We start from the raw sequence: 54,723 nt of genomic DNA, 5'->3' as shown, positions 1-54,723 counted from the left end.
TATCCCTCAAGCACTGATGATGGACGTATCCTTCGCGCTTTTCTACATGGTCTACGCCTTCGTCTTCAACTGGGCCTATGACCGCCTACTGCCGGATTGGCAGCCGGCTGCGTAAAGGTAAGCTTTTTGGAGCCGAAAGAAAAAGGGGACCACCGATAGGGCCCCCTTGCGCTTTTGCAGCGTGGGCAATCTAGCACCTAGAGGTTGCCCATGCAGAGATATTTCATTTCGAGATAGTCGTCGGCGCCGTGACGCGATCCCTCGCGGCCGAGGCCGGATTGTTTGATACCGCCGAATGGCGCCGTTTCCGCCGACATAAGGCCGGTGTTGATGCCGACCATGCCGTATTCCAGCGCCTCGGCAACGCGCCAGATCTTCTTCAGATCGGCGGCGAAGAAATAGGCGGCGAGACCGAACTCGGTGTCGTTGGCCTGAGCTATAACGTCGTCGACCGTCTCGAAGCGGAAGAGCGGAGCAACGGGACCGAACGTCTCCTCACGAGCGACTGTCATCTCACGGGTGACGCCGGTCAGCACAGTCGGCGTAAAGAAGGTGCCGGCACCCTCGATCCGTTTGCCGCCCGTCAGGATGCCGGCGCCCTTCGACACCGCATCTGCAACGTGGCTTTCGACCTTCGCCAACCCCTGCTCATCGATCAGCGGGCCGATGGTCACGCCGGCCTTGAAGCCGTCGCCGACCGCCATTGTTTCGACCTTGGCGGCAAGCTTGGCAGCAAACGCGTCATAGACACCGGCCTGCACGTAGAGGCGGTTGGCGCAGACACAGGTCTGACCGGCATTGCGATACTTTGACGCCAGGGCACCCTCAACCGCCGCATCCAGATCAGCATCGTCGAAGACGATGAAGGGCGCATTGCCGCCGAGTTCGAGGCTGATCTTCTTGATCTGATCGGCGCACTGGCGCATCAGGATGCGGCCAACCTCCGTCGAGCCGGTGAAACTGATCTTGCGTACCTTCTCGTTGCCGCAGAGTTCCTTGCCAATCGCCGGGCCGTCTGCGCCGACGATCACGTTAAAGACGCCGGCCGGAATGCCAGCCTGCTCGGCAAGAACGGCAAGCGCCAGCGCCGACAACGGCGTTTGTTCGGCCGGCTTGGAAACGACGGTGCAACCAACTGCGAGCGCCGGAGCGATCTTGCGGGTGATCATCGCGGCCGGGAAATTCCAGGGCGTGATGGTGCCAACGACTCCGACAGGCTGCTTAATGACCATCATGCGCTTGTCGTTCGAGGGCGCGGGGATCGTTTCGCCGTAGATTCGCTTGGCTTCCTCCGCATACCATTCGACATAGGCAGCGGCGTAAAGGATCTCGCCGCGGGCCTCCGCGAAGGGTTTGCCCATTTCAGCCGTGAGGATTGCCGCCAACTCGTCGGCATGGGCGACCATCAGATCGAACCACTTACGCAGGATTCCGGCGCGTTCCTTGGCGGGAAGGGCCGCCCATGCCGGCTGCACGGCATAGGCGGCATCGATTGCTTCGCGCGCTTCGGCAGCGCCCATGTCCGGCAAGGAGGCAAGAACCTCACCGGTAGCAGGATTGAGGACGTCGAAGGTCTTGGTTGCGCCGCCGGCTGTCCAGATACCGTTGATGTAACCGGCGTCGCGCAGGAAGGGTGAGGAAAACGGAACGTGTTTTGTCAGTGCAGTCGTGAATGCCATGTCATGCAACTCCGGGCAATGAAGCTATCATCTTACTTGCCGCTTGCTTCGAGGATCGAGGCTTCCAGAATGTCGAGCGCTTCGCCAAAGACGCTATCCTGGATAGTGATCGGGGCGAGGAAGCGGATGACGTTTCCGTGGACGCCGCAGGTCAGAAGGATCAGGCCCTTCTCGAGCGCGATCAGGCGCACCTTGTTGGCGAATTCGGCGCTCGGCAGCTTTGTTGTCCTGTCATTGAATTCGACGGCGTTCATGAAGCCGGGGCCACGAATATCGACAATCTCGGGCGCCCTCTCGCGAAGCGATTCCAGTCGCTGTTTGAGCCGGCTGCCGAGCAGATTGGCACGGTTGCAGAGGTCCTCATCCTTGATAATGTCAAGAACCGCATGAGCAGCCGCGATGCCAAGCGGATTGCCTCCATAAGTGCCGCCAAGGCCGCCAGGCCCCGGCGCATCCATGATCTCTGCGCGACCTGTGACGGCCGCGAGCGGGAAACCTCCGGCAAGGCTCTTGGCCATCGTCATCAGGTCGGGCGCGACCTCGTGGTGATCCATCGCGAACAACTTGCCGGTCCGGGCAAAACCGGTCTGGACCTCGTCGGCGATCAGGAGAATGCCGTGCTGGTCACAGAGCTCGCGCAGCGCCTTCATGAAGGAGACGGGCGCCGGGTAGAAACCGCCCTCGCCCTGGACCGGCTCGATGATGATGGCGGCAACGCGCTGCGGATCAACATCGGCGGCAAACAGCTTCTTCAGCGCGGCGAGCGACTGATCCGGCGTCACACCATGGAGTTCGACCGGGAACGGTACATGGAAAACATCTCCCGGCATCGCGCCGAAACCGACCTTGTAGGGCACGACTTTGCCTGTCAGTGCCATGCCCATGAAGGTGCGGCCGTGGAAGCCGCCGCCAAACGCGATGACGGCGGAGCGGCCGGTCGCGGCACGCGCGATCTTCACAGCATTCTCGACGGCTTCGGCACCCGTCGTGACGAAGATCGTCTTCTTCTCGAAATTGCCGGGCGTCAGCGAATTCAGGCGCTCGGCAAGATGAACGTAGTTTTCGTAAGGAACGACCTGATGGCAGGTATGGGTGAAGTGATCGAGCTGATCTTTCACGGCAGCGATCACGCGCGGGTGACGATGACCGGTGTTAAGAACGGCGATGCCGGCCGCGAAATCGATATAGCGGCGACCTTCCTTGTCCCAGATTTCGGCATTTTCGGCACGTTCGGCATAGATCTGCGTAGTCATACCAACGCCGCGCGAAATGGCAGCATTTTTCCGGTCTGTAAGAGTGGTCGCGGTCATCGGTGCGTTCCTGCGCTCTGGAATGAAATGAAAACGATCTTGCATAACTTCTGCAAGATATGTACAAAACTCCTACATTTTTCCTGCAAGAAATCAAGCGGCATTTTCCGCTTCAAACTGTGGCCGTTTTCGGCGATGGTCGGCTGAACAAAGAAGGCCGGAGACGGCCTCAAGAAGACAAACGAACCGGGAATATCTGGCTTATGAACAATGGGATGCCCGTGCGCTACAAGGTGGCGGAGGCGGCAAAATCAGCAGGCGTTTCCGCATCCACTTTGCGTCTTTGGGAAAGCCAGGGGCTTGTCGTTCCGGACCGCTCGGATACCGGACACCGGCAATACAGCGCCGAAGACGTCGCGCGCATAAAGAAGATAGCCTGGTATCGAACCGAGCGCGGGCTCAACCCAGCGGCCATTCGCGAGGCATTGGAAAGCGAGGAACCGTCGGAAAACTCGGAAACAGCAGACTCTTCTGATCTCGGACGGCGGCTGCGCAGCCTGCGCCATGGCGCAGGAAAGACGCTGGATCAGGTCGCTGGCGATATCGGAATTGCTGCCTCGACTCTGTCGACGCTCGAGCGCACGTCCCAGGGGGTGAGCTTCAAGACGCTGCACGATCTCGCCGAATATTATGGCACCACGGTTTCGCGCCTGTCTGGAGAGGAACGTAACGAGGTGCCCGCGGTCGTTCGTGCCGGCACCTGGCGCACATGGCCGGAAACGACGCCCGGTGTCACCGTTCAGCTTCTGGCGGAAGGGCGCACGATGATGGATTGCCATCGTTTCGTGCTCGCACCTGGTGCGGCAAGCGAAGGCGCCTATCGCCATGACGGCGAGGAGTTTATGCACGTGCTCTCCGGGCGGCTGGAACTGGTGCTCGATTCCGATCAGTTCTTCGACCTTGGGCCGGGCGATTCGCTTTACTTCGAAAGCCGCCGCTATCATTCCTGGCGCAACCGCCACGACGGCGAAACCATTCTCATCTGGATTAATACGCCGCCGACATTCTGAGCCTTGGCGGTATCGTCCGCGCCGGCTTTACGCTATAGGCCACAAGTGACAGTTTGAGTGAGAGACGAGATCGATGGCAGCCACTATACGTTACCACGAAGGTGATATTTCCGCGGCGGATGCTGCGCGCTACACCGGAGCCATTGCGATCGACACCGAAACGCTCGGCCTCGTGCCGCGCCGCGACCGGCTGTGCGTCGTGCAACTCTCGCCAGGCGACGGTTCGGCCGATGTAATCCGCATCGCGGCCGGTCAGAAGGACGCACCGAACCTGGTCACGATGCTGGCAGATCTTTCCCGGGAAAAAATCTTCCACTACGGCCGCTTCGACATCGCCGTTCTGTTCCACACGTTCGGCGTCACCGCCCAGCCGGTCTTCTGCACAAAGATCGCCTCGCGCCTCAGCCGCACCTATACCGATAGGCACGGGCTCAAGGACAATCTCAAGGAAATGCTTGAGATCGATATTTCCAAGGCGCAGCAGTCTTCCGACTGGGCGGCATCAACTCTGTCGCAAGCCCAGCTGGAGTACGCCGCCTCCGACGTCCTCTACTTGCATGCGTTGCGTGACAAGTTGTCTGAACGGCTGGTGCGTGACGGCCGCATGGATCACGCCAATGCCTGCTTCCAATTCCTTCCGACACGCGCCAAGCTCGACCTGCTCGGGTGGGAAGAAGCTGACATCTTCGCGCATAGCTGAGACATTTCTGGATTTTGGACAGATAAGACCGGGTGCGGCCCAGGCTCGCACCGGCCATTAGCAATTCGTTAACCGCCCCTTCGTTACATTCTTTACCAATTTTTATGCATTCGACGGCGCAATGGAGCGTCATCGCGCAGCAAGGAACTGCCGGGGAATGCGACAGGCCGGATGAGCGCGGCCTTCTGGTAACCTGCTTTCATCGCACTTTACGAAAGAAGGAGCATGACATGTTGACTCCGGTTCGTGCAGCGTCAAATGCAAGTTTATCTTCCCAGGGCCAGACGGCGGCCGTGAGCACCGACGGCCTCGTGCGCGCTGCAAGCACCGTTGCTCCCGTGCACCAGATACAAGGCGCTGATCTTAATTCCTCCGCTGCCGGCAAACTCAATATCCTGCTGCTGGCCGTGCGTGCACGCATGGTCGATGCCCTTCTTGATGTGCTCAATGCGACCAGTGAGGCGCTTTCAATCCCGCCGGAGGAAGACGAAGCCGATCTCGCGTTTGCCTCCCGCCTAGCGGCCGCCATTCAAAAGTTGCAGCCGGCAAACATCGAACAGGTAGAGCGCCAGCTTGCAATGCAAGGCCATGCAGTTCCGCTTCGCCTGCTGGCCGAGGCGCTGCGGAACCCGGCTGGACCGGAAGCGGCCCGCATAACCACCTATCTCGAAACCATTCGCTATAAGGACCGAGATCTGACGGCACGCGCCGTGGTCAGTTCCTACGGCCAGAACGATGCCTCGCCGCTGCGCCAGGAGCAGCGAACCGAAATCAGCATTCATCGGGACAATCTTGCGAGCGCGGCGCGGGCTCCGGTTGAGACGAAGCAGGAGCCTGGAGCTTTGCGGCCACAAACCGCACTCGTTGCCGCGTATCTCAACGGGGACGAAGGGCCCCTGCAACTCGTCGAACAATCTATCTCAGCCGACAAGCCGATCGCAGAATCGGCTGTCGAGGCGGCTGGCGATGAAACGTTCCCCAAGTTCGGCGAAGTCTTGCTGGAGAGCGTGGCGTCCGAGGAAAAGGTCGAGGCCGCCGTCCACGAAACCCCGCAGGCGGACATGCAAGGGGCAGCAGCCAAGGGCGATCCCATCATTCCGAAAAGTTGGGCGGCGATACCTGCATCCCTGTCGGACGACACAACGAAACTGATCGTGACAATCATTCAGGATCAGGAAACGGAAGCACTGTTCGAGGCAGCCGAACCAGATCCGGCAGTCGAAATCGACATCATCCTCGATGAGGCGATCCTCACCAATCTACCGGAGGAGGTGACTGCGCTGCCGGATCGTGCGCTGCCCGTGTCGGAAGGCATGGCACGCCAGTCGCCGCTCGTCGCGGAACAGCTGGAAGGCGAAGCAATTTTCGCGACCGCCAAGAAACATCCGGCTCCGGAAGTTGAAATACCTCTGATCGTGCAGCAGGCCATCGACGAAACCTATGTGCCGGTGCTGATGAAAATTGTCGAGGGCGTTCCTTACGCGATACAGCCTTACGAATTCTCAAAGGACGAGGCCGACGATAGCGGCGCCCGCGAGATGTACCGCGAGGATCACAATGGCGGCGAGCCGTCGGAGGAAGACGCGGAGCAGCAAGGCGAGCCGTCGAAGGAGGACAAAATACCTCTTGGGATCGACGACGAAGCCGCAGAGACCCCGGCCACCCGAGAAAGTCAGATCAAGGAGGTGACACCGCCTCACCGGCCTGCACCGCCGCTGCCTATGGCTACGAGTGTCGACGACGCCTATTCGCTCTACCGGCGCAAGGTCGACTGGGAATAGACCGCCACCCTCACACCGCCCATGGAAATGCAAAAACCCGCCGGATCGCTCCAGCGGGTTCGTAGTCCTCAAGCCTGAGGCTGGCGATTATTCACCGCCGCGATTCTTCAGAGCCGCGCCAAGAATGTCGCCGAGCGAAGCGCCGCTATCGGACGAACCGAACTGGGCGACAGCTTCCTTCTCTTCTGCGATTTCAAGAGCCTTGATGGACAGCATGATCTTGCGGTCCTTCTTGGAGAAGTTGGTGACGCGGGCGTCAACAACCTGGCCAACCGAGAAGCGTTCCGGACGCTGCTCGTCGCGATCGCGCGAAAGGTCTGCGCGGCGAATGAACGAGGTGATGTCTTCGTGATCGACGAGCTTCACTTCGATACCGCCATCGTTGACTGCGATAACTTCGCAGGAAACGACTGCATTCTTGCGCAGGTCGCCGGAAGCTGCTGCTTCGCCAACCGAGTCCTTGCCGAGCTGCTTGATGCCGAGCGAGATGCGCTCCTTTTCAACGTCTACATCGAGAACGACGGCCTTAACGACGTCACCCTTGTTGAACTCTTCGATGACCTGTTCGCCCGGACGATTCCAGTCGAGGTCGGAGAGGTGCACCATGCCGTCAACGTCGCCGTCAAGGCCGATGAAGAGGCCGAATTCGGTCTTGTTCTTGACTTCGCCTTCGACTTCAGTGCCGGCCGGATGGTTGCGAGCGAATGCTGCCCACGGATTTTCCAGCGTTTGCTTGAGGCCGAGCGAAATACGGCGCTTGGACGGATCAACTTCGAGAACGACGACTTCGACTTCCTGGCTCGTGGACAGGATCTTGCCGGGGTGTACGTTCTTCTTGGTCCAGGACATTTCCGAGATGTGGATCAGGCCTTCGATGCCCGGCTCCAGCTCGACGAATGCACCGTAGTCGGTGATGTTCGTGACGGTACCGGAAATCTTTTTGCCTTCCGGATACTTGGCCTGGATGCCGTCCCACGGATCCGACTCGAGCTGCTTCATGCCGAGCGAGATGCGGTGGGTCTCCTGATTGATGCGGATGATCTGAACCTTGACCTGCTGGCCAATGGACAGGATTTCCGACGGATGGTTCACACGGCGCCATGCCATATCGGTGACGTGCAGCAGGCCGTCGATGCCGCCGAGATCAACGAACGCACCGTAATCGGTGATGTTCTTGACGACGCCGTCAACAACCTGACCTTCTTCGAGGTTCTGAACGATTTCAGAACGCTGCTCGGCACGGGATTCTTCGAGAACCGTACGGCGCGATACGACGATGTTGCCGCGGCGCTTGTCCATCTTGAGGATTTCGAAGGGCTGCGGGTTGTGCATCAGCGGAGTGACGTCGCGGATCGGGCGGATGTCGACCTGCGAACGCGGCAGGAAGGCGATCGCGCCGTCGAGATCGACCGTAAAGCCGCCCTTGACCTGGTTGAAGATAACGCCTTCAACGCGCTCGCCAGCTTCGAACTTGGCTTCGAGCTTGATCCAGCTTTCTTCGCGGCGAGCTTTCTCGCGCGACAGAACTGCTTCGCCGAGAGCGTTTTCGATGCGCTCAACGTAAACTTCGACTTCGTCGCCGACCTTGAGCGAGCCGTCCTTGGCCTTGGCGCCGAATTCCTTGAGTAGGATGCGACCTTCGACCTTAAGGCCGACGTCGACAACGGCAGAGTCCTTCTCGATTGCCGTTACGATGCCCTTGGTGACATAGCCTTCAGCCAGGTCGTGCTTGGCAAAGGACTCTTCGAGAAGGGCCGCGAAATCTTCGCGAGAGGGAGTAGCTACTGACATGAAATCTCCTGCATATCCGAATCCGGATACGTATGCGCCGGTTTGTTCGTGTTGAACGGGCCTGAACCCAGTCCGCTTCCTGTCGGGAAGCAATCCGGCGCTTGGACGGAATTTCAGGCTTAGTCTTCGAAGGCGACCCAGGCAAAGCTTGGGCAAATCGCTCGAATTAGGTATTTCGGATCAAAGCTGCATCGATGATCGATTTCGCAGCCTGAAACGCGGCCTCTATACTCATTTCCGACGTATCAAGCAAGTGCGCGTCTTCGGCTGGTTTCAAAGGGCTGTCGGCCCGTCCCATATCGCGTTCATCGCGGCGCTTGACGTCGTCGAAAATGGCATCGAAATCGGCAACTCCTCCCTTGCCTCTTATTTCGTCGTAGCGACGCTTCGCCCGAACCTCGGGACTTGCCGTTACATAGAGCTTCACCGGCGCAGCCGGGCAGACGACGGTGCCAATGTCACGGCCGTCGAGCACCGTTCCGGGCGCCTTTTTTGAAAACCGCCGCTGAGCCTCCACCAGTGCACGCCGCACTGCAGGCATTACTGCGATCTTAGAGGCTGCCTCGCCTATCTCGTGTTTCGAGAGAATATTGCGATCGAGACCGACCAATTCAACCTGGCGGGCCATCTTTTCTGCCACCGCCTCGTCGTCGAGCGTCAGGCCAGCGTCGAGCAAGGCCTTTGCTGTGGCGCGATAGGTGAGTCCTGTATCGAGGTGATGAAATCCGTAGGTCTCCGCGATGCGGCGCGAGAGTGTACCTTTGCCGGCTGCGGCCGGTCCATCGATGGCAATCGTAAAGTGCGTGGATGTCATCTGTGCGTTCATTTCTCCGTCAGCCCGCCGTAGCGGCGGACGAGATCGACCATCTCCGCCTGCCCGGCCTCTTCGCCGAGGCCGGCAGCAACACCTTCGCGATCGGCAACCGGTCGGTTTTGGCTTACCTTCCATTTGCCCTCGATCGCGGCGATCTCGATTTCGACGCCGATGATGCCTTTCAGCTGCGCGCGGATAAAATCATCGGGCGCGTCGCCGACCGCCCAGGGCCTGTCACGTGGCCCTTCCTGCTGCGTGGTGATCGCGTTGATCTGCCGAAGCAACCAGTCCGCATCGTCGATAACGCGCGCCCTGCCCCTGACCTGCACGATCGCGTAGTTCCAAGTCGGCACGACCTTGCCGGTCTCCTGCTTTGTCAGGTACCAAGAGGGCGTAATGTAGGCATCCGCACCCTGGAAGACGGCCAGTACATCGGCGCCGCCCTCTATGTCTCGCCACTGCGGATTGGCCCTGGCGAGGTGAAGGCGCAGCGTGCCCTTCAAGGAGGAGGCGGCATCGAGATGGAAAGGAATCGAATTCGCCATCAGTCCAGAGGCACCCGCAGTGATCAGCAACCCGAGCGGATGCGCGCGGATCAAGGCATGATGGACCCTCAAGTCTTCCTCTCGAAAATGCGGCGGCTGGTACATTGTTTGGCACCCATTCCTGCAGCCGGTGAGATGCCGATCTGCTCTGCAAATGAACAATCGCCGGCTCAGTATCACAAATGGCAGCGCCGGTCATCCGCCGCGCACTAGCCACGCGTGCAATTTGGCTTTGACATGCAGTGCTGCAACGATTATGGGGACCGGCTTATAAATTCCGAATAGAACGCCGGCTTTCACGGCATTTGCCGAATCTTGATTCGGCCATTCTCACGAGGCTTACAGTGGCGAAAGCTGAACTTGGAACCAAGCGTACCGATCCGGAAACCGGCAAGAAGTTCTACGACCTGAACCGGGATCCGATTGTTTCTCCTTATACAGGCAAGTCCTATCCCCTATCCTTCTTCGAGGAAACTTCTGCTGCGGCAGCTGCTGAAGCCCAGGATGAAGAGGAAGTGGCGGAAGTCGATACCGAAAACACGGAAGTCGAAATGGTTTCGCTCGAGGACGCCGATGAAGGCGCATCCGGCGACGACATTCCTGACATGGGCGACGACGACGTCGAAATCGAAGGCGACGACGACGACACCTTCCTGGAAGCCGACGAAGATGACGATGACGACGACATGAGCGACATCATCGGCGTGACCGGCGACGAAGACGAAGTCTGATCGGATTAAGTATCGGCCCGGACGAGAAAATTTCGCCGGGCCGTTTTTTTGGCTTGCTATCTCCAAAAACCGGAAGTAATAAGCCGCCACTCCGCGAGGCAAGCCTTCGCGAAGCATCCCAGGACCGGCTCGCCGGACCGCCTTGATGGGGCTATAGCTCAGCTGGGAGAGCGCTTGCATGGCATGCAAGAGGTCAGCGGTTCGATCCCGCTTAGCTCCACCAAATCCTCGACGTATCCTGCCTATCCGGATTTGCGATATTGACCGCCCTAAGGATCAACTGAAGAAAAGTTGGCCGCGGCGCCTTGCGGGCGATGCTTTGCCAAATTTTTAGCAACGGCGATTATGGTTTCCATATCGGCCTGTTCGGCGGACTGGAGCCTTGGTTTAATGACACGAGAAAGACGGCGGCGGATCATCCATACGCGCAGAACGGCAACGGGCCTGACGCTTGCGGGCGCGATCTCCTTTCTGGCTGGTATGACGGATGCGACGGGCCTCACGCTGACAGGGGACTTCGTGTCGTTCATGACGGGGAACACGACGCGTGCTGCCCTTTCACTCGGACATGAGGATCTGCGCCATGCAGCCGTTCTGCTCTCCGCGATCATGGTCTTCGTGCTCGGCAATGCCGCCGGTATCGTGATCGCGCATTTCGCCGACAGGCGCACCTTCACCGTGCTTTCATGCGTCAGTATCGCGCTTGCAACCGCCTCGCTCATGATCGGCCAGAGCCTGGAAATGCCGCGCTTCTATCTCATCGTCGCTTCCATGGGAATGGTGAACGCGGCAGTTGAGCAGATCGAGGGGCTCCCGATCGGACTGACCTATGTGACCGGAGCGCTCTCGCGTTTCGGACGAGGTCTCGGACGCTGGATTATCGGCGACAAGCAAATGGACTGGACCATCCAGATCGTGCCTTGGGTCGGCATGCTGGCCGGGGCTATCGTTGGGGCGCTGCTGACCCAGATCGCCGGGGCAGCGGCACTATGGCTGATCGCCGTTTTTGCGATGTTGATAGCGCTCGCGACCCTCTTGATTCCGAAACGCACGCAGCGCCGGTTCAACGCTGTGCCGCGTTCGCCAGTGCGTACGAGGTCACGGTCGCAATAAAAACCCGCCGAATCAGATAGAGAACCCTCGCAAACCGCTGAAGGAACGCATCCTTGTTTCTCTTTTCAAAGCTCGTCTGGGTGTTCGGGCAACCTTTGTCCCTTGCTTTTCTCTTCGTCCTGCTTGCTGTGCTGGCCGGCCTTGTCCGCTGGCGCGCGACAAGCCTTGCTTCCTCCACGATTGCAGGCCTCATCTTGTTCGCCACGCTCTACACGACCCTCGGCAACTTCCTTCTTGAGGGTCTCGAGGATCGGTTCTTGAAACCACAGGATCCGGCAGACCTGCAGTGCATGATCGTGCTCGGCGGCGCTTTCGAGAACGAAGTGAATACCGCCCGCCACGGCGTCGAGCTCAATGCCGGCGCTGACCGCTTAGTCGAAGCGCTGCGTCTGGCACAGAAATATCCGCTGGCGCGAATTCTGATTTCGGGGGGCGATGGATCGATCTCCGGAATCTATGAGGGCGACGCTGTGATTTCGGCGCGCTTCTTCCCGATGTTCGGTATCGGCCAGGAACGCCTTCTCGAGGAGACGACGTCACGAACGACGTTCGAAAACGCCATGAACACCAAGGAGCTTTTGGCGAGCCAGGGCCTTTCGAACTGCCTGTTGATTACCTCGGGCTATCATATGCCGCGTTCGGTCGGCATCTTCCGCAAGCTTGGTATCGACGTCGTGCCTTGGCCGACAGACTATCGCACCGAGGGGCAGGAAAGCCTTGGCCTCGATTTCACGCAGCCAAACCGAAACTCCCAGAACCTCGCAACAGCGATCCGCGAGTGGTTTGGGCTTGTCGGCTACTATCTTGCCGGCCGCACATCGGAGCTTTATCCCGGCTGAACGCCCTATTTCTTGGAGATCGTCACGAACTTGGTGCCGCGCACACGGGCGGTAACAATACAGGGTTCCTTCGTCTTATCGGCATCCGGGCGATCACAAAAGCGCGGGTGCATTTTCATCGCCAGCACCATGTTGCCGAAGCGTTTCACGAAATCGTAGCCATAGATCTGGGCGGTCGCGATCATGAAGTAGCCGCCCTCGGCAACCTGCAGATAGAAATTGTAGGTGCAGCCGTCGTCATTGCACTGCGGGCCCTTCTCGCCGTCGCAAGTCAGCTCGCCCTCGTTGACGACAGCGTCCACCAGGCCGTCGTTGTTGATGTCCTGGCGGATAACGAATCCATCTGAAAAGTTGGCCTTGCTGCACTGTTCCTGAAAGTGCTTCTTCTCGTAAATCTCAGGGTCCGAGATAAGCGACTGCTGGCCAAAAGCCGCTACCGGGGTGACGAGCAGCACGGCAATGTTCAAAGCGATCAGGAGCGATTTCACGAAGGGCTTCTCTTTTGGTCGGATAAGACTCTGTTAGCGACACAGTTTGCTTGATCCGCCTTGCGCGGCCCTTGCCGCCGTGATTCATTTCCGAGAGATACACGTAGGTTCTGGAGGACCGCATGCCGCTATTCGTCTACGTGGATTACGCCGGCGTTGCGCTTTTTGCGGCAACAGGCGCGCTCGCGGCTTCGCGCAAGCAGCTCGACCTGATCGGCTTTCTCTTCTTTGCGATCGTCACCGGAACCGGTGGTGGCACGGTGCGTGACATTATTCTTGGACGCGTGCCGGTATTCTGGGTTCTGAACCCGACCTATGTCGTCGTTTGCTGCGCCGTCGGCGTCCTGGTGTTCTTTACCGCTCACCTTGTCGAGTCGCGTTATCGCTTGCTGATCTGGCTGGATGCAGTCGGGCTTTCCGCCTATTGCGTGATGGGCGCAGCGAAGGGCCTTGCCGCTACCGGCTCACCAACGATTGGCATCGTCACCGGGACATTGACAGCGACCTTCGGCGGCATTCTCCGCGATCTCTTGGCCAATGAGCCGTCCGTTTTGTTGCGGCCGGAAATCTACATCACCGCGGCATTGGTCGGCGGCAGCATCTTTACAGCTGCGAATGCGCTCGATCTGCCGCTCTATGCAGCCTCTGGAGTCGGTGTTGTAGCGGCATTCCTGGTGCGCGGCGGTGCGCTGTACTTCGGCTGGACGTTTCCGACGTACAAGGCCAAGCCCGGCCGGCACCCTGACGATGTGATGTGAAATCAGCGCCGTTTGGCGCGCAGGCGGATCACCACGTCGACATGCGCGATTTCAAGACCTTCCGGCGGCTCCGGTAGGTTGCCGATGGTCAGATTGCTGACCGGAATATCGAGCACATCATTTTCGCCCTCGATGAAGAAGTGGTGATGGTCGGAGACGTTGGTGTCGAAATATGTCTTGGCGCTTTCGACGGCGAGAACGCGGATCATGCCGGCCTCGGTGAACTGGTGGAGCGTATTGTAGACGGTCGCCAGTGACACCGGCACGCCCGCCTGCACGGCCTCCTCATGGAGTTCTTCAACCGTCAAATGCCGATCGCCTTTGGCAAAGAGCAGGTCACCAAGTGCAACGCGCTGACGCGTCGGACGCAGGCCGGCATGTCTCAGCCGTGCCTCAATGGTTAGCGGGGCCTTTGCCACCATTCGACAAACTCCGGTTAATCTAGCGTCAAGCAATCAGGTTTCATTAGCCATATAACTTTTGCAGAAAAGCGTTTCAATAGTTTCAATTGGGACAAAGAGTGCGAAAGCGCCGCAAAATCGGGCTTTTGGCGCAATTAGTACTGGTCCCGGGCTTGGCCTTCCTGTATGCGACCACCAAATAAGGCGCGCAGCCGGTCCTCCGAAGGTGGGTGAAGCTCAGTCATGCTTATGCTTCATTTTCTGCTGAACTTGGACTAAACGTTCACATCCATCGGCACAGTTGCGGGGGAATTAGAGTTTTCATGGCGACGAAACAATCCAGCTTCAACTACGAGGAAATTCTGGCCTGCGGCCGCGGCGAACTGTTCGGCCCGGGCAATGCGCAGCTTCCCCTCCCGCCGATGTTGATGGTTCATCGCATTACTGACATTTCCGAAACCGGCGGCGCCTTCGACAAGGGTTACATCCGCGCCGAGTACGACGTGAAGCCGGACGACTGGTATTTTCCCTGCCACTTCGCCGGCAATCCCATCATGCCCGGCTGCCTCGGCCTTGACGGCATGTGGCAGTTGACCGGCTTTTTCCTCGGCTGGCTTGGTGAGCCCGGCCGTGGCATGGCGCTTTCAACAGGTGAAGTTAAGTTCAAGGGCATGATCCGCCCGACGACGAAGTTGCTCGAGTACGGTATCGATTTCAAGCGCGTCATGCGCGGTCGCCTGGTTCTCGGCACCGCCGATGGCTGGCTGAAGGCCGACGGCGAAACCATCTATCAGGCCACCGACCTGCGCGTCGGCCTGTCCAAGGACAAAGAAGCCTGATTGCGCCGGGCATACCTGCCCGGTTTCCAAGTTAGAAAAAACGAAAAGGTCGAAACACATGAGACGGGTAGTTGTCACGGGTCTGGGCGTTGTTTCCTCGATCGGCAATGATGCCGCCGAGGTCACTGCCTCGCTGCGCGATGCCAAATCCGGCATTTCCTTCTCCAACGATTTTGCTGAGCACGGCTTCAAATGCCAGGTATGGGGTCGCCCCACGCTAGATCCGACCGATCTGGTCGATCGCCGCGCCATGCGCTTCCTGAGCCAAGGCGGCGCCTGGAACCATGTCGCCATGAAGCAGGCGATCGCGGATTCCGGTCTGGAAGAAAGTGACATCAGCAACAACGAGCGCACCGGCATCATCATGGGCTCTGGCGGTCCGTCGACGCGCACGCTGATCGAAGCGGCTGACATCACCATCAAGAACAACAGCCCGAAGCGCATCGGCCCGTTTGCCGTCCCGAAGGCCATGTCCTCGACGGCATCCGCAACGCTCGCTACCTGGTTTAAGATCCACGGCGTCAACTATTCGATCTCGTCTGCCTGCTCGACCTCGGCACACTGCATCGGCAATGCCGCGGAAATGATCCAGTGGGGCAAGCAGGACGTGATGTTCGCCGGCGGGCACGAAGACCTCGACTGGACGATGTCGAACCTCTTCGATGCCATGGGCGCCATGTCGTCCAAATACAACGACACGCCGGCAACTGCTTCCCGTGCCTATGACGTCAGCCGCGACGGCTTTGTCATTGCGGGCGGCGCAGGCGTCCTCGTGCTGGAAGAACTGGAGCGTGCCAAGGCGCGTGGGGCAAAGATCTACGCCGAGATCGTCGGCTACGGCGCGACCTCCGATGGTTACGACATGGTCGCTCCGTCGGGTGAAGGTGCGATCCGCTGTATGCGTCAGGCGCTCGCCACCGTTAAGGGCAATGTCGACTATATCAACACGCATGGCACATCGACCCCTGTTGGCGACAGCAAGGAAATCGGCGCGATCCGCGAGGTGTTCGGCGACAAGGTCCCGCACATCCAATCGACGAAGTCCCTGACTGGTCACTCGCTGGGCGCGGCCGGCGTGCAAGAATCGATCTACTCCCTGCTGATGATGCAGGCCGGCTTCATCGGCGAGAGCGCCCATATTACCGAACTCGACCCGGAATTCGACGGCGTTCCGGTCGTTCGCAAGCGCATCGACGATGCCAAAATCGACATCGCCCTCTCCAACTCCTTCGGCTTTGGCGGTACGAACGCCACGCTCGTCTTCCAGCGCTATAACGGATAACAACATGACGCGAATCATGCAGGGTAAGCGCGGCCTCATCATGGGGGTCGCAAACAACCACTCGATCGCTTGGGGGATTTCGAAAGCACTCGCGGCACAGGGCGCGGAACTCGCGTTCACCTATCAGGGTGATGCGCTTGGAAAGCGTGTCAAGCCGCTGGCCGCCGAAGTCGGATCCGAATTCGTTCTGCCTTGCGACGTCGAGGACATCGCCTCCGTCGATGCCACGTTTGATGCCATAAAGGAGCGCTGGGGCAGCCTCGATTTCATCGTTCATGCCATCGGTTTCTCTGACAAGAACGAGCTGAAGGGACTTTACGCGGACACGACGCGCGACAATTTCAGCCGCACGATGGTGATCTCCTGTTTCTCCTTCACCGAGATCGCCAAGCGCTGCGCGCCGCTGATGAACGCAGGCGGGTCGATGCTGACGCTGACCTATAACGGCTCGACGCGCGTCATCCCGAACTACAACGTTATGGGTGTTGCCAAGGCCGCTCTTGAGGCGTCTGTGCGCTATCTGGCGGCCGACTACGGCCCGAATGGCATTCGCGTCAACGCGATCTCGGCAGGTCCGATCCGGACACTCGCTGGCGCCGGCATTTCCGACGCACGCGCGATCCTTTCGTGGAACCAGCGCAATTCGCCGCTGCGCAAGACTGTAACGATCGATCAGGTTGGCAATTCCGCGCTTTACCTGCTGTCCGACCTTTCCGCTGGTGTGACCGGCGAAATCCATTTCGTCGATGCCGGCTTCAACATAACCTCAATGCCGACGCTCGACGCGCTTCGCAGGGCAGACGTGGAATAAAGGCAGAAAGCCGGGCGAACGGGCCCGGCTTTTTCTTCGAGATGCTTGCGTCCTAGGGATGCGTGACCTGCCGCAGGATGGCCCCAGAATCCCTGGCGCCCCAGCGAGTCGCAATCTTTCCGCTCTCTATCACGAACCATTCCATCGCTGTGACTTCGTAGCTTTTGCCGGTCGGGTCATGCCCCACGAGACCTCGAAAGAAACCGGAATAGCGCCCGCTCTCCCGATAGCGAACCACGACGTTCCTTCCCTCGGCGGCGATATCGAGGATCTCAAGGTTTATGTTCATACCCTCGTGAAGCTCGCGCCAGATAGGCTCTACGTCATCGAGACCTCCATATCCCAGAACACCGTAGATCCGCGCATCAGCTGCAAACAGCTGGCGCAGTGCCGCCATGTCGAAGCGATTGAATGCCTCGACATAGGCCCTCACGAGCATCTTATTGGCTTCCGTGGCCATGTCTCTCCCCCTTTTGCCTCTCCATCTGCAGCAAGTCTAGCAGATCCACCAAGGCTGCCTGTGTGGCAGCTTACTTCTTCGCCCAAAGCACCTTGAAGCGTGCATTGCGGCAAGTCTCGCCGCTTTCCTTAAAGTTCGCAGCGAGTACCGGTTCATAAGGCAGACCGCGATTGGCAACCAGCAGCAGGCGACCACCGCCACGCAGCACCGACGCCGCTGTCTTGATCATCGCCTGGCCAAGTGACGGCTCTGCCGCGTGGCCCTCATGAAAGGGTGGGTTCATGATGACGAGGTCGTACCTGTCCTTGACCGGTTCGCCAACCAGATCGTGCCAAAAGTAGCGCGCCGGCACATCAGGGCAGTTCTCCGCCAAGTTGGCCTTGGCGGCCTCCAAAGCGGAGTGGTTGGCTTCGTAAAGGTCAAGCCGGCTGACGCCAGGAGACCGCTCCGCGAGTTCGACGGAGAGATAGCCCCAGCCAGCGCCGAAATCGGCGACATCGCCGGTGAAATCCGCAGGCAGACGCGAGGCGAGCAGCTCCGAGCCGTCATCGATACGCTCGTGTGAGAACATGCCAGCTGCGGCCAGAAAGCGGCCATCGACGCGCACGGGCGGCTTGGCGAACTTGCTGACAATCTCGCTGACATCTGCCGGACGGGCGAACCACAGCGCAACGCCATGATACTTCGGCATATGCTCGATCTTTATGCCGAAGCCCTCGATGCGCTTGCGAAGCGACTGGATGCCGTCCTCTTTGCCACCGGCGATCACGATCAGGCCACCAACCTTCACGCGCTGAAGCGCGGCAGCGATGTTGGCCTCGTTCTCGCCCTTGTGTTTGTTGCAAAGGACCAGTGCGGCATCGTAGTCCTCGCCTTCGATCTCAGGCGTGGTTTCGATGCGCTGGGAGAGAAGCTGCCTGAACAGCGACCGAAAGCCCTGTACGGCGTTCAGCGAGGCGGCAAAGCCCTCTGGCACAGCAAAGCCTGCCTCAGCACCCAGAAAGAGCACACGCTCGCCCTCGCCAGGCGCTTCGACGGTACCACTGGCAAAGGGATGGAACAGGGTCTTCAGGGTTTCGCGGCTCATGATTTCTTCTCCCCTTCGGATGCAAAAAGGGCGCGGGAAAACTCCCACGCCCTCGAACGTTTTGAAAGGCGCGGCTTACTCAGCCGCTTCTTCCTTCTTCTTGTCGGACTTTTCGGCAGCCGGGAGTTCCTGGCCCGTTGCCTGGTCGACAACCTTCATCGACAGTCGGACCTTGCCGCGCTCATCGAAGCCGAGGAGCTTGACCCAAACCTTCTGGCCTTCCTTGACGACGTCCTGCGTCTTCGCAACACGTTCGGAAGCGAGCTGCGAGATGTGGACGAGGCCGTCGCGGGCGCCGAAGAAGTTGACGAAGGCGCCGAAGTCGGCGGTCTTGACGACCGTGCCTTCGTAGATCTGGCCAACTTCCGGCTCAGCAACGATCGAGTGGATCCACTTGCGGGCCGCTTCGATTTCCTTGCCGGACGAAGAGGCGATCTTGACCGTGCCGTCGTCTTCGATGTTGATCTTCGCGCCGGTCTTTTCAACGATTTCGCGGATGACCTTTCCGCCGGATCCGATGACTTCTCGAATCTTGTCGACCGGAATGTTCATGACTTCGATGCGCGGTGCGAACTCGCCGAGCTGGCCACGGCTTTCGGTGATTGCCTTGGCCATTTCGCCGAGAATATGGGCGCGGCCGCCCTTGGCCTGGCTGAGCGCGACCTTCATGATCTCTTCGGTGATGCCGGCGATCTTGATGTCCATCTGCAGCGAGGTGATGCCGTCAGCGGTACCGGCAACCTTGAAGTCCATGTCGCCCAGGTGGTCTTCGTCACCGAGGATGTCGGAGAGAACGGCGAAACGGTCGCCTTCGAGGATCAGGCCCATGGCGATACCTGCAACCGGCTTGGCAAGCGGAACGCCTGCATCCATCAGCGCCAGAGAGGTACCGCAAACGGTTGCCATCGAGGACGAGCCGTTCGACTCGGTGATTTCCGACACAACGCGCAGCGTGTAGGGGAATTGCTCGGCCGACGGCAGCATCGGGTGGATAGCGCGCCATGCGAGCTTACCGTGACCGATTTCGCGGCGGCCCGGAGAACCCATGCGGCCGGTTTCGCCTACAGAGTAGGGCGGGAAGTTGTAGTGGAGCAGGAAACGCTCCTTGTACATGCCAGTCAGCGAATCGACGTACTGCTCGTCTTCGCCAGTGCCGAGCGTGGCAACCACGATCGCCTGCGTTTCACCGCGGGTGAAGAGCGCCGAACCGTGAGTGCGCGGCAGCAAGCCGACTTCAGAAACGATCGGACGAACGGTTTCGAGGTCGCGGCCGTCGATACGGCTCTTGGTATCGAGGATGTTCCAGCGAACGATCTTCGCCTGCAGGTGCTTGAAGATCGCGCCGACTTCTTCGGCCGTGTATTTGGCTTCGCCTTCTTCCGGCAGGAAATGGGCCTTGACCTTCGCCTTGACGGCGTCGACAGCAGCGTAACGCTCAGCCTTCTGCGTGTTCTTGTAGGCGGTGCGAAGCTCGGCTTCGAAGTGCTTCAGCATTTCGCTTTCGAGTTCGGAGTAATCTTCCGGCTGGAAATCGCGCGGTTCCTTGGCGGCCACTTCGGCGAGCTTGATGATCGCATCCAGAACCGGCTGGAAGCCACGGTGGCCAAACATGACGGCGCCGAGCATGACTTCCTCGTTGAGTTCCTTGGCTTCGGATTCAACCATCAGGACGGCATCATGCGTACCAGCAACGACGAGATCGAGGCTCGACTCGTCCATCTCGTCGAGATGCGGGTTGAGGACGTATTCGCCGTTGATGTAGCCGACGCGTGCGCCGCCGACCGGGCCCATGAAGGGGACGCCGGAGAGCGTCAGTGCAGCCGATGTCGCGACCATCGACAGGATGTCCGGATCGTTCTCGAGGTCATGCTGGATGACAGTGACGACCACCTGCGTGTCGTTCTTGTAGCCTTCCGGGAAGAGCGGGCGGATCGGGCGGTCGATCAGGCGGGAAACGAGGGTTTCGTTTTCGCTCGGGCGGCCTTCGCGCTTGAAATAGCCGCCGGGGATCTTGCCGGCTGCGTAGGTCTTTTCCTGGTAGTTGACGGTAAGCGGGAAGAAGTCCTGGCCCGGCTTCGGCGCCTTGGCGGAAACGACGGTTGCGAGAACCACGGTTTCACCGTAGGTCGCGAGAACGGCGCCATCAGCCTGGCGGGCGATCTTACCGGTTTCGAGCTTCAGCGGGCGACCTGCCCACTCGATTTCCACACTATGAGTATCGAACATATGTCTTGTCCTTCAATGCGGGAACATGCACCTCGCCTTCAAAGGCACGGCGCACGGTCAACCGCAATCGGTGTGACGCATCATGGGCAAGACAACGGGAGGCTTTGCATCGGCGGCCCTTCTAAAGAGACCGGGCCAAAGCTTGTTAAGCTCTGGCCAAAAGCATCCGGCAATCCTGCCCCATGACAGGTCAACGGTTGGTTTGGCAGAACCGGCCCATCCGGGTCTGCCGGGCAATCCGCCACACGTGGCGGGATGGGGAAGTCTCCCCGAAACAATCCGGCGGGCGTCCGAGAGAGGAGCGCCCGCCGAGAAGTCTTAGCGGCGGATACCCAGGCTGCCGATCAGCTTGGTGTAGCGGCCTTCGTCCTTCTTCTTGAGGTAGTCAAGAAGCGAGCGGCGGCTCGAAACCATCGTCAGCAGGCCACGGCGGGAATGGTTATCCTTCTTGTGGCCCTTGAAGTGTTCCGTGAGGTTATTGATACGCTCGGTCAGGATGGCAACCTGAACTTCCGGAGAACCTGTGTCGCCTTCGAACGTTGCATATTCCTTAATGAGAGCCGTCTTGCGCTCAGCAGTAATCGACATCGTATGTTCCTTTCTATGAGAGGAGATTAGGTCGCCAAAAGCCGGGATGTCGTCCAGCTTAGGCCGCGAATGCATCCGGGCAGAGCCCGATTGCTGGCGCTGCGTATAAACCAAATGCGCTGCGATGGAAAGAGGCATGCCGCAGATGGCGGATTCGTCACCTTGCCGGCATTGGCGGGAAGGCTGGTAACGTCGCCCACCGCTCCGCAGAGCAAACGTTGCCGGCGATCAAAGCCGCCGAGAAGAACATCATAATGCCGGCTGCAAGTCTGTGCATGACTGTCTCCCTGTTCTGAAGGACCGACGGCCTAGTTCAAGGAAACATATCCGAACGGCAAACCTTGACAATTGCCATCTGTGGTTATGCACGCTTGCGATTTGATCAAACCGGAGGTTTATCAATCTCAACCGAAAACACGCTTCGGGCGGAACTCTCCCTGGCCGATCTCACCAATTGCGATCAGCTTGCCGCGAGACGTGGCGTAGGCTTCGCTTTCGGCCACCGGCGCATCGCGACCACGCACAAGGATCGGGTTACCCATCTTCAGCCTGTGTGCCTGATCGTCATTGACGACGAGATGCGGCAGCGAGGAGAGTGCTTCGCTTGTGTCGATCAAGAGAGCATCCAGCGCCGCTAGCCGCTCGTCCGCGTCTTCGATCGCCTCGAGCGCGACCAGATCAGCAAGCGGTATCATAGTTTCCTCGGCAAAAGGCGCAACAAAGCTGCGGCGCAGCCCCGAGATGTGGCCATAGCAGCCGAGTTCTCTGCCAAAGTCGCGCGCCAACGCGCGGACATAGGTACCCTTGCCGCATTCAACTTCGAAATGCGCCGTATCCGCATCCTGACAGGACAACAAAGTCAGGCGAAAGATCTCGACGTCGCGGGAGGGGATCTCCACCGCCTCTCCGTCGCGCGCCAAATCATAGGCGCGCTCGCCCGATATCTTGATGGCTGAAAACTGCGGCGGTACCTGGCTGATGACTCCGGTGTATTTCGGCAGAAGATCGCGAATCTGCTGTTCGCTCGGACGCTCGTCGGAGCTCTGCGTCACATCGCCTTCGAGATCGTCGGTTGCGCGCTCTTCGCCCCAGGTTACGGTGAATTCGTAGATCTTGCGACCGTCCATCACATAAGGAACCGTCTTCGTCGCATCACCGAGCGCGATCGGCAGCATGCCTGACGCAAGCGGATCAAGCGTGCCGGCGTGACCGCACTTCTGCGCCTTGAACAGCCACTTGATCTTGGAAACGGCTTCGGTGGAGCCGAAGTCGACCGGCTTATCAAGGATCAGCCAGCCCGAGATCGGGCGGCCCTTCGGTTTACGTGGTTTGGACATCAGTCTCTTCTTACTATTCTTCTTCGGTATCGCCGTGGTCGAGATCGCGCCTCACCTCGGGCGAGCGCAGCAATTCGTCAATCTTCTTATAATTGTCGAAGCTCGTATCGTCGCGAAAGCGGATATCCGGCATGTATTTCATCTGCCGAAGCTGCGGGCCAAGACGGCCACGGATGTATTTCGCGTTGCGGTTCAGCGCAGCGATCACTGCATCATGATCCGTCACACCGAGCGGCGTCACGTAGGCTGTCGCGATCTTCAGATCGGGCGACATGCGGACTTCGGAGATTGAAATGACGGTCTTCTCGATCACGTCATCGCGCACCTCGCCGCGCTGCAGAACCTGCGTGATCGCGGCGCGAACCTGCTCGCCAACGCGCAGCATACGCTGCGAAGGTGCGGAGGTTGTTGGTCTTGTTGCCATTTTTCTTTGCCTCAAAAGGTTCGGGCGCCGGCCTCAGTTGATCCGGCGCCCGTCCAAATTTCCAATTTTCACGCGATCAGAGCGTACGCGTGATGTGCTCGACGCGGAAGCATTCGATCGTGTCGCCGGCGCGAATGTCCTCGTAGTTCTCGAAAGCCATACCGCATTCCTGGCCGGAATGCACTTCCGAGACTTCGTCCTTGAAGCGCTTGAGCGTCTTGAGCTTTCCTTCGTGGATGACGACGTGGTCGCGGACGAGACGAACGCCGACACCACGCTCGACCTTGCCTTCGGTAACACGGCAGCCCGCGACCTTGCCGACCTTCGTGATGTTGAACACCTCGAGGATCTCGGCATTGCCGAGGAAGGTTTCGCGACGCTCCGGCGAGAGCAGGCCCGACATCGCCGCCTTCACGTCATCCACCAGGTCGTAGATGATGTTGTAGTAGCGGATTTCGATGCCCTGGCGTTCCGCCAGCGTACGAGCCTGGGCGTTTGCGCGGACATTGAAGCCGATGATCGCAGCACCCGATGCCTCGGCAAGCGAGATATCCGATTCCGTGACGCCACCGACAGCCGAATGAACGATGCGGGCGCGAACTTCGTCGGTACCGAGCTTTTCGAGCGCGCCTGCGATCGCTTCGATCGATCCCTGCACGTCGCCCTTGATGACAAGCGGGAACTCCTTGACGCCTGCGGAGTGCAGCTGCGTCATCATCTGTTCCAGCGAGCCGCGTTGGCCCGAATGGCGAGCAGCAGCCTTGTCGCGGGCAAGACGCTGGCGATATTCCGAGATCTCGCGGGCACGGCCTTCGTTTTCGACGACGGCAAACTTGTCACCTGCCTGCGGCGTGCCAGAAAGGCCGAGCACCTCGACCGGCATGGCCGGCGGGGCTTCCTTGACGTGTTCGCTCTTGTCATTGACGAGCGCGCGAACACGCCCCCAGACATCGCCTGCGACGATGATCTGGCCGGGCTTCAGCGTACCGTTCTGGACGAGGACCGTGGCGACGGAGCCGCGGCCGCGGTCGAGCTGGGCTTCGATGACCGTACCTTCCGCCGTGCGGTTCGGGTTAGCCTTGAGGTCCAGGATTTCGGCCTGCAGCAGGATGGCTTCCAGCAGTTTGTCGAGGTTCTTGCCGGTCTTGGCGGAAACTTCGACGTCAAGAACTTCACCGCCCATCGATTCCACGAAGACTTCGTGCTGCAGGAGCTGCGTGCGCACCTTCTGCGGATCGGCGGTCGGCTTGTCGACCTTGTTGATGGCCACGATGATCGGAACACCGGCCGCCTTGGCGTGATTGATCGATTCGATGGTCTGCGGCATGACGCTGTCGTCAGCTGCAACAACCAGAATCGCAATGTCGGTCGCCTGCGCACCGCGCGCACGCATCGCCGTGAAGGCGGCGTGGCCGGGGGTGTCGATAAAGGTGATCTTCTGACCGTTCTGCTCGACCTGATAGGCGCCGATATGCTGCGTAATACCACCGGCTTCACCAGCAACCACATTGGCATGACGGATGGCATCGAGCAGCGAGGTCTTGCCGTGGTCAACGTGGCCCATGATGGTCACAACAGGCGGACGCGAAACGCGATCGCCCTCGTCGTCGGCAACGTTGAAGATGCCGAGCTCGACGTCGGATTCAGAAACGCGCTTGACGGTGTGGCCAAATTCGCCGGCGATGAGCTCAGCGAGGTCGGCGTCGATGACGTCGCCCGGCTTCATCATCTGACCTTCCTTCATCAGGTACTTGATAACGTCGACTGCGCGTTCGGACATGCGCTGTGACAGCTCCTGGATGGTAATGGTCTCCGGCAAAACGACTTCTCGCGAAATCTTCTCGCGGGTTTCCTGCATCTGGCTGCGGCGGAACTTCTCCTGACGGCGGCGCATTGCTGAGAGCGAACGGCCGCGTGCACTGTCTTCATCCTCGCTTGCGGTCGTGATCGTAAGCTTTCCACGGCGACGATCCTCCTCACCCTTCGGACGAGTCGTCACCGGCTTTGCGGGCTCGGGACGAACGACACGACCACGAACCGGCGCGCCGCCACGGGGCGCAGAGCGATCATCGTCGTCGGAGTCGCGGCGACCGCGTCCAACCGGAGCAACTGCGCCAGGTGCCGGGCGCGCCACGGCTGGAGATGGCGCAACATCCGGACGGCGCGCGACGGGTGCAGGCGTCTGAACGCGCGGCGCCTCAGTGCTTTGTTCGGCAGCAGCAGGTGCTGCTACGGCAGCCGGAGCAGCGGCGGCTTCAGCGGCCCGAGCAGCAGCTTCTTCCGCAGCGCGGCGTTCGGCTTCCTCAGCCTCAGCGGCCTGTCGTATGGCTTCTTCTGCGGCGCGGCGCTTTTCTTCCTCGGCGCGGCGGACCGCATCCTCGGCATCGCGAACCTGTGCCATGGCGAGCGCGCGGCGGCGTGCATCCATCTCTTCAGGCGACAGATGGTTCAGGACCACCGGACGAGGGCGATCCTGCTGACGCGGAGGCTGAGATGAAGGCTGTTGCGGACGCGACTGGTGGCCGCCCGTCGGCTGGATGCGCGGCTGTGGCGCCTGCGGTGCCCGCGGCTGGTGTACACTCGGGGCCGCATCGGTACGAACCGGAGCGCTGGAGCCCGCGGGGGTGATCGGGCGCTCGTCCTCTGGACGCATCGGACGCCGCTTCCGGGTCTCGACAACGACCGCCTTGGTGCGGCCGCGGCCCATATCCTGGCGCACGGTGCCCTGGCTCATTCCCGACGGCTTCAGGGTCAAAGTCTTCTTGCCCGGTCCGTTCAGTGTCTTGTCGTCATTGCTATCGGTCATTCGTTCCCGTTCCTTCGGACAGGGAGCGATGACGTCATCAGACCCTGTCGTTCAAATACTGTCGATCAATGATGTAGCAGCCGGCCGATGCCGGTGACCGTATCATTGTTTTTGCCGGCCAGCGCCGCCCGGTGCCCGGGACTGACCGCCACTACGGTACTGTTCGAGCATCTTTGCGCGCTTCACTACACCCTCACCCGCCTGCCCTGCAAGCACTGCAGCATGGATAAAAGTGTTCTGGCCCATCACCCCTTCCATTTCGTCCTCCGAGAAGAGACGGAAGGAAGGTATTTCTTCCTCGGCTTCCATTCCGAGATGCCAGGCCTTGCGAGCCTGGTCTATTTTTCTCACGCCATCCTCGGCGGCATTCGTTGCGTGGAACACCGCAATTGCGGCTCCACTCCTGACTGCGGCATCCACTTTCGCGGAACCCGTAACGAACTGGCCCGCCTTGCGAGCCATATTCATCATCTGCATCAACTGCTGTCCAAGCAGCGTCTCTACGGTTTGACCGAGATCGGCTGCCGCCTTCACATCCGCTTTCAAAGCGCGAGCGAAGAGCTTCTTCGCAATCGCCTTGTCGACCAATGAGCGATCGATCTTGACCCAGCAGCCGCGTCCCGGAAGCTGTCGCTTCAGGTCGGCGATGACAGTCCCATCCGGAGCGGCAACGAAGCGGATCAGCTCATCCGGCGATCCGCTTTCGCGCGTCACGATGCACATGCGACCATTCACGTCATATCCTGCAAGATCGTCGTCCTCAGGAGAAACGGTCGGCTCACGCGCGGACATTATACTTCCTGCTCGGCCTCGGGAGCTTCTTCAGCTTCCGCGTCCTTGGCGAGGTCTTCTTCGGTGATCCAGCCTGCGGCGAGGCGAGCCTGAACAACCATTTGCTCAGCCTCGACGCGTGAAACGTCGAACTTCGAGAACAGGCCTTCGAACTTCTTGGTCTCGCCGTTCTTGCGTTCACTCCAGCCAACGAGATCGTCAGCGGCGCAGCCGGCGAAGTCCTCGATCGTCTTGATGCCGTCTTCACCGAGCGCGACCATCATCTGCGCGGTCATGCCGTCGATCTGGCGCAGATCGTCGGAAACGCCGAGCGCCTTGCGCTTCTCGTCCATTTCGGCTTCCAGGCGCTCCAGATACTCGCGGGCGCGCGTCTGGATTTCCTGTGCCGTGTCTTCGTCGAAACCGTCAATCGAGGCAATTTCATCAAGGTCGACGTAGGCAAGCTCTTCGACCGCCGCGAAACCTTCCGAGGCCAGAACCTGACCGACCATTTCGTCAACGTCGAGCGAATCCATGAACAGGTTGGTGCGCTCGTTGAATTCCTTTTGACGGCGCTCCGACTCTTCGGCTTCCGTCATGATGTCGATGTCCCAGCCGGTCAGCTGCGACGCCAGGCGGACATTCTGACCGCGGCGACCGATGGCGAGCGACAGCTGTTCATCGGGAACCACAACTTCAATGCGCTCGGCATCCTCGTCGAGAACAACCTTGGCTACTTCAGCCGGCTGGAGGGCGTTGACGACGAAAGTCGCGGGGTCCTGCGACCACGGGATGATGTCGATCTTTTCGCCCTGAAGCTCGCCAACGACGGCCTGAACACGAGAACCGCGCATACCGACGCAAGCGCCGACCGGATCGATCGAGCTGTCGTTCGAGATAACGGCGATCTTGGCACGCGAACCCGGATCGCGAGCAACCGACTTCACCTGGATGATGCCGTCGTAGATTTCAGGCACTTCCATGGTGAACAGCTTAACCATGAACTGCGGATGCGTGCGCGACAGGAAGATCTGCGGGCCGCGCTGTTCACGGCGAACATCATATACGTATGCGCGGACGCGATCGCCATAGCGGACGTTTTCGCGCGGGATCATTTCGTCGCGGCGGATGATGCCTTCGCCACGGCCGAGGTCGACGATAACGTTGCCGTATTCGACGCGCTTGACGGTGCCGTTGACGATCTCGCCGACGCGGTCCTTGAACTCATCGAACTGGCGGTCACGTTCGGCTTCGCGAACCTTCTGGACGATAACCTGCTTGGCGGATTGGGCAGCGATACGGCCGAAATCCATCGGCGGCAACGGATCGGCGATGAAATCGCCAAGGGCTGCATCCGGATTGCGGTCGCGGGCCAGCTCAAGCGGAATCTGGGTCGAATAATCTTCGGCCTTGTCGACAACTTCGAGCAGACGCTGAAGACGGATTTCACCGGTCTTCGGATTGATGTCGGCGCGGATATTGGACTCGGTGCCGTACCGGGAGCGCGCCGCCTTCTGGATCGCGTCCGCCATTGCGGCAAGCACGATCTCGCGGTCGATGACCTTTTCGCGCGCCACTGCATCTGCGATCTGCAGAAGTTCGAGCCGGTTCGCACTGACTGCCATTGTCTTTTCTCTCCGTCTAGGCGTTCCGGGTTCCCGTCCCTGGAGCCATAAGTTGATCGGTTATTCTTCGTCTTCCGATTCGTTCTGGTTCGCGGCCTCTGCCTTCGCCAGCTTGTCGGCGCGCAGTGCATCGCGGATCAGATCGTCGGTCAGAATGAGCTTCGCATCGCTGAGCGCAGTGAAAGGGATTACAACCTTCTGCTCTTCGCCATAGGCAACCTGGTCACGCTCGAGCGTGAAACCATCCGCATCGCTTTCCACGATCTTGCCGCGGAAGCGCTTGCGGTTGCCGATCATGATCGACGTCTCGCACTTCAAAAGGTGTCCCTGCCAACGGGTGAAATCCGATTTCCGAACCAGCGGACGATCGATACCCGGCGAAGACACCTCGAGATGATACTCCCGATCGATCGGATCTTCCACATCCAGAACCGGAGAAATGGCCATCGAGACCGCCTCGCAGTCCTCCACAGTCATCGTTCCGTCGTTGCGCTCGGCCATGATCTGCAGGGTTGCGCCGTTCTGATTGAGCATCCGCACGCGGGTCAGGCGAAACCCGAGATCCACCAATACAGGCTCGATAATGTCGGCAAGACGCTGGTCGAGACCGGTCTCAGTGATTAACCGCGGCTCAAGTTCATTGTCTGCTTTCGTCGGATCCGACAAGCGATGCGCTCCTAGCAATTTCATGCATTTTGGGTGACCGCGGTAATAAAAAAGAGCGGGTCCTTGCGGCCCACTCTTCATCAAAACGATCAAGATTTGAGAGCCATATAGGCCGGTTTTTCCAAAATTGCAAGCTCCATCGCCAACGTTCCGGATGCGCCCCGGCGCTAGCCAGAGGCACCTTGCGCCATATATTGGCTTCCAGAGACCGGCATCGGGAGGGATCGTGCCTTACACATCGTCGACACTGGCGCCGTTGCGGCACGGAACCTACCGCAGGATCTGGTTTGCAAGCCTAGCCTCGAATTTCGGGGGATTGATCCAGGCGGTGGGCGCCGCCTGGATGATGACGACCATCACGGCGTCGGAGAATATGGTTGCGCTGGTGCAGACATCGACGGCCTTGCCGATTATGCTTTTTTCGCTCGTGTCTGGCGCCCTAGCTGACAGCTTCGACCGGCGCCGGGTGATGCTGACGGCGCAATATTTCATGCTTGCCGTTTCCGCGCTGCTTAGCATCTCGGCCTATTTCGGCTGGCTTTCGCCCTGGCTGCTCCTCTTCTTCACGTTTCTGATCGGATGCGGCACAGCGCTAAATAACCCCTCCTGGCAGGCTTCCGTCGGCGACATGGTTCCACGAGCGGATCTCCCGGGCGCCGTCACGTTAAACAGCGTAGGCTTCAACATCACGCGCAGCGTCGGCCCGGCGATTGGTGGTGTCATCGTCGCTGCAGCCGGCGCCGCTGCGGCGTTTGCCGTCAACACATTGAGCTATTTCGCATTGATCTATGCGCTGATGCGCTGGAAACCGAGCTTGCCGACCTCCAATCTGCCGCGGGAGACGCTCGGCAGCGCCGTCTTTGCGGGCCTTCGCTATGTGTCGATGTCGCCCAACCTGCAGAAAGTGCTATTGCGCGGTCTCATCTTCGGCGTCACTGCCAGCTCGATACTCGCGTTGCTGCCGATCGTGGCAATCAACCTCGTTGTCGGCGGTCCCTTGACCTATGGCCTCATGCTCGGCTCCTTCGGCATTGGCGCGATCGGCGGTGCGATGCTGAATGATCGGCTGCGTGAGCGCTTTTCGAGCGAAACGATCGTGCGCATCTCCTTCGCCGGCTTTGCATTGAGCGCCGCGATCGCCGCCTTCAGTCCGATTGCCGCGCTGACCTGTGCCGGACTGGTGATATCGGGCGCTTGCTGGGTATTGGCGCTTTCGCTGTTCAATACGATCGTGCAGCTGTCGACGCCGCGCTGGGTCGTCGGTCGCGCGCTGTCGCTCTATCAGACCGTGACCTTTGGTGGCATTGCGGGTGGCAGCTGGCTCTGGGGCATCGTCGCCGGCCGCTACGGCATCTCCAACGCCCTGCTGATCTCCGCGGTTGCCATGCTCTTCGGCATTGTCGTCGGGCTGCGCTTCGCCATGCCGGCCTTTGCCTCGCTCAACCTCGACCCACTGAACCGCTTCACCGAACCTGCGCTCGGTCTCGATATTACGCCACGCAGCGGCCCGATCGTCGTCCAGATCGACTATGAAATCGCGGACGCGGATGTTCGCGAGTTTCTGGCACTGATGGGCGAGCGGCGGCGTATCCGCATTCGCGACGGCGCCCGCAATTGGGCACTGATGCGCGACCTCGAAAAGCCAGGGCGGTGGACCGAGACCTACCACACGCCAACCTGGGTCGAATACATCAGGCACAATCAACGCCGCACCCAGGCCGACGCGGAAAATATCGAACGGTTGCGCGATCTCCACCGCGGCGTGGACCTACCGCAGGTGCACCGGCTGATCGAGCGTCAGGCCATTCCGCCCAATGACGACGTCTTCTATAAAGCGCCGATCGACCTCCACCATTGAGGCAAGACATGGATACCTTCCGCCATGCCCACCGTGCCGATGACCGATATCATCGAGATGCTTTCTGATGACGATCTCGGCGCCACGCCCGACATCGTCTCGGATTTGCTGAATGCCAGGTACATTGCCGTATTCGAAGCAATCGAATCCGATGATGTGTGCGCATCGCCAGAGATGCGCGAGTCGCCTAGGCCTTGTTCCGATTCATCGAACGGGCGGTGGCGCGATGGGTCGAAGCTCGGCTATGGCCCGATTCCATTGACCTCCGGCAAATCGCGGGCGAAGTCGATCCGCTTCTACGAGAAGCTGGGGTTTGTGGCGCGCCACGAAGGCAGAATCGGACCACCCTCCAGACTTACTTCAACCTACCGATCATCGACGCCTCGGGATAACAGGTCGGTTTCATGCCGTTCTTTTCCTGCCACTGACCAATGGACCTGCGCGTCTTGTAGCCCGGCAGCCCATCGGAGCCGCCGACATCATATCCCTTTTTCTCCAACGCCTTCTGCATGGCCGCCACGTCGGAGCGCAGCATCTTGCCGACGTCGCCCCACGGACCCTGAAAAGCGCCGGAACCATAGGCGATCCGATCCGCGAGATTGCCGATATAGAGCGCGTAAAGATCGGAGTTGTTGTATTCCTTGATTACGTAAAAGTTCGGCGTGACGACGAATTCCGGTCCGTCGCGGCCTGCCGGGACGAGCATCATGCCGGATGCCTTGCCTTCGTCGGAGGGGAAGGCCTTGCCCGATATACGCGTAACGCCAAGCGAGGCCCAATGCGATACGGGCTTGGCTAGATCCGGCCCCTCCTGCGCACAGGAAACCTGATCGGGAATCGTGACTTCATAGCCCCAGCCACGACCGCGCTGCCAGCCCTTCTGGCCGAGGAAGTTGGCAATCGAGGCAAGTGTGTCGGGTACAGACGTCCAGATATTGGGATGGCCGTCACCATCGAAATCGACGGCATACTTGAGGTAGCTGGTGGGCATGAACTGCGGCTGGCCGAGCGCACCGGCTGATGACCCCTTGAACTCAGCCGGCGTTGCGTCGCCGCGATCGATGATGTGCAGAGCGGCAAGAAGCTCGGTGCGGAACATCTCTTTGCGCGTTGACATGAAAGCCTTCGTCGCCAGCACTTCGACTGCCGAGTTCGGGATTTTGGCGGCACCGAAGCCCGTTTCGCGACCCCAAACAGCCAGCACGATCGAACCGGGAACGCCGTAGGTCCTTTCGATTTTTTTGAGCACCGTCGCATATTGCGAAGCAAAATCGCGACCGGTGGCAGCCAGCCGCTTCAGCCGATCCTCGTTGAAATAGGGTGCGGGAGAGGAAAATTCGGCCTGCGTCTGCTTCTGCTCCTTCGGCGGCGGAAAGCCGGGAGGCGCGAGATCCGTCAGGCTCCAATTGAGTTCGACGCCCGCGAAGGACGCGCGAAACGCCCGTTCTGAAATGCCGTTCCTCTGTGCTTCCGGCCAGAGGTCATTCTGCACCCAGCTCTCGAACTGCGCTTCGACATCGGCTTTCGACGCGCAAAGCACCGGCTTGCATGACAGCGCCAAAAGCGCCGCCGTCACGATCAAAAGGCGGTCAAAAATGCGCTTGCTCATGCTTCCCCCTAGATTGCCGTGCGCGCCCTCAGTGCCGCCTGAAGCGTTCCCTCGTCAAGATAGTCGAGCTCGCCGCCAACCGGGACGCCGTGAGCAAGGCGCGTAATCTTGACGTTCAGTCCGGTCAGTTGGTCGGTTATATAGTGTGCTGTCGTCTGTCCCTCGACGGTCGCATTTACCGCGATGATCAGCTCGCGAACGCCGCCGGAGGTAACGCGCTCGATCAGGCCGCGAATGTTGAGATCATTCGGACCGACGCCATCCAATGGTGACAAGGTACCGCCTAGGACATGGTAGGCTGCGTTCAAGGCACCGGCGCGTTCAAGCGCCCAGAGATCGGAAACGTCTTCGACTACGATGATGACGGACTGGTCGCGGCGGTTGTCCGTGCAGACAGTGCAGGGATCCACCGTATCGACGTTGCCGCAACGCGAGCAGATCTTGACCTTGTCATAGGCCTCGCCCATGGCATTCGACAAAGGGCCGAGCAGTTGGTCCTTTTTCTTGATGAGGTGCAGCGCAGCCCGGCGCGCGGAGCGCGGGCCGAGGCCCGGTACCTTTGCCAGCAGCTGGATCAGTTTTTCGATTTCGGGGCCGGTGACTCGCTTTGCCATGAGCGGTTATTAGACCATATGGTGGCAAAACGGAAACAGGTTGGGAGTGTGGAGCGATGAAAATCCTCGCCATATGCATCGGCAGTGCCGAGCGCCTGCCCGGCAAGAGCTACAAGACGGGGATCTACAAGCATCCGATCGGCGGCAATGTGCTTGTCGATGCGGAGGGGCTGGTCGGCGATACAATCTGCAACCGAAAGCACCATGGCGGCATCGACCAGGCGGTCTATCTCGAGGGGTCGCTGACGCTCGACTGGTGGTCGATGGAACTTGGACGAACCGTCGAGCCAGGCACGTTCGGTGAGAACATGGTGATCGACGGTCTCGATAACCGCGCCGTTTCGGTTGGCGATCGATTCATCGCCGGCAATCTTGTTCTCGAGGTCACCAGCGCGCGTATCCCTTGCGCGACCTTTGCCGCCCGGATGGGCGACCCGCGCTTTGCCAAGCGTTATACCAAAGCGGGCCGTCCGGGCATCTATTGCCGCGTTCTGAAAAATGGAGCGATCGAAGCGGGAATGCCGATCGACCATCTCCCCTTTGGCGGCGAAAAGGTCACGATGCCCGAGATGATCGCGACATTCGGCAAGATACTCACGACGCAGGATCGTAACCGCTATCTCTCGGCTCCGATCCACAACAAGCTTCGCAAGATTCTGGAAGCGCAGGCGCACACCTAGCGCAAGCGTGCCTCAAGGTCTGCCAGGGCGGCCCTTCCCTCCGGCCAATCGCCAAGCCCGCTCGTCCCGTTGATGTGACCGCGGGCGCCGATCTCCATGAATTCGCTGCCCCAACCATTGGCCGAGGTGCGCGCATAGTTGAGAGAGCCGAAAGGGTCGTCGTTGCTGGCTATAACAAGGGATTCGAACGGGAGCGTGGTTGCCGGTGGATCGGCAAAGCCGGCAGCCTCGGGCGGGAAAGCCGGCGAAGACGGATCCGGGGGAGCGACCAGCAGCGCGCCGCTAGCGCGATACCTACCCCGCCACGACCAATGTGCAACCAGCAGGCACGAGAGGCTATGGGCGACGAGAACCGGTTCGGCCTTTGACTGTGCGACGGCACGGTCCAGCGCTGCAACCCAATCCTCAAGGTCTGGCTCATCCCAACTCGAGGGCGAAAAACGACGCATGCGAGAATCGCTCGCCTCCCATCGGGATTGCCAGTGTCGTTCGCCAGACCCGCCGATTCCGGGCAAGGTAATAATATCACGCATCGACGCCTTCCTGTTGCTAGACTCGTAAGCTGCATGAGATAGTCGGCAACTGACATGGGAAATCATCGGACAAAATGTCCTCCAGCCGATGAATTGAAGGCGAACAATAATGACTGGTTTCATGAGCCGGCAACTTGACCCAACCGACATGCTGATTATCGAGATCATGCAGGCGGACGGACGCATCTCCGTCTCCGAACTCGGGCGAAAGGTCGGCCTGTCGCAACCGGCCTCATCCGAACGGCTGAAACGTCTGGAGGAGCGAGGCATCATCGAGGGTTACGGTGCCCGCATCAACACGGCGGCGCTCGGATTGGGGATGGTGGCCGTAATCCGGCTGCGCACCACCCACGAACATATTCGTGCCTGTCTCAAGCAATTCTCTGAAATGCCACAAATTATCGAGGTTCTAAGACTGACCGGAGAGGACTGTTTCATTTTAAAAGTCCTGGTTCCCTCACCGTCCGAGCTTGAGATCATCGTCGACAGCATAGCGCGCTATGGTGCGGTAACGACATCCCTCGTCTTGCGCAGCGAGCCTGCAAAGCCGATCGGTCGCGAACTGATGAAACTGACCCGCAACTACCCCTGAGATGGATTTCGACCCCTACCACTTGCTGATGTCAACAACGCTCCTAGTTTTTCACGCACGGGGTGCAAATCGAAGGAGGCTCGCATGTCCATCGCAAGACTTATCGCGACGGCAGTCATTGCCGCAACAGCCACTACCTTCCTATCAGCAACGCCGGCGGCAGCCCGCGTCAAGGTCGGCTCGCTTGGCTGTGACATTTCTCCGGGATTCGGTGTCATCATCGGCTCCAAGCGGACGCTCAACTGCATATTTACACCGTCCTCCCCTGATCGACCGAGCGAACGCTATACCGGTACGATCACCAAATTTGGCGTTGATATCGGGACTCTCGCCGGCGGCGGATTGATTTGGCTCGTCTACGCACCGACAAACCGGCTCGACGGCGCCTTGCAGGGCAGCTACTCCGGCGTCGCAGCCAATGCGACGGTCGGGCTCGGTGTTGGGGCCAATGTTCTGATCGGTGGTTTCGAGGGCTCGATCGCTCTACAACCTGTCTCCGCTGAGGGCACGTCCGGTCTCAATATCGCTGCGGGCGTTGCGAATATGATCCTGACCTGGGTACCTCCGGCACCCCCGCCACTGGCCCCAAAGCGGCATATCTCGCAGAGGTAACCTAACGCATAGCGATTGCGACAGCAGCGCCTGCCATCGTACCGGCGCTGGCGCGATTGGCGATGCGCACCGCGCGGCGGCTTTTCAAGAAGCTTCTTGCCTTGGCAGCTGCCAGCGCCCAGCTGATATCGATCACGATCAGCACCAGAAACATCGTCGCAACAAGTTCGGCCCAACCGAGGACGGTCACGGCGTGGATGTCGATGATCGACGGCAGAAGCGCCATGTAGAACATCATGATCTTCGGGTTGCCGAGCGTTACCGTCATGCCAGCCAGAAAGAGCTTCAATGGCGACCGCGCATCGGGCAGCGCCTCGTCTTCACGATCGGGCGACGCGAACCACATCTTCCAGGCGAGATAGAACAGATAGCAGACGCCAAGCCACTTGATAGCGACGAAGGCGTAGTGGAAGGTTTCGGCAATCGCCGCAAGGCCTGCAACTGCGCAGGTCAGCCAGATTGCTTCGCCGAGCCACATGGCCGCTAGGAACGGCAGAACGTCACGCGCCCCCTTGGAAATCACGCGGGCGACGAGGGCGGCGACGCTTGGCCCGGGGGACCCCGCCGCCACAAACAATGCGCAAGTAAAGACAAACAGACTGGTCAACGTCATCGGCAATCCTCCTACTGCGTCACGGAAGCGATGCAGGCGCCGCCGACACCTCTCTCTTGATCTGTCGGTGATCTGCCGGCGATCAGAACGGCATCTTGAAGCCGGGAGGAATAGGCAGGCCGGCGGTCAGCGCCTTGGTCTTTTCAGCAGCGGCGACTTCAGCTTTGTCCTTGGCATCCTTGTGAGCGGCAACGATCAGGTCCTCGAGAATCTCGACGTCGTCTTCCTTGAAAAGTGACGGGTCGATCTTCAGGCTCTGCATCTCGCCCTTGCCGTTGAGAATGACGGTAACGAGACCGCCACCCGATTTGCCTTCTGCGTGGAGTTCGGCGATCTCCGCCTGCATCTTCTCCATCTTGGCCTGCATTTCCTTGACTTTGCCCATCATGCCCATGATGTCGCGCATCGTCTCGCTCCTTCTCGATAAATCAGAAAATTATGTCGTCGCCCGGCAGGATGTCGCCCTCGTCGGATTCGGCAGCAGCGGGCGCCTTGACCTCGTCTTCCTCATCGGGCTCCGGCGCCCGCACACGAACATCGATGATCTTGGCGCCTGGAAACTGTGCGAGGATCGCCGCTACATCTGGATCCTGACGCGCGTCGCTCACCTGCTGAGCCTTGGCCTTGGCTTCGGCCTCGACGATCGTCGGCTGGCCCTGCTCGCGGCTGAGGCTGACGATCCAATGGATCCCAGTCCACTCCTTGAGTTTGACCGCCAGTTCGTTGAGCAGTGTGCCGGGGGCGCCTTCCGTCAGATTGACGTCGAGGCGGCCCGCTTCGATGCGAACAGGGCGGACGAAGTTACGCACCAGTGCCTTGATCTTGGCATCGCGCTTTTCGCCGGCCAGATTGGCGATATCAGCAATGGAATTGACCGCTACCAATGGCTTTGGCGCCTCGGTCGGTCTCGCCTCGACGCGGCCGACCGGCACGTTCTGGGGATCCGGATTAGGAACCGCGCGCAGCATGGCGGTTGGGCCGGCGGGCTGCGGGCGCGGGATCGACTCGGTCGATCGTGCCGCCAGATTGCCCTGATAATTCACCGTCGCGCCGCCGCCACCATTGCTCGAAGGGGCAGACGGACGCCCGCCAGCGTTCGTCTCGGAAAACTCCGCAAGACGACGGGCAGCATCTTCGGGCGCCGGTAGATGCGCTGCATGCGCCAGCCGAATCAGCACCATTTCGGCGGCACCAGCTGGCCGTGAAGAACCTTCGGCCTCCGGAATACCTTTCAGCAACATCTGCCAGATGCGCGACAGCGTCGTCACCGCCACGCCTTGGGCGAATTCGGCAGCCTTGGTGCGTTCGATTTCACTCAGCGAAGGATCGCTCGCCGCATCCGGCACATATTTCAGGCGCGTGACCAAGTGCGTGAAATCAGCAAGATCGGTTAGCACGGCAACAGGATTGGCGCCGGCTTCGTACTGGCTTTCGAATTCGCCGAGCGCCGCTGCCACATCGCCTTTGACGATGTGATGAAAGAGATCGACGATGCGGGCGCGGTCGGCAAGACCGAGCATGCCGCGCACGGCTTCGGTCAAAACGGCACCGCTACCATGGGCGATCGCCTGATCAAGCAGCGAAAGACCATCGCGCGCCGACCCTTCGGCCGCACGGGCTATCATCGCGAGCGCGTCGGGCTCGGCCTCGATGCCTTCCTTTGACGCGATCGTGGTGAAGAGGCCCACGAGATCAGAGGCGCTGATTCGGCGCAGGTCGAAGCGCTGGCAGCGCGACAAGACAGTAATCGGAACCTTGCGAATTTCTGTCGTGGCAAAGATGAACTTCACATGCTCCGGCGGCTCTTCGAGCGTCTTCAACAGGCCGTTGAAGGCCTGCGTCGAGAGCATATGCACTTCGTCAATGATGTAGACCTTGTAGCGCGCCGACACCGGGCGGTAGCGCACCTGCTCGATGATCTCTCTAATATCATCGATACCCGTGTGGGAGGCGGCGTCCATCTCGATGACGTCGACATGCCGGCCTTCCATGATCGCCTGGCAATGCTCGCCGGGGATCCGCAAATCAATTGTCGGCTTGTCGATATCGGCTGTCTTGTAGTTCAGCGCACGAGCAAGGATTCGGGCCGTCGTCGTCTTGCCGACCCCGCGAACGCCGGTGAGCATGTAGGCCTGCGCGATACGGCCGGTCTCGAAGGCGTTGGTCAGTGTCTGGACCATCGGCTCCTGGCCGACCATCAGATCCGTGAAATCCTTGGGGCGGTATTTGCGTGCCAGCACCCGGTATCCGGTGCCCGTCGAGGCGGCATCTTTTGATTGTCGCTCGGTGTCGCTCATCGCCCTGCTTATCACCCGGACTGCCCGAGCAAGAATGGAGAGAAAGGTGGGAGGCTGGCACGATGACCCGTGCCGGGCTCGTTAGGGCTGCTTCCTTCCGGACCTGACCCGGTTGGCGAGTGGCTCGTCCACCACCAACCTCCCGGATGCACATATCGGCAATATCGGCATCAAAAGCAAGCCAAGCTCAAAAAAAACTGCTAGCCTCAGGAAAACATGGAGGAATGCCTGTTGGACGAATTCAAGCTTGACCGCCGGTTGGAAAGCGATAGCGACACTGTCATGCAGACGGGGCTGTGCGATCTCAGGCTGTCGAAGGACGCCCGCTGGCCCTGGCTGATTCTTGTGCCGCGCAGGACGGATGTCAGCGAAATCTTCGAACTGACGCCCCTCGATCAGGTCTTGCTGACGTTCGAGACGGAGATGGTCGCCTCAGCCCTGAAGAAGATCACCGGCGCCACAAAAATCAATATCGGGGCCCTTGGCAACATCGTCCGTCAGCTTCATGTTCATGTCATTGCCCGCTTCGAAGGCGATGCCAACTGGCCAAATCCCGTGTGGGGTTTTGGCAAGGCCGAACCTTATACGGCGGATAAGAGAGATGACCTAATAGAGAAGTTGCGGGAAGCCCTTTCATCATGAGCCGTTCGCTTTTCGATTCGGATGTTCCGCATCCGGAACCCAGCAGCCTGACTGCATTCGCCGCTAACGACCTGATCCGCGATTCCGAACATCGCGACGAGACGTCCGTCGACAAGGCGCTTGCCAAGGAGGGAACACATATCTTCGCCTTTGCCGGCGACAAGCTGGTCTTGAAGCATGATGGGCAGGTGCTCGATCCGCTGTTTGCGCGCTACGAACTGAAGGACCTACAGCCAAACTGGGACGAAACAGTGCTGCTCGGCTACCGCAAGACCGGGGAACCGCGTCTCGCCGTGCCGGTGGGTGTTCCGGAAGAAGAACTCGCCAGCCATTACAAGCCCTCGGATGGCCGTTCACTGTTCCGCGAAATGCTGATCGACGAGGTCCTGCTCGGTGAGTTCGCCCAGGGAGCAAGCCTCATCCGTTGGAACCGGGACAACAAATTCTGTGGCCGCTGCGGTTCGACCATGGAAATTCATATTGGCGGCTACAAACGCGTCTGCTCCGCCTGCGGGCACGGAATCTTCCCGCGCACCGATCCCGTCGTCATCATGCTGACGATCGATGAGGAACGCGATCTCTGTCTCCTCGGTCGGAGCCCACACTTTGCGCCTGGCATGTATTCCTGTCTCGCCGGTTTCGTGGAACCGGGCGAGACGATCGAGAACGCCGTGCGGCGCGAGACACTAGAAGAATCCGGAATCAATACGGGACGAATCCGCTACCATGCCTCGCAACCCTGGCCGATGCCGCATACACTGATGATCGGCTGCTATGCCGAAGCAAAGTCCAAAGAGGTCAAGTTCGACCGCCAGGAGTTGGAAGACTGCCGCTGGTTCACACGCGAGGAAACGCTTGAGATGCTCGAGCGCCCCAGCGCAACCGGCAAGGCACCGCCTCCAAAGGGAGCAATCGCCCACCGGCTGATGCGCGACTGGGTGGAGTGGAAAAGGCAATAAGGCTTGGCAGAACGAGGCCCATGACATGGCGCGCTCCGAACGCCTTTTGACGCTGCTGCAAACCTTGCGACGCTATCGCCGGCCGGTCAGCGGTGCCGTACTCGCGACGGAAACCGGTGTCAGCATCCGCACACTTTATCGGGACATTTCAAGCCTGCAGGCGCAGGGCGCCCTGATCGAAGGAGAGCCGGGCCTCGGTTATGTACTGAAGCCGGGCTTCATGCTGCCACCAATGATGTTCTCACAGGATGAAATCGAGGCGCTCGTCCTCGGCTCTCGTTGGGTGGCGCGTGCCGCCGATTCGCGGCTTGCCGCTGCCGGGGCCGATGCGCTGGCCAAGATCGCGGATGTACTACCACAAGAGATGCGTGACGAAATCGAGACATCGACGCTGCTCGTCCACCTGAAGCCGCCCGTCGCCGACAAGGCAGACCTCGGCGCCATTCGAAAGGCAATCCGCAACGAACGGATTCTCAAGCTGACCTACTCGGATGAGAGCGGTACCGTCTCCGTACGCAATATCTGGCCTTTCGCGCTGAGCTATTTCGAACAGGTGCGTGTTGTTGTCGCCTGGTGCGAATTGCGTCAGGATTACCGTCACTTTCGCACCGACCGAATCGTCGAGATGATTCCGCAGGACGGCCGTTATCCGCGCCGTCGCGCGGTCCTTCTGAAGGAATGGCGGGATCAGCAGGACGTTGCGCATTGAACGCGACACTACTGCCATAAACTGACAGTGGTCAGCGCTATTATCGGTACCAATCCAACAGGAGGACCGATGATGATGAACTTGAACCTTACCAGATCGACGCGCGGGAATCCTCCGATCGAGGAGACCTCCGACCATGCAGGATATCCGCAATCCATGCTGCTTCGGATGATGCTGAAGGCTTCGCGGCAGATGGCGCGGCACAAGTATCCGCGCCTCGATCCGGAGGCCCTATCCGAGACGATGAAGCGCGATCTCGGCTTCGTGGATTGGGGCCGGAGCTGCCACGAAGGATAGATCGCGACTGCGCCACTCCCAGGACACGTGACCTACCGCCGCCGCTGCCATGGGTGCAGCGGCGTTTCTTCGCCTAACACCTGTCACAACGAGGACGACCCAATGAACAGCCCGAATCTCATCATTCTCTACGTCAAGGACCCGGCCGAGAGCGCCGGTTTCTACCGGTCACTGCTCGGCCGCGAGCCGGTGGCCGAAGCGCCGAACTTTATTGCTTTCGCTCTCGACGGTGGTTTCACGCTCGGCCTCTGGCGGCTGAGCAAGGTTACGCCGCAGCCGTCTGCCACCGGCAGCCGGGCCGAGATCGCCTTTATGGTTCCCGGGGAAAACGCCGTATCGACGCTTTACGATGACTGGCGCAAACGCCAGCTCCCCATAGCGCAGGATCTTACGGAGATGGATTTCGGTCCCACCTTCGTCGTGCTCGACCCGGACGGTCACCGCCTGCGTGTGTGTGAGCCGGACAAGTAAACTAAAGCAAAAAGCGCTAAACTGAGCAGAAAGGGCGCGTGCAGGCGCCCTTATTTCTGGAGTTGACCCCGCATCGGGTGACCCTTGTAGACACCGAGAATACGCACCTTCTCGGAGAAGAAGCGCAATTCCTCAAGCGCACGTCGGACGTTTGGATCGTTCGGGTGTCCCTCGATGTCGGCATAGAACTGCGTTGCGACAAACTTGCCGCCGAGCTGGTAGCTCTCCAGTTTCGTCATGTTGATGGTGTTCGTCGCAAAACCGCCGAGCGCCTTATAGAGCGCGGCCGGGATGTTTCGGACGTTGAACACAAACGTCGTGACGACCTTCTCTTCAGCGGAGCTTCGATGCGCCCATTCCTCGTCGCGAGCGAGAACGACGAAGCGGGTGACGTTGTCTTCGGTGTCTTCGACGTTCTCTGCAACGATCTCAAGACCGTAGAGATCGGCAGCAAGCCGCGGGGCAAGTGCGGCCATGGAGCGATCTCCGGTCTCCTTTACGAGCTTTGCGGCACCGGCTGTGTCGCCGGCGATCACTGGCTTCCAGCCGTGCGAACGAACGATCTTCCGGCACTGGCCGAGCGCATGGATGTGGCTGTGAACGGTGCGGATTTCATCCTTGGTGACACCAGGAAGCACCATCAGCTGAAACCGGATCGGCATGAAATATTCGCCGATGATGTGCAGACGGGACTCCGGCAACAGGTGATGAATGTCTGCGACGCGACCGGCGATCGTGTTTTCGATTGGGATCATGCCGATATCGGCATCGCCATTCTCGACCGCCACGAAGGCATCCTCGAATGTCTGGCATGGCAGCGGTTCCATTGTCGGAAACATGTCGCGGCACGCCATGTCGGAATTCGCGCCGAACTCGCCCTGGAAGGCGATCCTGTTGGTCTTGATATTCATGGGAAATCCGTCACTTCGTTCTAGCGGAAAGAATGCGCCGCGCCTTTTCAAGGTCGGCGGGAGTATCGACACCAAGCGGAATCGTGTCAACGATCTCGACATCTATGCGCATGCCAGCCTCGAGCGCGCGCAGCTGTTCGAGCGCTTCGCGCTTCTCCAGCACGGATGGCCCGAGCGTGACAAAACGCTCTAAGGCCGTGCGGCGGTAAGCATAAAGGCCGATATGATGGTAGAGCGGGCCGTTGCCGTAAGGTGCCGTGGCGCGCGTAAAATAGAGGGCTTTCAGGCGGCTGTCCGATAGCGGCGAACCGACGACCTTGACAATATGAGGCGCAGTCTTGTCGGCCTCGTCCTCGATCTCGATCGTCAGCGTCGCGATATCGACACTCGGATCTTCCAGCGGGCGCAGCGCGGCACGAACGGTTTCCGGCTCGATCGTTGGCAAGTCACCCTGCACGTTGACGATGAACTTGGCGCGCCCCTCCGGGTCCACTTTCGCCAGGGCTTCGTAGATACGATCCGAACCGGATTGATGATCCTTGCTTGTCATAATGACTTCGAAGCCCGCCTCGGCAACGACATCGTAGACCTGCTGGTCATCGACCGCGACGATAACTCTGCCAATCGCAGCCTCCTTGGCACGCAAGGCCACCTGAACAACCATCGGCAGCCCGCAAATATCGGCAAGCGGCTTGCCCGGAAGACGGGTCGATGCCATGCGGGCCGGGATCAACACGAGCACGTCATCTAAATTTGGACTGGTCATTGTTCGGGCCTTCTAATCCGGGCGGAAAGGTGTCAAAAAGTCTCACGCAACAGACCATTTAGACTGTTGCAACGAATAGCCAAAAGACATAGGTTCCGCGCGATTTCAAGATGGTCCGGTTTTATGTCTGCCGGCTGCAAGGGGAGCATTGCAGATGAATTCATACGTGAATACGGCGGTGGGGGCACTGCTCGGGACGGTTTTCGTTCTGATGTCCGTCTCCATCGCGTCGGAGGGGATCTTTCATTCGGAGAAGCCGGAAAAGGAAGGTTTTGCGATTGTAGCCGAAGAGGCGGCAGCCTCTGGTGGCGGCGAGGCCGCACCTGCTGCAGCCGTTCCGATCGCGCAGCTGCTCGCAAAGGCAGACGCCAAGGCCGGCGAAGCTATCTTCAAGAAGTGTCAGGCCTGTCATGACGCGACCAAGGGGGGGCCGAACAAAGTCGGCCCGAACCTCTATGGTGTCGTCGATCGTCCTATCGCCACGCACGAGGGCTTTGCTTATTCGTCTGCTATGAAGGACTTTTCCAAGGGCGGCAGCGAGAAGTGGACCTTCGACCATCTCAACCACTTCCTGACAGCGCCGAAGAAGTATGTTGCCGGCACGGCGATGGGGTTTGCGGGTCTCCCGAAGGACACCGATCGTGCCAACGTCATACTCTACCTTCACACCCTGGCCGATTCGCCGGTTCCGCTTCCGGATCCGAACGCGCCGGATAGCGCGACGCAGTAAGCGCTACGCTGCTCTTGCGGACAATTGAAATTGAAGCCCGGCCAATGCTGGGCTTTTCTTTTGTCCTATGCGCCGAGCAGAAAAGCCCAGAACGTGACCGAGATGGCGCCGAGCGCGGTGGTCAGCGTGATTGTCGAGGCCGCCAGACTATGGCCGACACCGAAGCGATTGGCGATCAGCCAGGCATTGACGCCCGTTGGAACGGACGAGATCAGCACGAGAGCGGCCGTCCAGTCACCGGCCAGGCCCACCATGCGGCTTGCCGTCCAGACGCAGGCCGGCAACAGCAGCAGCTTGAAGGCGGAGGTGACGCTGGCGATGCCCGCGTTGCCCGATATCCCATATTTTTCGAGCGCCATGCCGAGCGAGATCAGCGCAACCGGCCCGGCCACGCCGGCAATCTGCTTAACGATGGCTTCGACTGGCGCGGGCATGGTGAGACCGAGAAGATGCATGGCAGCTCCCCCGGCCAAGCCGATCACCAGAGGGTTCTTGAGGAGATTATGGGAAATCTGGCGTACCACTTTAGAGATGCTGCGCTCCTTCTTACCCGCGATCTTGTGTTCGGCGCGCTCCATCATAATGGTCCCGATGATCATCATTACTGGAAGATGGATCGCGATCAGAATGGAGAGCGGCACGAGTCCCTTGTCACCCACCGTGCGCTGGACGAGCGGTAATCCGATGAAGATTGTGTTGGCGAAGGCTGACGACACGCCGGCCAGCACCCCGATACGGTCATCGCGCCCGAAGAGGCGCGTCGCGGAGATATGGGCGGCGACCCATGTCACTGCAACGCCGGAAAAGTAGGCAATCCAGAGACGGAACGGCGAGGCACCGTGAAAATCCGCTTCTGCGATCGTGCGGAACAGCAACAACGGTACGGCGATCTTGAATACGAACTCGCTCAGCGCATCCCCGATCTCCGCCCTCATCAAACGGAGTTTAACGGTCAGCCAACCGATCAGGATCATGATGAAAATGGGAAGGACGTCGAAGATGATGGCTGTCATTCAATGCGGCTGCCTTGCGAGAGATCATTATGCGTAGCAGCAAATCGGACGAGATGACAAACACGCCTGGCATAAATCGGCATTGGGGGCGATCTTATTTGATTGATCCCCTGCCACGGGAAACCGCTCCAGGTGGTGGACGAGATCTCCCCAGGTAAAAAAGCACTCCTTCCCTGCACGAGTGCTGGATTTTCGCCACCGCCGCTTGGCCACAAGTGGTTCGCGATCCATTGCCGCTCACCCTGGTCGGCACCTCCTCATATATCCGGCTCTTGTCCGTCGGCCCCGCTTGGTTTGATCCACGCTTCCTCCTCCCCGCGGTCGGTCGCCCCTCCGCGGTTGCGCTTCACTTCGCTCGCTGTGACCAGCTTACGGTGGGACTTCCACCCACAAGAATGCGCCTAGGCTGGGCGCACAAAAAAAGCGGGCTCGCCCGCTTTTCCGCATCCGGTCTAGCCGGATAGCCGGTTCGCGATGCTGCCAGTTCATCCGTGGTCAGCGCCGCTCCGGTATCGTCGACGGGTATCATCCCCTTCTCCATTGGCTGCAGCCCGCAAGCCGCTCATGCCAATCTCAATGAGCATCCTTATAGGGACTGAAAATGACATGGGGATGACGCCAGGGCGGCATTTCTATGAAGCGCTGTGAGCCCGCCGCAATCTCCTGTTATCAACGGCTCTTGTGCCGGCCGACAAAATCGTGCGATGTCGCATCTGGGCTGGGAGACCAACATGGGGGTAAATTTTGCCAACAGGTAAAGTCAAGTGGTTCAACCAGGACAAGGGCTTTGGATTTATCACGCCGGATGACGGAAGCACCGATGTCTTCCTCCACATCACCGCCGCCCAACGTGGCGGGATCGACACCGTAAAAGAGGGGATGGGCATAGCGTTCGAAGTGGCGCAGGACCGTCGGACCGGCAGAACTTCTGCCGACAATATCCGGCAGCTTTGAAATGATCAGTGCGGCCGAAGGGCCGCACTGACTTTGACGCGCGGAGACAATATGAAGCGTAGCTTGGCTGCCTTCTTCATGCTTGTGGCGACAGGACCGTCATTTGCGGACGACGCGAGCTCGAAGCTTGCGTTCTTCTACGACAGCTGCGTGTCCTCCGGTCCTGATTTCGAACGTACGTCGGAGCGCGCGAAAGCAGACGAATGGCCTTCGATGGCACAGGATCTGGCGCTGACCTTCACACCGATGGAAAACCCGGAAGCGCTTGAAGGGTGGATCGTCAGCGGCGGTGAAAGCGAAGGTTTTCAGGCCCTGGTGGTCTCGCGAGCGGACGTCGGAGGCAAAACCGTGGAAGGTTGCACGGTGGCATTGGGCGACATCGATGCGACCGCCTTCGAGAAAGCATTGGTCGAGAAAGTGAACGCCGTCTCGGCAGGTGAAGAGCAAGGGCAGGATCGCGTCTACAAGCGATATACGGCCAGCATCAACGGGCGCAACGAAGCAATTACCCTGACGCTCCCGCTCTATGCCAAGGGCTCCGATCAGATTATCGCAAGCGCCGTGGCAGAACAGCAAATCGAGCACTAAACCGCGCACGGCAGGATGTGTAGCCTTTATTTCGTATGAGGCTTTAATTCCAGGCGCCGCTGCGAGTGGAATGACAATGGCCTTATCCACAATCCTTACGACGAGACGTGGTCGTTGGCCTCCGGTCGGCGGAATCTTCACATTTACCAACCAGCAGGGCCCTACAGGCGTCGCCTACTGAAGCGATTGGTCACGGAGATCAAGAATACAGGTCGGCTTTTCTCAGGTCGCCATCAAAAAGCGCCGTTCCTTTTGAGAAGGCCAGCGCCGACGTGAGAATCGCGTCCGCGGATTTTACGCCGTGCGCACAACCAAACGAAAGGCAACCAGGATGGTGAGCAGGAGCCTCCCTCATGAGTATTTTTTCCTGAATGGCTCGAGGTCCGATGGACCCATCATCGGCCATATCGATGGCAGACCCATCCCTGCTCGAGTTATCGACATCAGAGGCAGTCGCTATCGCTTCGCGGGAGTTGCTCGCCGCGATCGCCGCGGCAGGCTCGATGTGTCCGCACTGCGAAAGGACGAGTGGCTTGTGGTCCCAGACCTCATTTATGTAGCCGTTGCTTAAGGCACGGCTTCATTGAACGTCGCAGAGCTGCTCGGGGCAGTGCATTCGCCACCGCCGCATTTTATGATCGATTGAACGCATGAACGGCATTTCCGCTTCCCATGCGGCGAAAATTCGCTAAGACCGGTCACCGGCTATCACCTAAACCGGGACCTTCCCTTTCATGACCAAATTCGATGTTCTGACTGTCGGCAACGCCATCGTCGATATCATCGCGCGATGCAACGACCAGTTCCTCATTGACAACGAGATCACAAAGGCGGCGATGAACCTCATCGATGCCGAGCGCGCCGAACTTCTCTATGCGCGCATGGGACCAGCGGTGGAAGCTTCCGGCGGCAGCGCCGGCAACACGGCGGCAGGTGTCGCGAGCTTCGGCGGCAAGGCTGCCTATTTCGGCAAAGTCGCGGAAGACCAGCTCGGCGAGATCTTCGCCCACGATATCCGTGCGCAGGGCGTTCATTATCAGACGCAGCCGAAGGGGACATTTCCCCCCACCGCGCGCTCGATGATCTTCGTTACCGACGACGGCGAACGCTCGATGAACACCTACCTCGGCGCCTGTGTCGAGCTCGGACCCGAAGACGTCGAGGCCGACGTGGTCGCCCAGTCCAAGGTCACCTACTTCGAGGGCTACCTCTGGGATCCGCCGCGCGCCAAGGAAGCGATCCGCGAGTGCGCTCGTATCGCTCACGAGAACGGCCGCGAAATGTCGATGACGCTTTCCGACAGCTTCTGCGTTGATCGCTACCGCGGCGAATTCCTCGACCTGATGCGCTCCGGGACCGTCGATATCGTTTTTGCCAACCGGCAGGAAGCACTGGCGCTCTATCAAACGGACAACTTCGAAGAAGCGCTAAACAGCATCGCTAGGGACAGCAAGATCGCAGCCGTGACAATGAGCGAGAACGGCGCCGTGATCCTGAAAGGAAACGAGCGCTTCTACGTGGATGCGATCAAGATCAAGGAACTAGTCGATACCACGGGCGCTGGCGATCTCTTCGCCGCCGGCTTCCTCTACGGCTACACCCAGGGCCGGACGCTGGAAGACTGCGGTAAGCTTGGCTGCCTTGCGGCCGGCATCGTGATCCAGCAGATCGGCCCAAGGCCGATGACGTCCCTTGCCGAAGCCGGCAAGCAGGCAAATCTTACTTAAAGGCTTCGCCTGGATAAGCGCCCCAGATTTCCGACTGCGCCACCCAACCTTCGGCGCCGTCCGCCTTGGCGAAGCACCAGTCGCCATTGCACTCGCCGATGTTCATCATGACGCCGGGTTCCAGCTTGGCAACGACGCTTGCGGACGGCAGGGCGTCTCGGCGCATGTTGACGTAGACGGACTTGCCCTTGCCCTTCATCCACGGGGCTGCGATCGCCGCACGCGAGCCTGACAGCAGCGATTGGTTGACCCAACCCTCGGTGCCATCGGCATCGCGAATCTGGCGCCAGTTATCGTATTCTTGGATAATTTCGACCGGTAGGCCGGCCTTCAGATACATCCATGAGGCCGCATAGTCGGTGCCAGGGCCGATGCGCAGGTTGACCCGCTTAGATTTGAGCGTGACGAAGCGTGGCAGCGGCAGACCGCTCGGTCCCTTTGCCGCCTGCGCGGAGGCCATTTCAGCCGTGCCCGCAGAAAGCGCGAAACCGATCGCAACGGCGAGGCAAGATTTCAGGACTTTGCTATGCATGGGACTTCCGTTTGCTCAGAGGGGCAGGACTGCTGCCTGATTCCGGAATTCGACATTCCCACGCACGCTTGACGAGTTTTGTTTGTCTTCGCACGCGGGTCTGGTAGAACTTGCCCGAACGGGAAAATTATCCCGCGTCTTGGTTAAGGACCTCTTTACAAGTTAGCGCCGGCGCACATGACGACGAAGAAAAAACCGACGGTTTACATCACGCGGAAGCTGCCCGACGCAGTCGAGACGCGGATGCGTGAACTCTTCGACGCGGAACTCAATATTGATGACACACCGCGCTCCAAGACAGAGCTGATCGCCGCGATCAAAAGCGCGGACGTGCTGGTTCCGACCGTCACCGATCGGATCGACGCCGCCCTGATCGAGGAGGCCGGACCACAGCTGAAGCTGATCGCCAGCTTCTCCAACGGTACAGACCATATCGATGTCGAGGCCGCAGCCCGCAAGGGGATTACGGTCACGAACACGCCGAACGTACTGACAGAAGATACGGCCGACATGACCATGGCGCTCATCCTCGCCGTGCCGCGCCGCTTGGGCGAAGGTGCGCGGGTGCTGACCGACCACCCGGGCGAATGGCCCGGCTGGTCGCCGACCTGGATGCTCGGGCGGCGCATCCACGGTAAGCGTATCGGGATCGTCGGAATGGGACGGATCGGCACCGCCGTTGCCCGCCGCGCGAAGGCTTTTGGCCTTTCGATCCATTACCACAACCGCAAGCGCGTCAACCCGGCGACCGAAGACGAGCTGGAAGCAACCTACTGGGAAAGCCTTGACCAGATGCTTGCCCGTGTCGACATCGTTTCAGTCAACTGCCCTTCGACGCCGGCAACATTCCACCTGCTGTCGGCCCGCCGCCTAGCTTTGCTGCAGCCGACCGCCTATCTGGTCAACACTGCCCGTGGTGATGTGATCGACGAGACTGCGTTGATCAAAAGTCTGCGCGAGGGCAAGCTGGCAGGCGCCGGCCTCGACGTCTTCGAAAACGAGCCTGCAGTCAATCCGAAGCTCATCAAGCTCGCCAACGAGGGTAAGGTGGTGCTGCTGCCGCATATGAGCTCGGCAACAATTGAGGGCCGTATCGATATGGGCGACAAGGTGATCATCAACATCCGCACCTTCATCGACGGACATCGCCCGCCAAATCGCGTGCTGCCGGGCCGATAGAGTCGTTCGGCGTTTCCCGGTATCACTGAACAGCGCGATTTTATCGTTTTATGAAATTCCGGACGGAAAACCGCGCCGCACTTTTCGAATTGCCTTAGGCCGAGACCGGTTTACGCATTTCAATCGACGTTGTCCTGGTGAAGCCGGGATGCGCGTTTTCGGCAGTCTTCTCAAATCCCCAGCACGTGAAGACGTCATGATTCTCGACAAGCTCGATGCGCGTTTCGAGCCGTAGCGACGCGAGTGCGCGGTCCCGTGCCACCTGCTCGGCGACGGTCAGCAGCTTGCGACCGATGCCCCGGCCCTGTGCGTCTGGGGCAATCGCCAGCTTGCCGATGTAAAGGCAGCCTTCTTCCGGTCGCAGGAAGACACAGCCGCACAGCATGTCGCCCTCCATCGCCGCGTAAGCGATTTCGGAATGTGCCTTGGCTGCGAGCGTTGTCGGCGTGAACTGCAAGGCCGAGGATGGCGGATCAATCCGGTCATTCATGTAGGCGAATGCCGACAGGATCAGCGTCAAGAGCTCGTCCCAGCGCTGAAAGCCCTCGTCGATGGGGACGATTTTCATGACGCCTTGCTCTGTCTCTGGCGGCGGCGCTTGTAGCGGATCGTATCGAAGCGGGCGGCAAGCGCGTCGTAGAGCAGCAGCCGGCCAATCAGGGGCTCGCCAGTATCGGTGATAAGTTTGATCGCTTCCATGGCCATCAGCGTGCCGATCACGCCCGTCAGCGCACCAATGATGCCGGTCTCAGCGCAGGCCGGGATCAGTCCCGCCGGCGGCTTCTCGGGGAAGAGATCACGATAGGTCGGGTTTGGCGTCCCGTCCTCTGCCGATTCGTAGGGCTTGAGCACGGTGACGGAGCCATCGAAACGGCCGACCGCGCCCGTCACCAACGGTATTTGCGCAGCCTCGGCAGCGTCGGCTGCCGTATAGCGCGTATCAAAATTGTCTGAGCCATCGATCAGCAGATCGAAGCCGGAGAGATGACGGCGCGCCGAATCCGCTGAGAAGCGCTCTTCAAAGCGGATCACGTTAACGTGCGGGTTCAAGCGGGCGATCGCGAAGGCGGCGCTTTCCGTCTTCAGTTCGCCGATCGTGCCGGAGTCGTGGATCACCTGCCGCTGCAGGTTGGAGAGCGAAACCCGGTCATCATCGGCAATGCCGATCGTGCCGACACCGGCGGCCGCCAGATACTGCAGGACCGGGGTTCCCAGTCCGCCGGCACCGATGACCAGCACGCGAGCAGCTTTAAGCTTCTGCTGGCCCGCGCCACCGATCTCTGGAAGCAGGATATGACGCTGGTATCGCGCGATTTCTTCCGGGCTGAGGGGTTCCATGGGCGTGATGCTAACACGGCCTCTGGCTGAGGGGGAAGCGGCATCGGTCATTCGAAAACCTTTCCATCGGCAACGGTGAAGAATTGCGCGCGCTCGCCGAGGGCGGAGAACATGGTGCGATCCGTGCCTGTCATGAAGGCTTGGCCGCCGAGCGCGTCAATGAGATCGAAGAGTGCAGCCCGCCTGCCTTCGTCGAGATGTGCGGCTATTTCGTCGAGTAGCAGGATAGGGGCATGGCCGGTAAGGTTGGCGACCAGCCGTGCGTGGGCGAGGATCAACCCCACCAGCAGCGCCTTCTGCTCGCCTGTCGAACAACGCGCTGCATCCATCTGTTTTTGCCGATGGCGGACAAGCAGATCGGCGCGATGGGGGCCGTGGAGCGTGCGACCGGCGGCAGCGTCGCGGTAGCGGCTCTCCGCAAGCATGGCCGCATAGTCATCCTCAAGATCAACGGCGGGGCGTGAGAATTGACCATCCATGAAGCCGGCAAGCTCGAGCGCTGCGGCCGGAAAGGGCGAGGTTTCGTGCGTCTCGTCGATGAGGCGAGCAAGAAGGCCGAGCATCTCCTGGCGCGCCATCGCCATGGCAATGCCAAGGCTAGCCATCTGCTGTTCAATGCCGGAAAGCCAAGCGGGATCGAAACGGGGCTCGTCGAGCAGCTTGTTGCGGCTGCGCATGGCGCGTTCGAAATCGCTGGCACGTCGGCCATGGGCCGGATCAAGCGACAGCACGAGCCGATCAAGGAAACGGCGGCGTTCGGACGAGCCACCGGTGAACAACCCATCCATCGAGGGCGTCAGCCATAGAAGGCGCAAATGATCAGTCAGTTCATCCGCCGACTTTGCGGGCGTGCCGTTGATGCGCAGGCGCCGGGACGCACTGTCATCGGTGGTGGTATCAGCACCGGTGCCGATCTCCACCTCGCCTTCCATGCCGTCGAGCTTCGCGAAGATCGCGAAGCCTGCAGTCGCGCCGACGCGGGTGACATCGCCATAGGTCGCACGACGCAGACCGCGGCCCGGCGACAAGAAGGAGACCGCTTCCATCAGATTGGTCTTGCCAGCGCCGTTGTCGCCCGTCAGCACCGCATGCCGACCGTCGAGCACCAGCGAGACAGACGCATAGTTGCGAAAGTCGGTCAGCTTAAGGCGGGACAGAGAAACCTTGTGCGGCATTCGAAATCCGGATTCGTGGTGCCCGAGAGCTAAGCGCAACGAGGGCGAATGGCAAGGGCGCGGGTCCAGTCGGGATGCCGATGGCGGAATGAGGACGCCAGCGATCAACGCGATAGAAGGTTCATGTTGGCCGCGTCATTGGAGGATCGTATGATAACATTGAGTTCGGGGGCACTTCGATGAGACCTTTGACGAAAACGCGGATGGTGGTCGGCGGTGTGGCGGTCCTGCTGGGTGCGTATCTGATCGTCGCGTATTTCTTCATGCCTGAGATATGGATCCATCGCGACGCCGGCCGTCTCGCGGAATTTGGTCCAATGGTGACCACCACCAAACAGGACATCCCGGGCGACCCCATCAATGTTGGACTTGTCGGTTCGAGGGAGGACGTGGTCCGGGCATTCGCATCGGCTGGATGGGATCCGGCCGACAAGATCACGCTGCGGACATCGGCCGAAATCGGCTTAAGCGTCGTGCTTGATCGGCCGGACCTCGACGCTCCCGTGAGCCCATTGCTGTTCGAGGGCCGCCAACAGGATCTGGCGTTTGAAAAGGCCGTGGGTAAGAGCGCCGACGAGCGCCACCATGTCCGTTTCTGGGAAACGAAGAGCGCCGGTGAAGATGGGCGCCCACTCTGGCTCGGCTCGGCGAGCTTTGACCGCGGCGTCGGCTTCAGCCATGACACCGGCCAAATCACCCATCACATTTCACCCGATGTCGATGCCGAGCGGGATCTGACCATTGGCGATCTCCAGACAGCTGGTCAATTGTCGTCGACTTATGAGATCGCGGGAATTGGCGCCACCAAGACCGGTCGCAACGGGGGCGGTGACCCCTACTTCACCGATGGGAAAGCACTGATCGGCGTGCTGCGTGCCTCCACCAAGCCCTAACCTCGATACGGACTGAACCACGAGGTGCACCGCTGAGGATTTGCCGCAGCACAGACCCGGTTTCCCCGATATCGCGGCAAAGGCAGCGCAATCCGAAACATAATAGCAGCCGCAGTGATCAACTTCTGCGTTACTCGGCATCGATGCTGTGTTTTTCTCCTCATATGGCCTTGCCGAATACTTCCAGATACCCCTCGCGCTCATGCGGGGTTGAACTGCATCTGGATCGGCTGTGTGACGCCAGTGCAGAGCGCCGCCAAGAGCCCAGCGGGCATCATCGGCGGCCAAGGGGCACGGTACTCCGCAGCTTCCGAACGGAGCCTCGTGACCGCCATCCTCGACCCGCGCCGACATTCCGCTGCAGAGGCCCGACCGTGGCAGCGGAAGGCGCGAGAGGGTGAGATCTATCGCGAGAAGATGGCCGCTGTCAAAAAACAGAAGCTCCTATTAACGCGCAATGCTGCCTTGCCTCGCAGAGCCTTCATCTCACGGTGCCAATCGCCTATATGACAGCGGTCGCGGGTGGCGACATGCCGGAGTTCATGATGGACACGAAAATACAGGGCCGTGCGGCACATGTAGCCGCCATTCGTGAGCGCGCCGAAGCAGAAATGAAGGCGATGGGCGTCGATGAAGCGTTCATCGATCGGTTGGTTGAGACGTTTTATGGCCGCGTGCTCCAGCATCCGACGCTTGGGCCGGTGTTCGATGCCAGGCTCTCCGGCCGCTGGCCCGAGCATATGCAGAAGATGAAGAGCTTCTGGTCATCGGTCGCTTTCCGCAGCGGCGCCTATGGCGGCAAGCCGGTGCAGGCACATTCCGGTGTCGCGAACATGTCGCCCGACCTCTTCCCGCAGTGGCTGGCGCTGTTTTCCGCGACACTCACCGATATCGCCCCGAACCCGGAAGCCAAAGCCTGGTTCGTGGTGACCGCCGAGCGGATCGCCAGGAGCTTGACGCTATCGCTATTCTACAATCCCGCGCTCGACGACCCGGGGCGCAAGCTAGCCTAAGCTATAAGCTAGGCAACACGCTTGTAGAAAAACGTGGTGGCGCAGAGGCCGCCTTCCGGCCACAGCGCATAGTCAGGGATCACGCCAACCCGCTGCCAGCCAAGCCGTGGATAGATCGCCTCGGCTTCGCTTCCAGTTGCCGTGTCGAGCACCAGAAGCGTCTTGCCGTGCGCGGCGGCTTCGCGTTCCGCGGTATCCATCAGGAGACGCGCCAGCCCTTTGCCGCGCGCGGAGCGATGCACCAGCAGCTTCTTAAGATCGCCCCGATGCGGTTGATTCGGCATCTGCGCCGCACTAACCTGCACCGTGCCGACGGGTCGACCGTCGATCTCGGCCACGAAGAGCAGCGTCGCGCCTGAGGCAACGGCATCTGCAACGCCCTGCCAATAGGGCTCGGCATCTGCGTTGCTGTAGGGTTGCATGAAGCCGACGGAGGCGCCGCCGTTAACGCAATCGGCCAGTACCTCGCAGAGATCGGGGATCGCCGCGCGGGCCTTTGCCGCGTCGAGAAGGCGGATCGTTGCTGTCATCGTTTT

General features: G+C 59.9%; 58 protein-coding genes, 1 tRNA gene and 1 other RNA gene (1 of these 60 running past the window's edge). 28 read left to right on the top strand and 32 right to left on the bottom strand.

Annotation, left to right across the window (positions count from 1 at the left end; genetic code table 11):
• Positions 1 to 115, top strand: partial view of a PACE efflux transporter gene (locus BN77_RS04700; protein WP_007528993.1) — the 3' end only. The gene continues 308 nt to the left of window position 1, outside the view; only the last 115 of its 423 coding nucleotides appear in the window; its start codon lies off the left edge, out of view; the stop codon is at positions 113 to 115.
• Between the two features lie 82 nt (positions 116 to 197).
• Here the strand turns inward: BN77_RS04700 and BN77_RS04695 are convergent, their stop codons facing one another.
• Positions 198 to 1,679: an NAD-dependent succinate-semialdehyde dehydrogenase gene (locus BN77_RS04695; protein ID WP_007528991.1), complete on the bottom strand. Its 1,482-nt coding sequence runs from the start codon at positions 1,677 to 1,679 to the stop codon at positions 198 to 200.
• A gap of 32 nt (positions 1,680 to 1,711) precedes the next feature.
• Complete coding sequence (locus BN77_RS04690; protein WP_007528990.1) at positions 1,712 to 2,989, bottom strand: 4-aminobutyrate--2-oxoglutarate transaminase; 1,278 nt, start codon at positions 2,987 to 2,989, stop codon at positions 1,712 to 1,714.
• Positions 2,990 to 3,192: 203 nt separating this feature from the next.
• Between BN77_RS04690 and BN77_RS04685 the strand changes: the two genes are divergently transcribed.
• The 3 genes from BN77_RS04685 (at position 3,193) to BN77_RS04675 (ending at position 6,480) form a co-directional block, all read left to right on the top strand.
• Positions 3,193 to 3,999 carry a MerR family transcriptional regulator gene (locus BN77_RS04685; RefSeq protein ID WP_007528989.1) on the top strand — a complete coding sequence of 269 codons (807 nt, stop codon included), beginning with the start codon at positions 3,193 to 3,195 and terminating at the stop codon, positions 3,997 to 3,999.
• 73 nt (positions 4,000 to 4,072) lie between these two features.
• Positions 4,073 to 4,699 carry a ribonuclease D gene (locus tag BN77_RS04680; RefSeq protein WP_007528988.1) on the top strand — a complete coding sequence of 209 codons (627 nt, stop codon included), beginning with the start codon at positions 4,073 to 4,075 and terminating at the stop codon, positions 4,697 to 4,699.
• Between the two features lie 230 nt (positions 4,700 to 4,929).
• Entirely contained in the window at positions 4,930 to 6,480 is a 1,551-nt protein-coding gene (locus BN77_RS04675; RefSeq protein WP_007528987.1) for a hypothetical protein, read from the top strand.
• An 87-nt stretch (positions 6,481 to 6,567) separates the two neighbouring features.
• On the opposite strand, the gene rpsA is transcribed toward BN77_RS04675, so the two are convergent.
• From rpsA to BN77_RS04660, 3 genes are all read right to left on the bottom strand, one after another.
• Entirely contained in the window at positions 6,568 to 8,271 is a 1,704-nt protein-coding gene (gene rpsA / locus BN77_RS04670) for a 30S ribosomal protein S1 (protein ID WP_007528986.1), read from the bottom strand.
• Between the two features lie 166 nt (positions 8,272 to 8,437).
• Positions 8,438 to 9,085, bottom strand: a complete 648-nt coding sequence (gene cmk, locus BN77_RS04665; RefSeq protein WP_040677564.1) for a (d)CMP kinase — start codon at positions 9,083 to 9,085, stop codon at positions 8,438 to 8,440.
• A gap of 8 nt (positions 9,086 to 9,093) precedes the next feature.
• On the bottom strand, positions 9,094 to 9,735 hold the full coding sequence (locus tag BN77_RS04660) for an FMN-binding negative transcriptional regulator (RefSeq protein ID WP_007528984.1): 642 nt from the start codon (positions 9,733 to 9,735) through the stop codon (positions 9,094 to 9,096).
• Between the two features lie 239 nt (positions 9,736 to 9,974).
• Here BN77_RS04660 and BN77_RS04655 point away from each other — a divergent pair, with 239 nt between their 5' ends.
• From BN77_RS04655 to BN77_RS04640, 4 genes are all read left to right on the top strand, one after another.
• A complete protein-coding gene (locus BN77_RS04655; protein ID WP_007528983.1) occupies positions 9,975 to 10,361 on the top strand; it encodes a TIGR02300 family protein in 387 nt (128 codons plus the stop codon).
• A 147-nt stretch (positions 10,362 to 10,508) separates the two neighbouring features.
• Positions 10,509 to 10,584, top strand: a tRNA-Ala gene (locus tag BN77_RS04650).
• Between the two features lie 167 nt (positions 10,585 to 10,751).
• A complete protein-coding gene (locus BN77_RS04645; protein WP_007528982.1) occupies positions 10,752 to 11,474 on the top strand; it encodes a YoaK family protein in 723 nt (240 codons plus the stop codon).
• Between the two features lie 53 nt (positions 11,475 to 11,527).
• Entirely contained in the window at positions 11,528 to 12,313 is a 786-nt protein-coding gene (locus BN77_RS04640; RefSeq protein ID WP_007528981.1) for a YdcF family protein, read from the top strand.
• Positions 12,314 to 12,318: 5 nt separating this feature from the next.
• On the opposite strand, the gene BN77_RS04635 is transcribed toward BN77_RS04640, so the two are convergent.
• Complete coding sequence (locus BN77_RS04635) at positions 12,319 to 12,801, bottom strand: hypothetical protein (RefSeq protein WP_007528980.1); 483 nt, start codon at positions 12,799 to 12,801, stop codon at positions 12,319 to 12,321.
• A 122-nt stretch (positions 12,802 to 12,923) separates the two neighbouring features.
• Here BN77_RS04635 and BN77_RS04630 point away from each other — a divergent pair, with 122 nt between their 5' ends.
• Positions 12,924 to 13,559: a trimeric intracellular cation channel family protein gene (locus BN77_RS04630; protein ID WP_007528977.1), complete on the top strand. Its 636-nt coding sequence runs from the start codon at positions 12,924 to 12,926 to the stop codon at positions 13,557 to 13,559.
• 2 nt (positions 13,560 to 13,561) lie between these two features.
• On the opposite strand, the gene irrA is transcribed toward BN77_RS04630, so the two are convergent.
• Entirely contained in the window at positions 13,562 to 13,981 is a 420-nt protein-coding gene (gene irrA / locus BN77_RS04625; RefSeq protein WP_007528975.1) for an iron response transcriptional regulator IrrA, read from the bottom strand.
• Between the two features lie 302 nt (positions 13,982 to 14,283).
• Between irrA and fabA the strand changes: the two genes are divergently transcribed.
• From fabA to fabI, 3 genes are read left to right on the top strand one after another with little or no spacing between them, the layout of a single operon-like run.
• A complete protein-coding gene (gene fabA / locus BN77_RS04620; protein WP_007528973.1) occupies positions 14,284 to 14,799 on the top strand; it encodes a 3-hydroxyacyl-[acyl-carrier-protein] dehydratase FabA in 516 nt (171 codons plus the stop codon).
• A gap of 58 nt (positions 14,800 to 14,857) precedes the next feature.
• Complete coding sequence (gene fabB, locus BN77_RS04615) at positions 14,858 to 16,081, top strand: beta-ketoacyl-ACP synthase I (protein ID WP_007528971.1); 1,224 nt, start codon at positions 14,858 to 14,860, stop codon at positions 16,079 to 16,081.
• 4 nt (positions 16,082 to 16,085) lie between these two features.
• Complete coding sequence (fabI, locus tag BN77_RS04610) at positions 16,086 to 16,892, top strand: enoyl-ACP reductase FabI (protein WP_007528969.1); 807 nt, start codon at positions 16,086 to 16,088, stop codon at positions 16,890 to 16,892.
• Positions 16,893 to 16,944: 52 nt separating this feature from the next.
• Here the strand turns inward: fabI and BN77_RS04605 are convergent, their stop codons facing one another.
• The 10 genes from BN77_RS04605 to rimP form a co-directional block, all read right to left on the bottom strand.
• A complete protein-coding gene (locus tag BN77_RS04605) occupies positions 16,945 to 17,352 on the bottom strand; it encodes an ester cyclase (RefSeq protein ID WP_007528967.1) in 408 nt (135 codons plus the stop codon).
• Positions 17,353 to 17,422: 70 nt separating this feature from the next.
• Entirely contained in the window at positions 17,423 to 18,439 is a 1,017-nt protein-coding gene (locus BN77_RS04600; RefSeq protein WP_007528966.1) for a class I SAM-dependent methyltransferase, read from the bottom strand.
• A 75-nt stretch (positions 18,440 to 18,514) separates the two neighbouring features.
• Positions 18,515 to 20,665, bottom strand: a complete 2,151-nt coding sequence (gene pnp, locus BN77_RS04595) for a polyribonucleotide nucleotidyltransferase (protein WP_007528964.1) — start codon at positions 20,663 to 20,665, stop codon at positions 18,515 to 18,517.
• Between the two features lie 318 nt (positions 20,666 to 20,983).
• Positions 20,984 to 21,253, bottom strand: a complete 270-nt coding sequence (rpsO, locus tag BN77_RS04590) for a 30S ribosomal protein S15 (RefSeq protein ID WP_007528962.1) — start codon at positions 21,251 to 21,253, stop codon at positions 20,984 to 20,986.
• A gap of 404 nt (positions 21,254 to 21,657) precedes the next feature.
• Entirely contained in the window at positions 21,658 to 22,590 is a 933-nt protein-coding gene (gene truB / locus BN77_RS04585) for a tRNA pseudouridine(55) synthase TruB (RefSeq protein ID WP_007528957.1), read from the bottom strand.
• Positions 22,591 to 22,603: 13 nt separating this feature from the next.
• A complete protein-coding gene (rbfA, locus tag BN77_RS04580) occupies positions 22,604 to 23,014 on the bottom strand; it encodes a 30S ribosome-binding factor RbfA (protein WP_040676736.1) in 411 nt (136 codons plus the stop codon).
• A 76-nt stretch (positions 23,015 to 23,090) separates the two neighbouring features.
• The gene (gene infB / locus BN77_RS04575; protein WP_007528952.1) at positions 23,091 to 25,820 is read right to left on the bottom strand and encodes a translation initiation factor IF-2; all 2,730 of its coding nucleotides are present in this window, start codon (positions 25,818 to 25,820) and stop codon (positions 23,091 to 23,093) included.
• 102 nt (positions 25,821 to 25,922) lie between these two features.
• Positions 25,923 to 26,612, bottom strand: coding sequence for an RNA-binding protein (locus BN77_RS04570; RefSeq protein ID WP_007528950.1), 690 nt, complete (start codon positions 26,610 to 26,612; stop codon positions 25,923 to 25,925).
• Positions 26,612 to 28,216 (bottom strand): transcription termination factor NusA, encoded by a 1,605-nt coding sequence (nusA, locus tag BN77_RS04565; protein ID WP_007528948.1) that lies wholly within the window; start codon positions 28,214 to 28,216, stop codon positions 26,612 to 26,614. Before nusA ends, BN77_RS04570 begins: the two co-directional genes overlap by 1 nt.
• A gap of 60 nt (positions 28,217 to 28,276) precedes the next feature.
• Positions 28,277 to 28,882 carry a ribosome maturation factor RimP gene (rimP, locus tag BN77_RS04560; protein WP_007528946.1) on the bottom strand — a complete coding sequence of 202 codons (606 nt, stop codon included), beginning with the start codon at positions 28,880 to 28,882 and terminating at the stop codon, positions 28,277 to 28,279.
• Positions 28,883 to 29,108: 226 nt separating this feature from the next.
• Here rimP and BN77_RS04555 point away from each other — a divergent pair, with 226 nt between their 5' ends.
• Positions 29,109 to 30,740 carry an MFS transporter gene (locus BN77_RS04555; protein ID WP_007528943.1) on the top strand — a complete coding sequence of 544 codons (1,632 nt, stop codon included), beginning with the start codon at positions 29,109 to 29,111 and terminating at the stop codon, positions 30,738 to 30,740.
• Between the two features lie 355 nt (positions 30,741 to 31,095).
• Here BN77_RS04555 and BN77_RS04550 read toward each other — a convergent pair whose 3' ends face one another.
• Both BN77_RS04550 and recR read right to left on the bottom strand, forming a co-directional pair.
• Positions 31,096 to 32,349 (bottom strand): lytic murein transglycosylase, encoded by a 1,254-nt coding sequence (locus tag BN77_RS04550; protein WP_007528940.1) that lies wholly within the window; start codon positions 32,347 to 32,349, stop codon positions 31,096 to 31,098.
• Between the two features lie 8 nt (positions 32,350 to 32,357).
• The gene (recR, locus tag BN77_RS04545; RefSeq protein ID WP_007528938.1) at positions 32,358 to 32,963 is read right to left on the bottom strand and encodes a recombination mediator RecR; all 606 of its coding nucleotides are present in this window, start codon (positions 32,961 to 32,963) and stop codon (positions 32,358 to 32,360) included.
• A 56-nt stretch (positions 32,964 to 33,019) separates the two neighbouring features.
• Here recR and BN77_RS04540 point away from each other — a divergent pair, with 56 nt between their 5' ends.
• Positions 33,020 to 33,643 (top strand): MOSC domain-containing protein, encoded by a 624-nt coding sequence (locus tag BN77_RS04540; protein WP_007528936.1) that lies wholly within the window; start codon positions 33,020 to 33,022, stop codon positions 33,641 to 33,643.
• Here BN77_RS04540 and BN77_RS04535 read toward each other — a convergent pair.
• Entirely contained in the window at positions 33,640 to 34,176 is a 537-nt protein-coding gene (locus BN77_RS04535; protein ID WP_007528934.1) for an RBBP9/YdeN family alpha/beta hydrolase, read from the bottom strand. The genes BN77_RS04540 and BN77_RS04535 overlap by 4 nt on opposite strands.
• 109 nt (positions 34,177 to 34,285) lie before the next feature.
• Here BN77_RS04535 and BN77_RS04530 point away from each other — a divergent pair, with 109 nt between their 5' ends.
• Positions 34,286 to 34,768, top strand: coding sequence for an Lrp/AsnC family transcriptional regulator (locus BN77_RS04530; protein WP_007528932.1), 483 nt, complete (start codon positions 34,286 to 34,288; stop codon positions 34,766 to 34,768).
• Between the two features lie 84 nt (positions 34,769 to 34,852).
• A complete protein-coding gene (locus BN77_RS04525; protein ID WP_007528930.1) occupies positions 34,853 to 35,380 on the top strand; it encodes a DUF992 domain-containing protein in 528 nt (175 codons plus the stop codon).
• 1 nt (position 35,381) lies between these two features.
• Here BN77_RS04525 and BN77_RS04520 read toward each other — a convergent pair whose 3' ends face one another.
• The 4 genes from BN77_RS04520 to ffs all read right to left on the bottom strand — a co-directional run bounded on the left by BN77_RS04520 (position 35,382) and on the right by ffs (position 38,433).
• A complete protein-coding gene (locus BN77_RS04520) occupies positions 35,382 to 35,993 on the bottom strand; it encodes a LysE family translocator (protein ID WP_007528927.1) in 612 nt (203 codons plus the stop codon).
• Between the two features lie 82 nt (positions 35,994 to 36,075).
• Complete coding sequence (locus BN77_RS04515) at positions 36,076 to 36,399, bottom strand: YbaB/EbfC family nucleoid-associated protein (RefSeq protein WP_007528925.1); 324 nt, start codon at positions 36,397 to 36,399, stop codon at positions 36,076 to 36,078.
• 22 nt (positions 36,400 to 36,421) lie between these two features.
• Positions 36,422 to 38,290 carry a DNA polymerase III subunit gamma/tau gene (locus tag BN77_RS04510; RefSeq protein WP_007528923.1) on the bottom strand — a complete coding sequence of 623 codons (1,869 nt, stop codon included), beginning with the start codon at positions 38,288 to 38,290 and terminating at the stop codon, positions 36,422 to 36,424.
• Between the two features lie 46 nt (positions 38,291 to 38,336).
• An RNA gene (ffs, locus tag BN77_RS31905) (signal recognition particle sRNA small type) lies at positions 38,337 to 38,433 on the bottom strand.
• A gap of 88 nt (positions 38,434 to 38,521) precedes the next feature.
• On the opposite strand from ffs, the gene BN77_RS04505 reads away from it, so the two are divergent.
• The 5 genes from BN77_RS04505 (at position 38,522) to BN77_RS04485 (ending at position 41,368) form a co-directional block, all read left to right on the top strand.
• Positions 38,522 to 38,932, top strand: coding sequence for an HIT domain-containing protein (locus BN77_RS04505; RefSeq protein WP_007528921.1), 411 nt, complete (start codon positions 38,522 to 38,524; stop codon positions 38,930 to 38,932).
• Positions 38,929 to 39,891, top strand: coding sequence for an NAD(+) diphosphatase (nudC, locus tag BN77_RS04500; protein ID WP_007528918.1), 963 nt, complete (start codon positions 38,929 to 38,931; stop codon positions 39,889 to 39,891). Before BN77_RS04505 ends, nudC begins: the two co-directional genes overlap by 4 nt.
• 25 nt (positions 39,892 to 39,916) lie before the next feature.
• On the top strand, positions 39,917 to 40,600 hold the full coding sequence (locus BN77_RS04495) for a helix-turn-helix transcriptional regulator (RefSeq protein WP_007528916.1): 684 nt from the start codon (positions 39,917 to 39,919) through the stop codon (positions 40,598 to 40,600).
• Positions 40,601 to 40,669: 69 nt separating this feature from the next.
• Positions 40,670 to 40,897 (top strand): hypothetical protein, encoded by a 228-nt coding sequence (locus tag BN77_RS04490; RefSeq protein ID WP_007528914.1) that lies wholly within the window; start codon positions 40,670 to 40,672, stop codon positions 40,895 to 40,897.
• Between the two features lie 102 nt (positions 40,898 to 40,999).
• Positions 41,000 to 41,368, top strand: coding sequence for a VOC family protein (locus tag BN77_RS04485; RefSeq protein WP_007528911.1), 369 nt, complete (start codon positions 41,000 to 41,002; stop codon positions 41,366 to 41,368).
• Between the two features lie 50 nt (positions 41,369 to 41,418).
• On the opposite strand, the gene BN77_RS04480 is transcribed toward BN77_RS04485, so the two are convergent.
• Together BN77_RS04480 and BN77_RS04475 are read right to left on the bottom strand one after the other, a co-directional pair.
• A complete protein-coding gene (locus BN77_RS04480; RefSeq protein WP_007528909.1) occupies positions 41,419 to 42,279 on the bottom strand; it encodes a prephenate dehydratase in 861 nt (286 codons plus the stop codon).
• A gap of 10 nt (positions 42,280 to 42,289) precedes the next feature.
• The gene (locus BN77_RS04475) at positions 42,290 to 43,045 is read right to left on the bottom strand and encodes a 3-deoxy-manno-octulosonate cytidylyltransferase (protein ID WP_007528906.1); all 756 of its coding nucleotides are present in this window, start codon (positions 43,043 to 43,045) and stop codon (positions 42,290 to 42,292) included.
• Between the two features lie 154 nt (positions 43,046 to 43,199).
• On the opposite strand from BN77_RS04475, the gene BN77_RS04470 reads away from it, so the two are divergent.
• Positions 43,200 to 43,775, top strand: coding sequence for a c-type cytochrome (locus BN77_RS04470; RefSeq protein WP_007528904.1), 576 nt, complete (start codon positions 43,200 to 43,202; stop codon positions 43,773 to 43,775).
• Between the two features lie 65 nt (positions 43,776 to 43,840).
• Here BN77_RS04470 and BN77_RS04465 read toward each other — a convergent pair whose 3' ends face one another.
• Positions 43,841 to 44,788, bottom strand: coding sequence for an AEC family transporter (locus BN77_RS04465; RefSeq protein WP_007528902.1), 948 nt, complete (start codon positions 44,786 to 44,788; stop codon positions 43,841 to 43,843).
• A 744-nt stretch (positions 44,789 to 45,532) separates the two neighbouring features.
• On the opposite strand from BN77_RS04465, the gene BN77_RS04460 reads away from it, so the two are divergent.
• The 3 genes from BN77_RS04460 (at position 45,533) to BN77_RS04445 (ending at position 48,057) form a co-directional block, all read left to right on the top strand.
• Positions 45,533 to 45,742 (top strand): cold-shock protein, encoded by a 210-nt coding sequence (locus tag BN77_RS04460; protein WP_007528897.1) that lies wholly within the window; start codon positions 45,533 to 45,535, stop codon positions 45,740 to 45,742.
• A gap of 51 nt (positions 45,743 to 45,793) precedes the next feature.
• Entirely contained in the window at positions 45,794 to 46,330 is a 537-nt protein-coding gene (locus BN77_RS04455) for a hypothetical protein (RefSeq protein WP_007528895.1), read from the top strand.
• 734 nt (positions 46,331 to 47,064) lie between these two features.
• Positions 47,065 to 48,057, top strand: a complete 993-nt coding sequence (locus BN77_RS04445; RefSeq protein WP_007528893.1) for an adenosine kinase — start codon at positions 47,065 to 47,067, stop codon at positions 48,055 to 48,057.
• Here the strand turns inward: BN77_RS04445 and BN77_RS04440 are convergent.
• Positions 48,050 to 48,589 (bottom strand): SH3 domain-containing protein, encoded by a 540-nt coding sequence (locus BN77_RS04440; protein ID WP_007528891.1) that lies wholly within the window; start codon positions 48,587 to 48,589, stop codon positions 48,050 to 48,052. The genes BN77_RS04445 and BN77_RS04440 overlap by 8 nt on opposite strands.
• A 177-nt stretch (positions 48,590 to 48,766) precedes the next feature.
• On the opposite strand from BN77_RS04440, the gene BN77_RS04435 reads away from it, so the two are divergent.
• Positions 48,767 to 49,768: a 2-hydroxyacid dehydrogenase gene (locus BN77_RS04435; protein WP_007528889.1), complete on the top strand. Its 1,002-nt coding sequence runs from the start codon at positions 48,767 to 48,769 to the stop codon at positions 49,766 to 49,768.
• Between the two features lie 94 nt (positions 49,769 to 49,862).
• Here the strand turns inward: BN77_RS04435 and BN77_RS04430 are convergent, their stop codons facing one another.
• Genes BN77_RS04430 through recF form a run of 3 tightly spaced genes read right to left on the bottom strand, consistent with a single transcriptional unit; the run spans position 49,863 to position 52,281 of the window.
• Positions 49,863 to 50,336, bottom strand: coding sequence for a GNAT family N-acetyltransferase (locus BN77_RS04430; RefSeq protein ID WP_007528887.1), 474 nt, complete (start codon positions 50,334 to 50,336; stop codon positions 49,863 to 49,865).
• On the bottom strand, positions 50,333 to 51,157 hold the full coding sequence (locus BN77_RS04425; RefSeq protein WP_007528884.1) for a molybdopterin-synthase adenylyltransferase MoeB: 825 nt from the start codon (positions 51,155 to 51,157) through the stop codon (positions 50,333 to 50,335). Before BN77_RS04425 ends, BN77_RS04430 begins: the two co-directional genes overlap by 4 nt.
• Positions 51,154 to 52,281, bottom strand: coding sequence for a DNA replication/repair protein RecF (recF, locus tag BN77_RS04420; protein ID WP_007528882.1), 1,128 nt, complete (start codon positions 52,279 to 52,281; stop codon positions 51,154 to 51,156). Before recF ends, BN77_RS04425 begins: the two co-directional genes overlap by 4 nt.
• Positions 52,282 to 52,460: 179 nt before the next feature.
• Between recF and BN77_RS04415 the strand changes: the two genes are divergently transcribed.
• Both BN77_RS04415 and BN77_RS04405 read left to right on the top strand, forming a co-directional pair.
• On the top strand, positions 52,461 to 53,174 hold the full coding sequence (locus BN77_RS04415; protein ID WP_040676729.1) for an LssY C-terminal domain-containing protein: 714 nt from the start codon (positions 52,461 to 52,463) through the stop codon (positions 53,172 to 53,174).
• Positions 53,175 to 53,719: 545 nt separating this feature from the next.
• A complete protein-coding gene (locus BN77_RS04405) occupies positions 53,720 to 54,187 on the top strand; it encodes a group III truncated hemoglobin (RefSeq protein ID WP_040677562.1) in 468 nt (155 codons plus the stop codon).
• A gap of 8 nt (positions 54,188 to 54,195) precedes the next feature.
• On the opposite strand, the gene BN77_RS04400 is transcribed toward BN77_RS04405, so the two are convergent.
• The gene (locus BN77_RS04400) at positions 54,196 to 54,717 is read right to left on the bottom strand and encodes a GNAT family N-acetyltransferase (RefSeq protein ID WP_007528874.1); all 522 of its coding nucleotides are present in this window, start codon (positions 54,715 to 54,717) and stop codon (positions 54,196 to 54,198) included.
• Positions 54,718 to 54,723 lie beyond the last annotated feature (6 nt).

The organism is Rhizobium mesoamericanum STM3625 (assembly GCF_000312665.1).
Lineage (GTDB): Bacteria > Pseudomonadota > Alphaproteobacteria > Rhizobiales > Rhizobiaceae > Rhizobium > Rhizobium mesoamericanum.
Note: the sequence above shows the minus strand (reverse complement) of the source record. Positions and strands in the feature narration are given on the sequence as shown.

Excerpts from the sequence above, each read along its gene's own strand:
- BN77_RS04695 (WP_007528991.1), bottom strand. The coding sequence starts at position 1,679 with ATGGCATTCACGACTGCACTGACAAAACACGTTCCGTTTTCCTCACCC.
- BN77_RS04690 (WP_007528990.1), bottom strand. The coding sequence starts at position 2,989 with ATGACCGCGACCACTCTTACAGACCGGAAAAATGCTGCCATTTCGCGC.
- BN77_RS04685 (WP_007528989.1), top strand. The coding sequence starts at position 3,193 with ATGAACAATGGGATGCCCGTGCGCTACAAGGTGGCGGAGGCGGCAAAA.
- BN77_RS04680 (WP_007528988.1), top strand. The coding sequence starts at position 4,073 with ATGGCAGCCACTATACGTTACCACGAAGGTGATATTTCCGCGGCGGAT.
- BN77_RS04675 (WP_007528987.1), top strand. The coding sequence starts at position 4,930 with ATGTTGACTCCGGTTCGTGCAGCGTCAAATGCAAGTTTATCTTCCCAG.
- rpsA (WP_007528986.1), bottom strand. The coding sequence starts at position 8,271 with ATGTCAGTAGCTACTCCCTCTCGCGAAGATTTCGCGGCCCTTCTCGAA.
- cmk (WP_040677564.1), bottom strand. The coding sequence starts at position 9,085 with ATGACATCCACGCACTTTACGATTGCCATCGATGGACCGGCCGCAGCC.
- BN77_RS04660 (WP_007528984.1), bottom strand. The coding sequence starts at position 9,735 with ATGTACCAGCCGCCGCATTTTCGAGAGGAAGACTTGAGGGTCCATCAT.
- BN77_RS04645 (WP_007528982.1), top strand. The coding sequence starts at position 10,752 with ATGACACGAGAAAGACGGCGGCGGATCATCCATACGCGCAGAACGGCA.
- BN77_RS04630 (WP_007528977.1), top strand. The coding sequence starts at position 12,924 with ATGCCGCTATTCGTCTACGTGGATTACGCCGGCGTTGCGCTTTTTGCG.
- irrA (WP_007528975.1), bottom strand. The coding sequence starts at position 13,981 with ATGGTGGCAAAGGCCCCGCTAACCATTGAGGCACGGCTGAGACATGCC.
- fabA (WP_007528973.1), top strand. The coding sequence starts at position 14,284 with ATGGCGACGAAACAATCCAGCTTCAACTACGAGGAAATTCTGGCCTGC.
- fabB (WP_007528971.1), top strand. The coding sequence starts at position 14,858 with ATGAGACGGGTAGTTGTCACGGGTCTGGGCGTTGTTTCCTCGATCGGC.
- fabI (WP_007528969.1), top strand. The coding sequence starts at position 16,086 with ATGACGCGAATCATGCAGGGTAAGCGCGGCCTCATCATGGGGGTCGCA.
- BN77_RS04605 (WP_007528967.1), bottom strand. The coding sequence starts at position 17,352 with ATGGCCACGGAAGCCAATAAGATGCTCGTGAGGGCCTATGTCGAGGCA.
- BN77_RS04600 (WP_007528966.1), bottom strand. The coding sequence starts at position 18,439 with ATGAGCCGCGAAACCCTGAAGACCCTGTTCCATCCCTTTGCCAGTGGT.
- pnp (WP_007528964.1), bottom strand. The coding sequence starts at position 20,665 with ATGTTCGATACTCATAGTGTGGAAATCGAGTGGGCAGGTCGCCCGCTG.
- rpsO (WP_007528962.1), bottom strand. The coding sequence starts at position 21,253 with ATGTCGATTACTGCTGAGCGCAAGACGGCTCTCATTAAGGAATATGCA.
- truB (WP_007528957.1), bottom strand. The coding sequence starts at position 22,590 with ATGTCCAAACCACGTAAACCGAAGGGCCGCCCGATCTCGGGCTGGCTG.
- rbfA (WP_040676736.1), bottom strand. The coding sequence starts at position 23,014 with ATGGCAACAAGACCAACAACCTCCGCACCTTCGCAGCGTATGCTGCGC.
- infB (WP_007528952.1), bottom strand. The coding sequence starts at position 25,820 with ATGACCGATAGCAATGACGACAAGACACTGAACGGACCGGGCAAGAAG.
- BN77_RS04570 (WP_007528950.1), bottom strand. The coding sequence starts at position 26,612 with ATGTCCGCGCGTGAGCCGACCGTTTCTCCTGAGGACGACGATCTTGCA.
- nusA (WP_007528948.1), bottom strand. The coding sequence starts at position 28,216 with ATGGCAGTCAGTGCGAACCGGCTCGAACTTCTGCAGATCGCAGATGCA.
- BN77_RS04550 (WP_007528940.1), bottom strand. The coding sequence starts at position 32,349 with ATGAGCAAGCGCATTTTTGACCGCCTTTTGATCGTGACGGCGGCGCTT.
- recR (WP_007528938.1), bottom strand. The coding sequence starts at position 32,963 with ATGGCAAAGCGAGTCACCGGCCCCGAAATCGAAAAACTGATCCAGCTG.
- BN77_RS04540 (WP_007528936.1), top strand. The coding sequence starts at position 33,020 with ATGAAAATCCTCGCCATATGCATCGGCAGTGCCGAGCGCCTGCCCGGC.
- BN77_RS04535 (WP_007528934.1), bottom strand. The coding sequence starts at position 34,176 with ATGCGTGATATTATTACCTTGCCCGGAATCGGCGGGTCTGGCGAACGA.
- BN77_RS04530 (WP_007528932.1), top strand. The coding sequence starts at position 34,286 with ATGACTGGTTTCATGAGCCGGCAACTTGACCCAACCGACATGCTGATT.
- BN77_RS04525 (WP_007528930.1), top strand. The coding sequence starts at position 34,853 with ATGTCCATCGCAAGACTTATCGCGACGGCAGTCATTGCCGCAACAGCC.
- BN77_RS04520 (WP_007528927.1), bottom strand. The coding sequence starts at position 35,993 with ATGACGTTGACCAGTCTGTTTGTCTTTACTTGCGCATTGTTTGTGGCG.
- BN77_RS04515 (WP_007528925.1), bottom strand. The coding sequence starts at position 36,399 with ATGCGCGACATCATGGGCATGATGGGCAAAGTCAAGGAAATGCAGGCC.
- BN77_RS04510 (WP_007528923.1), bottom strand. The coding sequence starts at position 38,290 with ATGAGCGACACCGAGCGACAATCAAAAGATGCCGCCTCGACGGGCACC.
- nudC (WP_007528918.1), top strand. The coding sequence starts at position 38,929 with ATGAGCCGTTCGCTTTTCGATTCGGATGTTCCGCATCCGGAACCCAGC.
- BN77_RS04495 (WP_007528916.1), top strand. The coding sequence starts at position 39,917 with ATGGCGCGCTCCGAACGCCTTTTGACGCTGCTGCAAACCTTGCGACGC.
- BN77_RS04490 (WP_007528914.1), top strand. The coding sequence starts at position 40,670 with ATGATGATGAACTTGAACCTTACCAGATCGACGCGCGGGAATCCTCCG.
- BN77_RS04485 (WP_007528911.1), top strand. The coding sequence starts at position 41,000 with ATGAACAGCCCGAATCTCATCATTCTCTACGTCAAGGACCCGGCCGAG.
- BN77_RS04480 (WP_007528909.1), bottom strand. The coding sequence starts at position 42,279 with ATGAATATCAAGACCAACAGGATCGCCTTCCAGGGCGAGTTCGGCGCG.
- BN77_RS04475 (WP_007528906.1), bottom strand. The coding sequence starts at position 43,045 with ATGACCAGTCCAAATTTAGATGACGTGCTCGTGTTGATCCCGGCCCGC.
- BN77_RS04470 (WP_007528904.1), top strand. The coding sequence starts at position 43,200 with ATGAATTCATACGTGAATACGGCGGTGGGGGCACTGCTCGGGACGGTT.
- BN77_RS04465 (WP_007528902.1), bottom strand. The coding sequence starts at position 44,788 with ATGACAGCCATCATCTTCGACGTCCTTCCCATTTTCATCATGATCCTG.
- BN77_RS04455 (WP_007528895.1), top strand. The coding sequence starts at position 45,794 with ATGAAGCGTAGCTTGGCTGCCTTCTTCATGCTTGTGGCGACAGGACCG.
- BN77_RS04445 (WP_007528893.1), top strand. The coding sequence starts at position 47,065 with ATGACCAAATTCGATGTTCTGACTGTCGGCAACGCCATCGTCGATATC.
- BN77_RS04440 (WP_007528891.1), bottom strand. The coding sequence starts at position 48,589 with ATGCATAGCAAAGTCCTGAAATCTTGCCTCGCCGTTGCGATCGGTTTC.
- BN77_RS04435 (WP_007528889.1), top strand. The coding sequence starts at position 48,767 with ATGACGACGAAGAAAAAACCGACGGTTTACATCACGCGGAAGCTGCCC.
- BN77_RS04430 (WP_007528887.1), bottom strand. The coding sequence starts at position 50,336 with ATGAAAATCGTCCCCATCGACGAGGGCTTTCAGCGCTGGGACGAGCTC.
- BN77_RS04425 (WP_007528884.1), bottom strand. The coding sequence starts at position 51,157 with ATGACCGATGCCGCTTCCCCCTCAGCCAGAGGCCGTGTTAGCATCACG.
- recF (WP_007528882.1), bottom strand. The coding sequence starts at position 52,281 with ATGCCGCACAAGGTTTCTCTGTCCCGCCTTAAGCTGACCGACTTTCGC.
- BN77_RS04415 (WP_040676729.1), top strand. The coding sequence starts at position 52,461 with ATGAGACCTTTGACGAAAACGCGGATGGTGGTCGGCGGTGTGGCGGTC.
- BN77_RS04405 (WP_040677562.1), top strand. The coding sequence starts at position 53,720 with ATGGACACGAAAATACAGGGCCGTGCGGCACATGTAGCCGCCATTCGT.
- BN77_RS04400 (WP_007528874.1), bottom strand. The coding sequence starts at position 54,717 with ATGACAGCAACGATCCGCCTTCTCGACGCGGCAAAGGCCCGCGCGGCG.